This is a genomic window from Streptomyces sp. NPDC044921, assembly GCF_056432865.1.
Genome location: NZ_JBWKIF010000006.1, coordinates 112,566 through 169,593 on the forward strand (window position 1 = coordinate 112,566; position 57,028 = coordinate 169,593).

Here is a 57,028-nt window from a genome sequence, read left to right on the forward strand (position 1 = left end):
CCACGTCATCTTGATCGATCCGCCGTGCTCGCCCGCGCTGACCTCCACGTCGTCGACGAGGCCGCTGATGACGGCGAGGCCCATCTCGTCCTCCTCGGCCTCCGAGTCGGGGTCGCCTCCTCCGGCGCGATCGCCGGGCACCGCGTGCGGGGCCTCGTCGCCGACCTCGATGGAGAACTGCTTCTCCTCCTCGATCAGCAGCACCTTCACCGGCGCGGAGATCCCGCCGGTCTGGTGCAGTCCGACGGCCCGGGTGCAGGCCTCGCCGACCGCGAGCCTGACCTCGTCGAGGACGGCCTCGTCCACTCCGGCCCTGCGCGCCACCGCCGCCGCCACCAGCCGGGCGGTCCTGACATGCTCGGGCAGCGCGCTGAAGCGGAGCTCAACGGTGGCCATGCATCCCCCTCGCAACTACGGGCGTGCTGTCGAGGGGCTCCGGGCCGCCGAAAGCCCGGGCCCCCTCGGTGTTCACTTCTGCCGAACTCGTGCCGCACTGCGGCCGGCCCGGGCCCACGGCCCGGGTCCGGTCTCAGTCGGTGGCCGCAACCGCTTCCTCGACCGAGGTGTGAATCGGGAACACCTTGGTGAGGCCGGTGATGCGGAAGATCTTCAGAATGCGCTCCTGGTTGCAGACCAGGCGCAGGGAGCCCTCATGGGCTCGCACGCGCTTCAGGCCGCCGACCAGTACGCCGAGCCCGGTGGAGTCGAGGAAGTCCACGCCCTCCATGTCGACGACAAGGTGGAAACTGCCGTCGTTCACCAGCTCGACCAACTGCTCGCGCAACTTGGGCGCGGTATATACGTCGATTTCGCCACCGACCCTGACGATCGTGCGATCGCCCATGGTCTCGGTCGACAGGGACAGGTCCACGGATCCTCCAGCACCTTGCTATCGAGCGGTCGCCCTTGGGGCATCTCGGCTTCAGCCCTTGGACGCTTCGCCAGCCGCGATGGCATTCAATCACTTACCGGCAGGCGTGCACGACGCCTTGGCCCCATTGTCCGTCACGCCAGTGACACACTCGGTGCCGATGGCCAAGAATCACCGATCCGATCGAACCCCGACGGACCCCGCCTCCCGGCCCGCGCCGAGCGCGGTCCTGGACCGGCTCGCGTCCGGTCCGGGCAGGGCTTCGCGCATTACTCATACGGAGCACTTGCCCCCGCGTGCCGGTCGGCATGCCGTCTGGCCGGACCGGATCCGCGCGGAGGTCGTCGCGGCCGTGCGGGCCGCGGGGATCGAGCACCCCTGGGCCCACCAGGCCCGGGCGGCGGAGCACGCCCTGGACGGCGACTCGGTCGTCGTCGCCACCGGCACGGCCTCCGGCAAGTCCCTGGCCTACCTCGTGCCCGTGCTGTCGGCCCTCCTGGACGGTGCCGAGGCACCGAACGGCCGCGGCGCGACCACCCTCTACCTGGCTCCCACCAAAGCCCTCGCGGCGGACCAGTGCCGCTCCGTGAAGGAACTTTCACATCCGTTGGGCCATTCGGTGCGCGCCGCCGTGTACGACGGCGACACTCCGTTCGAGGAACGCGAATGGATCCGCCAGTACGCGAACTACGTGCTGACCAACCCGGACATGCTGCACCGCGGCATCCTGCCGTCCCACCCCCGCTGGTCCTCCTTCCTGAAGTCGCTGAGGTACGTCGTCATCGACGAGTGCCACACCTACCGCGGCGTCTTCGGCTCCCACGTCGCGCAGGTGCTGCGCCGCCTGCGTCGCCTGTGCGCCCGCTACGGCGCCTCACCCGTGTTCCTGCTGGCCTCCGCGACCGCCGCCGAGCCCGCGGTGGCCGCCCGCCGCCTCACCGGCCTGCCGGTCGTGGAAGTCGCCGACGACGCCTCCCCCCGGGGTGAACTGGTGTTCGCCCTCTGGGAGCCGCCGCTGACCGAGCTGCACGGCGAGAAGGGGGCCCCCGTCCGCCGCACGGCCACCGCCGAGGCCGCCGACCTGCTGACCGACCTCACGGTGCAGGGCGTGCGCTCGGTCGCCTTCGTCCGGTCCCGACGCGGCGCCGAGCTGATCTCCGTCATCTCCCAGGAGCGGCTGGCCGAGGTCGACCGGTCGCTGGCCCGGCGTGTCGCGGCCTACCGGGGCGGCTATCTCCCGGAGGAACGCCGCGCACTCGAACGCGCCCTGCATTCGGGTGAACTGCTGGGCCTCGCCGCGACGAACGCCCTCGAACTCGGCATCGACATCTCCGGCCTCGACGCGGTCGTCATCGCCGGCTACCCGGGCACACGCGCCTCCCTGTGGCAGCAGGCCGGCCGCGCCGGGCGGTCCGGGCAGGGCGCCCTCGCCGTCCTGGTCGCCCGCGACGACCCCCTGGACACCTTCCTCGTCCACCACCCGGAGGCCCTCTTCGACCAGCCCGTCGAATCCACCGTCCTCGACCCGGACAACCCCTACGTGCTGGCCCCGCACCTGTGCGCCGCCGCCGCCGAGTTGCCGCTGACGGACGAGGACCTCGACCTGTTCGGCCCGGCCGGCGAGGCCCTGCTGCCCCAGCTGGAGGCGGCGAAGCTGCTGCGCCGCCGCACCAGGGCGTGGCACTGGACCCGCCGGGAGCGCGCCGCCGACCTGACCGACATCCGCGGTGAGGGCGGACGGCCGGTCCAGGTCGTCGAGACCGGCACGGGCCGGCTGCTCGGCACGGTCGACGCGGGCGCCGCGCACTCGACGGTGCACGAGGGGGCGGTCCACCTCCACCAGGGCCGCACCTACCTCGTACGGTCCCTGGACCTCGAGGACTCCGTCGCCCTCGTCGAAGAGGCCTCCCCGCCCTACTCCACCGTCGCCCGCGACACGACGACCATCTCCGTCCTGGAGACCGACATCGAGATTCCCTGGGGCGACGGCCGCCTGTGCTATGGGTCGGTCGAGGTCACCAACCAGGTCGTCTCCTTCCTGCGCCGCCGGCTCATGACGGGTGAAGTCCTGGGCGAGACCAAGCTCGACCTCCCTCCCCGTACGCTGCGCACCCGGGCCGTGTGGTGGACCGTCACCGAGGACCAGCTGGACCGGGCCCGGATCGGCCCGGAGATCCTCGGGGGCTCCCTGCACGCCGCCGAGCACGCGTCCATCGGCCTGCTGCCCCTCTTCGCGACCTGCGACCGCTGGGACATCGGCGGCGTGTCGATCCCGCTGCACCCCGACACGCTCCTGCCCACCGTCTTCGTCTACGACGGCCATCCCGGTGGTGCGGGCTTCGCGGAGCGCGCCTTCCACACCGCCCGCACCTGGCTGACCGCCACCCGCCAGGCCATCGCCTCCTGCGAGTGCGACGCCGGCTGCCCGTCCTGCATCCAGTCCCCCAAGTGTGGCAACGGCAACGACCCGCTGCACAAGAGGGGCGCGGTGCGCCTGCTCACGGTGCTGCTGGAGGGGGCTCCGGAGGAGAAGGAGCCGGCCGAGGGGGCGGCGGGGTGGCCGACGAAGGGGGCGGGGCTGCCGGCAGAGGGGGCAACCGGGCAGCCGACAGAGAGGGCGGGACTGCCGACAGAGGGGGCAACCGGGCAGCCGACAGAGAGGGCAGCGAGGCAGCCGGCGGAGGCCAGGGGCGAGCGTCCGCCGGAGGTCACGGCCGTGCGCCCGCCGGAGGCCGGGGGGGATCGTCCGCCGGAGGTCACGGCAGAGGACCTGCCGGAGGCCAGGGCGGATCGTCCGCCAAAGGTCACGGCAGAGCACCCGCCCGAGGTCACGGCCGAGCACCCGTCCCAGGTCACGGCCGAGCACCCGCCCGAGGCCCAGGACGCACCGCCGGAGGATCCCGCGGGGACGTCGGAGGACCCGCCCTCGCCCTGACCTCCGCCGTGAACGGCCCCCGTCCCGCGGTCGCCGTCACGTCGGAGATCTCCCCGGCGACCTCACACCGCACCAGCCGCACGCCCTGTGCCCGGGCCACCCGGCCCGCCCGGGCACAGGCCGCCGTACCGCCCTCTACCCAGTGGTCCGCCGCCGCCAGTGCCGCGAGGTCCGCTCCGCCCGCCGCCCGGTGCCGGACCACGACGGCCTGCCCGAGCCCGAGGACGACACCGAACACCACGCACAGGACGGCGATCGCCCCCACGCTCCAGACGGTGGCCGAACCCCGGTCCGGGGAGCCGCGCGAGGGGCGCCCGATGTGCCCACCGCCGTTGCCCCTCATGTGCCCACCGCCTCTTCCACTGCCGCCACGGCCTCCTCTCGCACGGCGAACGACAGCCCGCGCAGCACCGGTGGCTCGGCCACGACGACGACCCGCACGTACTCGGCGTCCCGGCTCACCCTCACTTCCGCGCCGGGTGGTGCCGCCTCGCGGGCCAGTCGCACCACCACTCCGGGCGGGTCCTGCCGGGCCGCCGCCCGTGCGCCCGTCCGCGCCGCGTCCACGCACTGGATCTGCGCGGCCACGACCAGCAGCCCCCACACCAGCGCCATCGCGAACATGACCAGCACGGGCAGCACCACGGCCGACTCCGCCGTCACGAACCCCCGGTCCCCGCGCCGGTCACATGCGCGCATTGAGGGCTTCCTTCACGATGCTCTGCAGCTCGGAACTGACCGCCCCGCTCGTGACGACCTTGTAGAGCACCACCGCGAACGCCACGGCCGCCACGATCCCCGTCGCGTACTCGGAGGTGACCATTCCCGCGTCGCGCCGCGCCGCACGTAGCCCGCACACCAGGGCACGCAGCCGTGCCCGCACCATCTGAACCATCTCAACCCCCGTGGGATAAGGCCCGAACTTCCGTCCGGTACCGCTTGCTTGCTTCCGTCGCTTACTTGATTGGCCGCCCGCGCACGTCCGTCGCTTACTGGCTTGCGTCGCTGGTCGGCTTCTGTCACTTGGTCGCTTGGTCGCTTCTGTTGCCTGGTCAGGTCCTTGCGTCTGCATCCGCTCCGTGCCCGTCTAGCCACCACCCCCTCCGAGCACCCCGCCCGCGAGCCCGATCACCACGGGCAGCACCCCCACCGCGATGAACGCGGGCAGGAAGCACAGCCCGACCGGTGCGCTGACCATGACTCCCGCCCGGCGGGCCCTGGCCGTAGCGGCCCGGCCCCAGTCGGCACGCGCCTCCGCGGCGAGCCGTGCGACCGGCACGGCTGCGGGCAGCCCGGACACATCGGCCCGTTCCAGCAACCGCGCCAGCCCTCCGGCCCCCGGCAGACCGGCCAACCTCTGCCAGGCGGCCCCTGGTTCGCCGCCCAGCCGTACTTCCGCCGCACCCCGGGCCAAGGCGTCGCCCACCGGACCACCCAGGGCGTCACCCACCGCCTGCGCCGCGACCACCGGTCCTGCGCCCGCTGCGATACAGGCCGCCAGCAGGTCGGCGGCGAGGGGCAACTGCCGTTCCGTCTCGGCGAGGTCGGGAGCACTGGGGTCCGTCCCGGCCACCGGCTGGTGCCGCAGTCGCCACCGCCAGGTCCCCACCGCACCGGCCAGACCCACGGCGACACCGGTCAGGCCGCCGACCAGCGCCCATGCGGCGCAGGCCACGCCCACAGGGGCCAGCCATGTGCTCAGCACTCCGCGCAAAGCCAGGCGCGGGCCAGGAGCGGCGGCCGCTTCCCGAACCGACAATTCCGCCAGCCGCCGCCGCAGTCTCCGCCGGTGCCGCGCGTCGAGCACCCACCGCGCCCACCACCAGAGACCGAGCGCGATCCCCGTCGCCGTCCCCAGCCTGTGGAGAACTTCCCCGCTCATACCGCCCCCTGCGCCCCGTGCACGATCCGCAGCACCCACCACACCCCCGAGCCCTCCAGCACACCTCCGACGAGGAGACAGCCCAGGCCGGCCGGTGTGTGCAGCAGGACGTGGAGGGGATCGGCGCCGAGGGTGGTGCCGATGAGGAGGCCCAGGGCCGGCAACCCTGCGAGCATCACCGCCGTGGCTCGCGCGCCCGCCAACTGCGCTCTCAGGTCGGAGCGTTGGTCCCGTTCGGCGCGCAGCGCGGTGGCCAGCCGGTCGAGTCCGGCCGCGAGTCCGGCGCCCTGGTCCACGGCCACCCGCCAGCACGCAGCGAGTCCCCGCAGCCCTTCGGCACCCGGTTGCCGTGCGGCCGTCGCGAGCGCCTCCGGCACGTCACCTCCGAAGCGCGCCGCCGCCAGGACCGTCGCCTGCGCGTCCGCGAGGCCCTCGCAGTCCCGGGCGGCCCGCAGCAGTGCCTCGCCCGGCTGGCGTCCGGCCCGCACCTCCCCGGCCAGTGCCCCGCACAGCGTGATCACCGCGTCGGCCCGCGACTCCCGGTCCCGCCGTGCCCGGCCGGCCAGGCGGGCCCTGCGCAGCAGCGGCACCCCGGCCGCCCCCAGCACGATCGGCAGCACTGAAGCCCCGAGCGCCGCCAGCACCAGCCCGGCCACCGCCGACCACCACTCGGCCGGCAGCCGCCCGCGGACCCGCTGCAGCGCCCGGGCCGTCCACCGCCGGCCGAGCCGTGACCCGCCCTCGACGGTTCCGCCACCGGCGAGCAGCAGTCGAGCCCGCCGCGCCGACGAGTCCCGTTCGCCCAGCAGCCACACCACCGCTCCCATGCACGCCGCAGCCGCGCCCAGGAACATCTCAGCGGTCCCCGTCATGACCCGCCCCCTTCGCCGCGGCCTCGCAGGCCCCGCTTGTCCCGATCGCCCACTTCTCCCGCTGGTCCCACTCGTCCCGTCCTGGCCCGTCCCCCTCACCTCGGAGCAGCCCCCGCAGCCGCTCCCAGCCCCGCTCCCGCACGAAGGCCGCCTCTCCCCACCGCAGGGCCGGCACCGTCCGCACCAGGCCCGAGGGGTCCCGCTCCAGCACGTGCACCTCGGCGATGCGCCGCCGCCCGGACCGGTCGCGCACGAGGTGCAGGACCACGGAGAGGGCGGCCGCCACCTGGCTGTGCAGCGCGGCCCGGTCGAGCCCGGCGGCCGTGCCGAGCGCCTCCAGCCGGGCCGGCACCTGGGCGGCGGCGTTGGCGTGCACCGTCCCGCAGCCGCCCTCGTGGCCGGTGTTCAAGGCGGCCAGCAGGTGCACCACTTCGGGTCCGCGCACCTCGCCCACGACCAGCCGGTCGGGCCGCATCCGCAGCGCCTGCCGCACCAGGTCCTCCAGGGTGACCAGGCCCGCGCCCTCCTGGTTGGCGGGTCTGGTCTCCAGCCGCACGACGTGCGGATGGTCCGGTCGCAGTTCCGCCGAGTCCTCGGCGAGGACGATCCGCTCGTCCGGCCCCGCGAGCCCCAGCAGGGCGCTCAGCAGCGTCGTCTTGCCGGTGCCCGTGCCGCCGCTGACCAGGAAGGACAGCCGTGCATCGAGCAGTGCGCGGAGCACGCGGTCGCCGCCCGGCGGCACCGTGCCCGCCGCGACGAGCTCCTCCAGCGTGAAGGCACGCGGCCGTACCACCCGCAGCGCCAGACAGGCGCAGTCCACCGCCACCGGCGGCAGCACCGCGTGCAGCCGGGTCCCGTCGGGCAGCCGGGCGTCGACCCACGGCCGGGCGTCGTCCAGGCGGCGTCCGGCCACGGCGGCCAGACGCTGGGCCAGCCGTCGTACGGCCGCGGCGTCGGCGAACCGCACGGACGTCAGCTCCAGTCCGCCGCCGCGGTCCACCCAGATCCGGTCCGGGCCCGACACCAGCACGTCCGTCACCGACGGATCGGCCAGCAGCGGCTCCAGCGGCCCGCTGCCGACCAGCTCGGACCGCAGCCGCGAGGCCGCTCCCAGAACCTCGGCGTCCCCGAGCACCCGGCCCTGCTCCCGCAGTGCCTGCGCCACGCGTGCCGGGGTCGGCTCGGCGCCGCTCTCGGCCAGCCACCGCCGCACCCCGTCGAGCAGTTCCACGCCCTCCGGTCCGGCCAGCGTGCTCATGCCGCACCCGCCTCGAGGAGCGCCCGCTCCCAGAACTCCTTGCAGAACCGGGCGAGCGGTCCGCGCGGGCGGGCACCCGGCGGTGCCGTGCCCCCGTCCGGGCGGAACAGCCCCGCTTCCACCGGCACCTCGCCGACCAGGGGCAGTCCGAGCAGCCGGGCGACCTCCCGGTCGTCGAGGCCCGGCGGATACGGCCCGCGCACCGCCACCCGCAGGTCCCGCAGCACCATGCCGACCGCCGACGCCACCCGCCCGGCGGCCGCGACCGCCCGCAGCTCGGCGGGCACCACGAGCACACCGATGTCGAGCTGGCCGAGCACCTCGGCGACCCCGTCGTCGATGCGGCGCGGCAGGTCGACCACGACGGTGCCGCCCCGGCGCCGTGCCGCCGCCAGCACCGCGCGCACCGCCTGCGGCGGCACGGCGATCCGGTCGCCGCGGTCCCAGCTCAGCACCCGCAGCGCGTGCAGCTCGGGCAGCGACTCCTCCAGGGCGCCTCCGCCGACCCGGCCGCGCGAGGAGGCGAACGCGGGCCAGCGCAGCCCCTCGGCCGTCTCACCGCCGAGGAGTACGTCGAGTCCGCCACCCAGCGGATCGGCGTCCACGAGAAGGGTGCGCAGGCCCTCCCGCGCGGAGGTGACGGCGAGGGCGCACGCGAGCGTGGACGCTCCGGCGCCGCCCCGGCCGCCGAGCACCCCCACGGTGAGGGCGGGCCGGCCGACGCCCTCGGCCACGTCGGCGATGCGGTCGACCAGCCACTGTTCGCCGTCGGGCAGCATCAGGACGTGCTCCGCGCCGATCTCGACGGCCCGCCGCCACACCCCGGAGTCGTCCTGGTCCCGCCCGACCAGGACGACTCCTTTGCGGCGCACAGCCCCGCGGACCCGCCGCGCGGCGTCGTCGCCCACGAGGATCAGCGGCGCGGCCTCCCAGCTGCCTCTGCGCTCGGGCACCCCGTGATGCACCTCGGGTGTGGCGCCCGCCGCCGCGCACAGGCGCAGCAGGTCGTCGAGGAGTCCGGTGTCCTCGGTGACGATCAGCGGTCCGCCCTGCCGCCCTCCGGCGGCCGACGGTGGATCGTGTGTGACGGCTCCGGCCACGGTGTCCATCCCCCTTCGCTGCTCGACTCGCGCGACCCCTGCGGCCCCGCGATTCCCAATCGTGGGAAGAACCGGCAAGGCGGCCTCCCTTTGAGCGGCCGACAGAAACCGGCCAAACGCCCCCCGGCAATCGGAACCGGCCTCGAACCGGTCACGTGCGGGATGCGCTGGAATCACGGTGCAGCGATCCGGGAAATCGTGTGGATCTTGGTGGAAAACTGTGGACACCCCGGGGGTTGTGAATATCGCCGTCACCCATACCGGTGACACCTTCGGACGCCCTGTGCGACATCCGCAGAGCAGCCCGGCCGCTACAGAGAGTGACGGATCATGGGCATCGCGAAAGGGCGGCCGAGGCCGCCCTCAGAGCGGCACCCGAGCCGCGGAAAGAAGGAGAAAACCCATCCGGACATGCGACGACCCCCGCCGGGGGGGAGAGCGGGGGTCGTCCCCACGGCCGACTCGGGGGGGAGGAGTCGGGCCGGGTTAGCACGGTCGCGAACGATCCGTGACTTCCATGGTGTACCCGAGAGCCCTCTCAGGCAAACCCACGCGCCCCACCTTACGCCGAATGGGCTGCCCCTATGCTCAAGGGCGTGGAAAACCACTCCTTGCCCCGCACAGCGGCCTTCTTTGACCTGGACAAGACGGTCATTGCGAAGTCGAGCACGCTCACCTTCAGCAAGTCGTTCTACCAAGGCGGTCTGATCAACCGCAGGGCCGTCTTGCGGACCGCCTACTCCCAGTTCGTCTTCCTGGCCGGCGGCGCCGACCACGAGCAGATGGAGCGCATGCGCGCCTACCTGTCCGCCCTGTGCCGCGGCTGGAACGTCCAGCAGGTCAAGGAGATCGTCGCCGAGACGCTGCACGACCTGATCGACCCGATCATCTACGACGAGGCCGCCTCCCTCATCGAGGAGCACCACACCGCCGGCCGTGACGTCGTGATCGTGTCCACGTCGGGCGCGGAGGTCGTCGAGCCGATCGGTGAACTGCTCGGCGCGGACCGGGTGGTGGCCACCCGCATGGTCGTGGGCGACGACGGCTGTTTCACCGGCGAGGTGGAGTACTACGCGTACGGCCCGACGAAGGCCGAGGCCATCAGGGAACTGGCGGAGTCCGAGGGGTACGACCTCAGCCGCTGCTACGCCTACAGCGACTCGGCGACCGACGTGCCGATGCTGGAGTCCGTCGGCCATCCCCACGCCGTGAACCCGGACCGCGCCCTGCGCCGCGAGGCACTCGCCCGCGGCTGGCCCATCCTGGACTTCCACCGTCCGGTCCGGCTCAAGCAGCGCCTTCCGGCGTTCTCGGTGCCGCCGCGGCCGGCCCTGGTCGCGGTCGCCGCGATAGGCGCCGCGGCGGCCACCGCGGGGCTGGTCTGGTACGCCAGCCGCCGCCGCGCCACGGTCGCCTGAGCCGCGCGCGCCCATTGGCCTTGCACAGGTTCTATTTGAACCTAAAAGTAAAGAAGTGCGGTCCGGGCTTCCGCTTACCCGGGCTCAGGAGTACAAAGGATTCAACGGCCCGCGAGACCAAGGACATCCGAGAGGATCACCTTCACAACGCATTTGGCCCCACGGACCGCGCATGAACACCGGGCACCCACGCGACGTCGACCCGTCGATTACGGGCCAGCCGCACCAGGTGACGGGCAAAGTCCCCGGCCTGATGGGCACATTTCGAGGACGCTTGGTAACCCGGTGCTCATGCCAGCGGCGGTACGAGTTCTCGTACCGCCGCATCATTGTGTGCGGTGGCGTTCAGGCCGCTCCGCGCTGGAGCGCCTCGCACACCGCCGTCGACTCACGCGCCCCCAGTTCGACCGCCCTGCCGCAGTGGGCGATCCAGGCGGCCATGCCCTCCGGGGTGCCGGAGACGTACCCGTCGAGGGCCTCCAGGTAGGCCTCGCGGCCCAGTTCCGCATAGCCGACCTCGGCCGGGCAGACCGACTTCGGGTCCAGGCCGCTGCCGACCAGGACGACGCGCTCGGCCGTGCGCGCGACCAGGCCGTTGTGGGACGTGAAGGGCCGCAGCGCGAGGAGTTCGCCGTGCACGACGGCCGCCGTCACCAGGGCCGGCGCGGAACCGCCCGCGATGATCAGCTCCGCCAGCCCGTCCAGCCGGCCGTGCGCCTCCGCCGCGCTCGGCAGCGGCAGGGAGACCAGCGGCTCGTCGACCGCCTCACCCTCCTGCCGGGGCCGCCCCACCTGGTCGGCCAGGCCGGCGGCCGCCACCAGGTGCAGCCGGGCCAGCACCCGCAGGGGCGACTGCCGCCAGATCGACAGCAGCTGGCCCGCCTCCGCGGTGAGCCGCAGCGCGGCGCCGACGGTGCGGGCCTCGTCGTCGCCACTGAAGTCCGTACGCCGCCGCACCTCTTCCAGTGCCCAGTCCGCGCCGGACAGGGCCGCGGAGCCGCGGGCACCGCGCAGGGCCGCCTCGGAAGTGATCGCGTTGCTGCGCCGCCGCATGATCCGGTGCCCGTAGACCCGGTCCACGGCCTTGCGCACGGACTCCACGGAATCGGCCACTCCGGGCAGCGCCCCTAGGGCCGCGAGGGGATCGGCGCTCGCGCCTGCTGTACTCATGAGTACGACCCTACGCACCCCGGGAGCCCGCCCAGCGGCGGAGTGGCCTTCTTCACGCGTGCCTGCCCCGCTCACCGTCGCCGACGCGCGCGGCGCCCCCGCGCGCGTGGCCCGGCATCACAACGCGCGCGTGCCGGGCACGCCAGGCCTGCGAGCACACCGGGCACGGGCACACGTGCACACCTGGCACGGGCACACGTGGACACCGGGCACGCCGGGGATGCCCGGGGGCGGCAGCCTCCCGGAGTCCTAGAGGCCGTCGGGCCCCTTCGCCGCCGGAGCGCCGGGTACGCCCTTCGGGGCGGGGGCGGGCCGCCCGGCCAGGAAGGACGCCCAGCCCTGCTTGGGCGCCTCGCCCACCTTCAGGCCGCGCAGCTTCTCCAGCGTGGCCGGGTCCTGGGCGTCGAGCCAGTCCGCCAGCTGCCGGAACGAGACGCAGCGCACCTCCTCCTTGGTGCACACCGTCTCGATGACCTCCTCGACGGCCCGCATGTAGGTGCCGCCGTTCCAGGACTCGAAGTGGTTGCCGATGATCAGGGGCGCCCGGTTGCCGTCGTAGGCCCGTTGGAAGCCCTTGAGCAGGCCGTCGCGCATCTGGTCGCCCCAGAATTCGTGCATCGCGGGGTTGCCCTGGGTGGTGGTGCCCGACTGGTTGACCATGAAGTTGTAGTCCATGGTGAGCTGCTCGAAGGAGTGGCCGGGGAACGGCACGAGCTGCATGGACAGGTCCCACAGGCCCTGCTTCCGCTTGGGCCAGACCTGGTCAGTGACACCGCTCGTGTCGTAGCGGAAGCCCAGGTCGCGGGCCGCCTTCATGAAGTTCCGCTGGCCTTCGAGGCAGGGTGTGCGGGCGCCGATGAGCTCCTTGTCGTAGTCGAAGGGCAGCGGCGCGGCGTTCTTCATGCCGGTGTTGGTCTTCCAGGTCTTCACGAACTGCTTGGCCTGGGCGATCTCGTCCTTCCAGTCGTCCACCGACCACTCGCCGACGCCGCCGCCGCTGCCGCAGAAGTGGCCGTTGAAGTGGGTGCCGATCTCGTTGCCCTCCAGCCACGCCAGGCGCAGTTGTTTCACGGTGGCGGCGATTCCGCGGCGGTCGTTGAAGCCGATGTCCGAGCGGCCCGGGGAGTGCTGGGGCGGCCGGTAGAGGTCCCGTTTCTCCTCGGGCAGGAGGTACACGCCGCTCAGGAAGTACGTCATGGTCGCGTTGTTCTGCCGTGCGACCTTGCGGAAGTGGGAGAACAGCTTCTGGCTGTCCTCCCCTGCGCCGTCCCAGGAGAAGACGACGAACTGCGGGGGCTTCTGGCCGGGCCGCAGCCGTTCGGGCCTGGGCAGGTGGGGCTGGGCGCCGGTGTAGGCGGTGGAGCCGTCCCCGATCAGCCGGACCATGGCCTTCGGGGCCTGCGCGGGGTTCGCCTGGGAGCGTTCGGGGGCGGCTTGGCGGGGGGTGCCGGTCACGCAACCGGCGAGCGACGCGGCGCAGACCGCGGCGATCACGGAGCCCGCGGCGATCCTGTGGGTGGCGGCCATGTTCCGTCCACCTTCTTCCTTCTCTCGGGTGCCGACAGCGCCGCCAAAGTCGCACGGGACGGAGAAGGAATTAGTACGACAAGCCGATCAAATGCCCACTTCACTCTTCAGGTTGATCTATTCACCCATTTGCCCGCAAAGTCTATGCTCGCCCTTTACTCTGCATTACGATCCGTTTACCGAGCGTTGATTAATCCCGCCGAAACACGCCGTGACCCACGGCCGCGACCGATTCCCGCCCCGAGCGGGACCCCAGTCACGCGACCGCGCAGCCCCGGAGGAGACGGGAAACCATGTCAGCCTGCGTCCCCACACGTACCGCCGACCCGAACCGGACCGAACGCACCCACCCGCCCCACAGCCCGCCACCGACCGGCCCCCGCCGCTTCCGCATCGCCGGCGCCGACGTGTCGGCCGCGATCGCGGTCTTCCTGATCGCCCTGCCCCTGTCCTTGGGCATCGCCCTGGCCACCGGCGCCCCGCTCCAGGCCGGCCTCGTCGCCGCCGCCGTCGGCGGACTCATCGCCGGGCGGCTCGGCGGCTCCCCGCTCCAGGTGAGCGGCCCCGCCGCCGGGCTCACCGTCGTCACCGCCGACCTCATCCAGCGCTACGGCTGGCGGACGACCTGCGCCATCACCGTCCTCGCCGGTCTCGCCCAACTCGGGCTCGGATGCCTGCGCGTGGCCCGTGGCGCCCTCGCCGTCAGCCCCGCCATCGTGCACGGCATGCTCGCCGGCATCGGTGTCACCATCGCCGTCGCCCAGCTGCACATCGTGCTCGGCGGCACCCCGCAGAGTTCCGTCCCGGACAACCTGCGCGCGCTGCCCGCCCAGTTGGCGCAGATGCGCCCCGCGTCGGTGTCGGTCAGCGTGCTGACGCTGGCGCTGCTGCTGCTCTGGCCGAGACTGCCCGGCCGGGCCGGGCGCCTGCTGCGCAGGGTCCCGCCCGCGCTCATCGCCGTGGCCGGAGCCACCGCGGCCGCCGCCCTCGCCGGTCTGCGGCTGCCCAAGGTCGACCTGCCGTCCTGGAGCAACCACGCCCTGGCCGGACTGCCCGAAGGCCCCGTACTCGGCCTCGTCGCCGCCGTGTTGACCACCACGCTGGTGTGCAGCGTGCAGTCGCTGCTCGGGGCGGTGGCCGTGGACAAGCTGGTGGCCGGCCGCCCGGGCCTGCCCTCCGGGGTCGGACGCTCCGACCTCGACCGGGAGCTGCTCGGGCAGGGAGCCGCCAACATCGTCTCCGGCTCCCTCGGCGGCCTGCCGATCGCCGGAGTGGCCGTGCGGACGACGGCCAACGTGAACGCGGGAGCGGTCAGCCGGAACTCCACGATGCTGCACGGCGTTCTCGTAGTGATCGCCACGCTGCTGATGGTCCCCGTCCTGGAGCTGATCCCGCTCGCCTCGCTCGCCGCCCTGGTGATGTCCGTCGGCATCCAGATGGTGTCCCTGAACCACATCCGCACGGTGACGCGCCACCGGGAAGTGTGGGTCTACGCCGTCACGACCCTGGGCGTGGTCTCCCTCGGCGTCCTCCAGGGCGTCGCCCTGGGCATCGCCATGGCGGTGGCCGTCGCCCTGCACCGCCTCACCCGCACCCGCATCACGCACGAGGAGAAGGAAGGAGTCCATCACGTACACGTCAGAGGGCAGTTGACGTTCCTCGCGGTGCCGCGGCTCAGCCGCGCCCTGCATCTCGTCCCGCGCGGTGCGGACACCGTCGTCGAGCTGGACGGGTCGTTCATGGACCACGCGGCCTATGAGACGCTGCAGGACTGGCAGAAGACGCACACCGCACAGGGCGGCACCGTCGAGATCACCGGCCGGCATCCCGGCACGCGCATCTCCGAGCCCTCCACCGTCGCCGACTGCCGCTGCCGGCCCTGGACGGCCTGGCGCAACCACCAGTGCGAAGGCCCCCAGTCCGCACCCCCGCCCGAGAGCAACGCGGACGGGGCGGACGGCCCCGAGCCGGATCCGGCAGGCACCGGCACCGGTCACGGGCACGAACTGGCGCGTGGCATCAGCGCCTTCCAGCGCAACACCGCGCCCCTGGTGCGCAGCGAGCTGGCCCGGCTGGCGCGCGAGGGACAGCGGCCGTCGCAGCTCTTCCTGACCTGCGCCGACTCACGACTGGTCACGTCGATGATCACCTCCAGTGGTCCGGGCGACCTGTTCGTCGTGCGCAACGTGGGCAACCTCGTCCCGCGTCCGGGCGAGGAGAGCGGCGACGACTCGGTGGCGGCCGCCATCGAGTACGCCGTGGACGTGCTGCGCGTACGGTCCATCACGGTGTGCGGGCACTCGGGATGCGGCGCCATGCAGGCCCTGCTCAACTCCGACTCCGCGGGCACCCGGACACCCCTGCAGCGCTGGCTGCGGCACGGACGGCCGAGCGTGGAGCGCCTGGCCGACGGCAGCCGTAGCTGGGGCAGTCTGGCCGGCCGGACGCCCGACGACCCGGTCGAGCAGCTCTGCCTGGTCAACGTGGTCCAGCAGCTGGAGCACCTGCGCGCCCACGACTCGGTGGCCCGGGCCCTGGACGAGGGCAGGCTGGAGCTGCACGGGATGTACTTCCACGTGGGCGAGGCCGAGTCGTACCTGCTCACCGACGTGGACGGCGGCGGCGCCTTCGACCGGGTCCGGGAGGCGGACGTGACGGCGTGAGCCGTTCGGCCGGTCACGGCGTGAGCCGGCCGGTGAGCCGACCGACCGGACAGCCCGCAACCGGCATCGGCCCGCCAGCCGGTCACCGGCATCGGCCGGTCGACCGGTCACCGGCATCGGCCGGTCACCGGCATCGGCCGGTCAGGGTGGGCGCCCCCTTCGCCGGAGGCGCTCACCCGGCCACGTGCCGGGCCGGGTCACCGACGCCAGCCAGTCGGACGGCAGCCAGGCTATCGGCCATGCCAACCAGGCAACCGCGCAGGGCGCGCGCCCCCCTCACCGGGAACCCACACCCTGCCACCCGCCAGACCGGGTCACCGACGCCAGCCAGTCGAGCGGCAGCCGGGCAACCGGACAACCGGGCAACCGAGCAACCGAGCAACCGAGCAACCGGCCAAGCCAACCCAGGCAGCCAACCGGCCAACCAGGCAGCCGGGCAGCCGGCCAACCAGGCAGCCAGGATGTGCCCCCTTCACCGGAGGCGCTCACCTCGCCGCCCGGCCGGCCCCTTCCCGCCCGCCGGATCCGTCCCCCGCCCTCGTCCTCCCGCCGCCCGGTGCCGGCCCACGTGACCCCCGTTACATCGGCTGAACTTTCCCTGGTCGGCGTCCGTGGGTACGGGTGACCCCGGCCGCCGACAGCACCGCCGGACAGGTCTAAACCAATCGGCGGTCGGCCCTTGTCATCGCACCCCGGGTCTGATGAGCTGTGGCCTGGGACACAACGGACACCCTGGGAAAGGCAGATGCCGTGAGCAACGAAAGCCTGGCCAACCTGCTGCGGGAGGAGACGGGACGATGAGCGAGAATTCCTCCCTTTCCAACCTGCTCAAGGAAGAGCGCAGGTTCGCACCCCCCGCCGACCTGGCCGCCAACGCCAACGTCACCGCGGAGGCGTATGAACAGGCCAAGGCTGACAGGCTCGGCTTCTGGGCCGAGCAGGCCCGTCGGCTGACCTGGGCCAAGGAGCCCACCGAGACGCTCGACTGGTCGAACCCGCCGTTCGCCAAGTGGTTCAAGGACGGCGAGCTCAACGTCGCCTACAACTGCGTCGACCGGCACGTGGAGGCCGGCCACGGCGACCGGGTCGCCATCCACTTCGAGGGCGAGCCCGGGGACAGCCGCGCCATCACCTACGCCGAGCTCAAGGACGAGGTCTCCAAGGCGGCCAACGCGCTGCTGGAGCTCGGGGTTCAGGCCGGGGACCGGGTCGCGGTCTACATGCCGATGATCCCCGAGACGGCGATCGCGATGCTGGCCTGCGCCCGGATCGGCGCCGCCCACTCGGTCGTCTTCGGCGGTTTCTCCTCGGACGCGCTCGCCACCCGTATCCAGGACGCCGACGCGCGCGTGGTCATCACCGCCGACGGCGGCTACCGGCGCGGCAAGCCGTCCGCGCTCAAGCCGGCCGTGGACGAGGCGGTGGCGAAGGCGGGCAACGTGGATCACGTCCTGGTCGTGCGCCGCACGGGCCAGGAGGTCGCCTTCACCGAGGGCCGCGACGTGTGGTGGCACGACCTGGTGGGGCGCCAGAGCGCGGAGCACACCCCGCAGGCGTTCGACGCCGAGCACCCGCTGTTCATCCTCTACACCTCGGGCACCACGGGTAAGCCGAAGGGCATCCTGCACACCTCCGGCGGCTACCTCACCCAGACCGCCTACACGCACCACGCCGTCTTCGACCTCAAGCCGGAGACCGACGTCTACTGGTGCACCGCCGACGTCGGCTGGGTCACCGGCCACTCGTACATCGTCTACGGCCCGCTCGCCAACGGCGCCACGCAGGTCATGTACGAGGGCACGCCCGACACCCCGCACCAGGGCCGCTTCTGGGAGGTCGTGCAGAAGTACGGCGTGACGATCCTCTACACCGCGCCGACCGCGATCCGTACGTTCATGAAGTGGGGCGACGACATCCCCGCCAAGTTCGACCTGTCCAGCCTGCGCGTGCTGGGCTCGGTGGGCGAGCCGATCAACCCCGAGGCGTGGATCTGGTATCGCAAGAACATCGGCGGCGACCGCACCCCGATCGTGGACACCTGGTGGCAGACCGAGACCGGCGCGATGATGATCACCCCGCTGCCGGGCGTGACCGCCACCAAGCCCGGCTCCGCACAGACGCCGCTGCCCGGCATCTCGGCGACCGTCGTCGACGACGAGGCGAACGAGGTGCCGAACGGCGGTGGCGGCTACCTGGTGCTCACCGAGCCGTGGCCGTCGATGCTGCGCACCATCTGGGGCGACGACCAGCGGTTCATCGACACCTACTGGTCGCGCTTCGAGGGCAAGTACTTCGCCGGTGACGGCGCGAAGAAGGACGACGACGGCGACATCTGGCTGCTGGGCCGGGTCGACGACGTCATGCTCGTCTCCGGCCACAACATCTCCACCACGGAGGTCGAGTCCGCGCTGGTCTCGCATCCGTCGGTCGCCGAGGCGGCCGTGGTCGGCGCGGCGGACGAGACGACCGGGCAGGCGATCGTCGCCTTCGTGATCCTGCGCGGCTCGGCCGCCGAGACCGAGGACCTGGTCGCCGAGCTGCGCACGCACGTCGGCAACACCCTCGGCCCGATCGCCAAGCCCAAGCGGATCCTGCCGGTGGCCGAGCTGCCCAAGACCCGCTCCGGCAAGATCATGCGCCGGCTGCTGCGGGACGTCGCCGAGAACCGACAGCTCGGTGACGTCACCACGCTGACGGACTCCACGGTCATGGACCTCATCCAGGCCAAGCTGCCGGCCGCGCCCAGCGAGGACTGATCGCGGACACGCATGGCGAAACCCGCGGAGGGCACCCGGTGATCGGTACGCCGGGTGCCCTCCGCGCGCCCCCACCGCAGATCAGGGGATGCGGACGGCCACACCCTTAGCTAAGCTAAGAAAAAACAAGTGCTCCATGGTGCGCCGGGAAGTCTGGTCGGCATGTGCTCAGTCCTGCCCACAGACCGGAGGTTCCCCCCGTGACCGCGCCCCGCCCCAGCACCCCCCGCAAGGTCCTCGACCGGCTCTCGCTCCCCGAGCGGACCTACGTCGCCGACGCCCTGCGCACCGAGACCGTCGGCGGAGTGCTGCTGCTCGCCGCCGCGGTCGCCGCACTGCTGTGGGCGAACATCCCCGCGCTGCACGACAGCTACGAGAGCGTCTCCCACTTCCACTTCGGCCCCGCCTCCCTCGGCCTCGACCTGTCGGTCGCGCACTGGGCCGCCGACGGACTGCTCGCGATCTTCTTCTTCGTCGCCGGCATCGAGCTCAAGCGCGAACTCGTCGCCGGTGACCTGCGCGATCCCAGGGCCGCCGCGCTCCCGGTGGTCGCCGCGCTGTGCGGCATGGCCATACCGGCGCTCGTCTACACCCTCACGAGTGTCACCGGCGGTGGTTCCCTGTCCGGATGGGCCGTGCCCACCGCCACCGACATCGCCTTCGCGCTCGCCGTGCTCGCGGTCATCGGCACGTCCCTGCCGAGCGCGCTGCGCGCCTTCCTGCTCACTCTCGCCGTCGTCGACGACCTCTTCGCGATCCTGATCATCGCCGTCTTCTTCACCGCCGACCTGGACTTCGTCGCGCTCGGCGGCGCGGCGGCCGGCCTGGTCGTCTTCTGGTTCCTGCTGCGCAAGGGGGTGCGCGGCTGGTACGTCTACGTCCCGCTCGCCCTGGTCGTCTGGGCGCTGATGTACAACAGCGGCGTCCACGCCACCGTCGCCGGCGTCGCCATGGGCCTGATGCTGCGCTGCCACCGGCGCGACGACGAGGACCACTCCCCCGGCGAGCACATCGAGCACCTCGTCAGGCCCCTGTCGGCAGGTCTGGCCGTTCCCCTGTTCGCGCTGTTCAGCGCCGGTGTGTCGATCTCCGGCGGAGCGCTCGCCGACGTGTTCACCAAGCCGGAGACCCTCGGCGTGGTCCTGGGACTCGTCGTCGGCAAGACGCTCGGCATCTTCGGCGGGACCTGGCTGACCGCGCGCTTCACCCGGGCATCGCTCAGCGACGACCTCGCCTGGCCCGACGTGTTCGCGGTGGCGAGCCTCGCCGGTATCGGCTTCACGGTGTCGCTGCTCATCGGCGAACTCGCCTTCGAGGGCGACCAGACCATGACGGAGGAGGTCAAGGCCGCCGTCCTGCTCGGCTCCCTCATCGCCGCGACCCTCGCGACCGTCCTGCTGAAGATACGCAACGCCAAGTACCGCCGCCTGTACGAGATCGAGGAGCGCGACGAGGACCTCAGCGGCGTGCCGGACATCTACGAGGAGGACGACCCCGCGTATCACCTGCGCCTCGCCGACATCTACGAGCGCAAGGCGGCCGAGCACCGCCGCATCGCCCGGGAGAAGGCAGTCGCGCGCCACGGGCTTGCCGAAGTGCCGGGCGGGGCAGGCGATGACCGCGACGGTCCGGCATGATCTGACGAGACGGTACAGAAGACGGGACCGTACGCAGTCAGGCCGTACGCAGTCGGACGACTGCGGTGAGTCAGGCACAGGACGCGGACATCGGACCGTACGCAGAAGAGGAGACCGCGATGAGCGCACCCGACGGCAGCCCGGTCGGCGCCGAACGCAGCATCGGCCAGCTGTTCGCCTCGGCGACGGCGGAAATGTCGGCGCTGGTGCACGACGAGATCGCGCTGGCGAAGGCCCAGCTCAAGCAGGACGTCAAGCGCGGCGCGACCAGCGGCGGCGCCTTCTCGCTGGCCGGCGCGGTGCTGATCTTCTCCCTGCCGATGCTGAACTTCGCGCTGGCGTACGGCATCCGCACCTGGAGCGACTGGAACCTCGCGGTCTGCTTCCTGCTGTCCTTCGCGGCGAACGTGCTGATCGCGGGCGGCCTGGCACTGATCGGCGTGGTCTTCGCGAAGAAGGCCAAGAAGAGCAAGGGCCCGCAGAAGGTCGCCGCCTCGATGAAGGAGAGCGCGGTCGTCCTGCAGAAAGCCAAGCCGCACCCGCGCCCGGAGCTCCCGAAGGACCGGGTCCCCGAGGCCATCGAGGCTGTGGCACGCTCGTCGTCATGACGGACCCCGCCCCCGCCCCGGCACACCCGGCCTCGGCCGTACTCCTGGACGGCCCCTGGAGCCACCGCGACGTCGCCGCCAACGGCGCCCGCTTCCACATCGCCGAGCTGGGCGACGGGCCGCTGGTGCTGCTGCTGCACGGCTTCCCGCAGTTCTGGTGGACCTGGCGGCACCAGCTGGTGGCGCTCGCCGACGCGGGCTTCCGGGCCGTCGCCATGGACCTGCGGGGCGTCGGGGGCAGCGACCGCACTCCGCGCGGCTACGACCCCGCCAACCTCGCGCTGGACGTCACCGGGGTCATCCGCTCCCTCGGCGAGCCGGACGCCGCGCTGGTCGGCCACGACCTGGGCGGATACCTGGCGTGGACGGCCGCCGCGATGCGCCCCAAGCTGGTGCGCCGGCTGGCGGTCGCCTCCATGCCGCACCCGCGGCGCTGGCGCTCGGCCATGCTGCGGGACGTCAGGCAGACCCGCGCCGGTTCACACATCTGGGGGTTCCAGCGGCCCTGGATCCCGGAACGTCAGCTCACCGCCGACGACGGGGCGCTCGTGGCCGAGCTGATCCAGGAGTGGTCCGGGCCGCGCCCGCCGGAGGAAGAGGCGCTGGAGAACTACCGCCGCGCCATGTGCATCCCCTCGGCGGCGCACTGCGCGGTCGAGCCGTACCGCTGGATGGTGCGCTCCCTGGCGCGTCCGGACGGCATCCAGTTCAACCGGCGGATGAAGCGGCCCGTGCGCGTGCCGACGCTCCATCTGCACGGCTCGCTCGACCCCGTGATGCGCACCCGCAGCGCCGCCGGCTCCGGCGAGTACGTCGAAGCCCCCTACCGCTGGCGGCTGTTCGACGGCCTCGGCCACTTCCCGCACGAGGAGGACCCGGTCGCCTTCTCCGCAGAGCTCATCAACTGGCTGCGTGACCCCGAACCCGACCGGTGACCGCGCGAGCGCGCCCGGCGTCCCCGGGAGAGCCACGCTCCGCCTGAACACGTGTCCCACGAACGGCCACTTGCCCGGCGCATAGGCCAATTGGACCCGCCGGAGGCGGTTATCGACCATGCGGCGGGGGCACACGTCCGGGTATGGGCTGGACGCACGATTACAGTGACGCAAGCCGCAATCGCCGCTCGGCGGGCGCAGCGAACCCCCACCGACGAAGCGGTGCACCGCAGATGGCCACCGCCGATCCCAGGGTCGGGATCCCGCGCATCCTCCGCCGCCGGGCCCGCTGGGTCTCCGTACGGCTGCGCCACACACGCGACTGACGCGTCACCCCCGCGAGTGATACGCGAGTGGCGCGCCGGCACATCCGGTTCCGGGGCCGTCCCTAGAGCGCGCAGCTGTCGCTGCCCACCTGCTGGGTGGCGGTGCGGCCCTTGGTGATGTCGTCCTGGATCTCGTCGACGGTCAGCGCGTATCCCGTCTCGGCGTCGTCGAGGGACTTGGCGAACACCACGCCGTAGACCTTGCCGTCGGGCGTGAGGAGCGGGCCGCCGGAGTTGCCCTGGCGGACGGTCGCGTAGAGGGAGTAGACGTCGCGGCGGACCGTGCCGCGGTGGTAGATGTCCGGGCCGTTGGCCGTGATGCGTCCGCGCACGCGCGCGGACCGCACGTCGTACGCGCCGTTCTCCGGGAATCCCGCGACGATCGCGCTGTCGCCGCTGCTCGCGTCCTCACCGGTGAACCGCAGCACGGGCGCCTTCAGGTCCGGCACGTCCAGGACGGCGATGTCGCGCCGCCAGTCGTAGAGCACGACCTTGGCGTCGTACTTCCTGCCCTCGCCGCCTATCTGCACGGTGGGCTCGTCGACGCCGCCCACGACGTGCGCGTTGGTCATGACCCGGCGGTCGGAGAAGACGAAGCCCGTGCCCTCCAGCACCTTGCCGCAGCTCGGTGCCGTGCCCATGACCTTGACGATGGAACGCTGGGCGCGGGTCGCGACCGGGCTGTTCGCCAGGGCCGGGTCGGGCGGCTGCACGTCGGTGATCGGCTCGTTCGCGAACGGGCTGAAGACCTGCGGGAAGCCGTTCTGCGCGAGGACCGAGGAGAAGTCCGCGAACCAGGTGGCCGCCTGGTCCGGCAGCGCCCGGGAGACACCGAGCAGCACCTTGGAGTTGCGGACCTCCTTGCCGAGCGTCGGCAGCGTCGTGCCCGCGAGGGCCGAGCCGATCAGCCAGGCCACCAGGAGCATCGCCACGACGTTGACCAGGGCGCCGCCGGTGGCGTCCAGCGCCCGGGCCGGGGACCAGGTGATGTGCCGGCGCAGCTTGTTGCCCAGGTGGGTGGTGAGGGCCTGGCCGACGGAGGCGCAGACGATGACGACGACGACCGCGACGACGGCCGCGGTCGTGCTCACCTCCGCGTTGTCCGTGAGCGCGTCCCAGATGACGGGCAGCGCGTACACCGCGACGAGGCCACCGCCCAGGAAGCCGATCACCGACAGGATGCCGACGACGAACCCCTGGCGGTACCCCACGACCGCGAACCACACGGCGGCGACCAGCAACAAGATGTCCAGCACGTTCACGGAGGCCACCCTGTCATGCGCGCCAGTCGAGCGGGACCTGCTTCTCGCGGTCCCAGGGCCGCTCCCAGCCCGCGAAGTGCAGCAGCCGGTCGATGATGCCGGCCGTGAAACCCCAGACGAGTGCTGATTCGACCAGAAATGCCGGGCCTCGGTGACCGCTGGGGTGGACCGTGGTCGCCCTGTTCGCCGGGTCCGTGAGATCCACCACGGGGACGGTGAAGACCCTGGCGGTCTCGTTCGGGTCGACGACGCCGACCGGGCTCCGCTCGCGCCACCAGCCCAGCACCGGCGTCACGACGAAACCGCTGACCGGGATGTACAGCCGGGGCAGGACGCCGAAGAGCTGGACACCGGACGGGTCGAGGCCCGTCTCCTCCTCCGCCTCGCGCAGGGCGGCACGCAGCGGGCCGTCACCGCGCGGGTCGCCGTCCTCCGGGTCGAGGGCGCCGCCGGGGAAGGAGGGCTGGCCGGCGTGCGCGCGCAGGGAGCTCGCGCGTTCCATGAGCAGCAGCTCGGGGCCGCGCTCGCCCTCCCCGAAGAGGACCAGCACGGCGGACTGCCGCCCGGCGCCGTCCTCCGGCGGCAGGAAGCGGCTGAGCTGCGTCGGCCGGACCGTCTCCACGGCGTGCACCACCGGGTCCAGCCAGGCGGGCAGGCCGTCCTTGCTCACCGTCACCGGCCCGCCCTGTGTGCCGCTCGTCCGCGTCATCGCCACCCCCGTCGTCCTGCCGCATCCAACGCCCCGCACCCCCGAGATCGTTCCGGCCGGGGCCGCGATCCACCCTCCGGGGGGCTTGTGGGATGGGCGGAAGGGCGCGCGGGGCGCGCGGGGCGCGGAAGGCGGCCCGCACGATCGCGGGCACGCCCCGTCGGCTCCCCGCAGCGGGTCGCAGAACGCTCACCGGCAGGCTCGATCGGCTCCGCGTAGCGGCTCCCGACATCACCTGCACGCCCCCCGATCGGCTCCCCGCAGCGGGTCGCGCGACGGCCCGGACGGGCCCTGTCGCTGCCCGGGCCTGCCTCGTCACTGCCCGGGCGGCTCCAGCGGCTGGCCGCAGGGGTCATGCCGACAGCCGGACGGGGCTGGCGGCTGTCCCGACGGGTCTCGCAGCCGCCCGGAGGGATCTCGCAGATGCCCAGACGGCCTTCGCAGCCGCCCGAAGGGATCTCGCAGATACCCGGAGGGATCTCGCGGCCGGTCGAACGGAACGCTCCGCGGGCCGTGCTCCTCATCGGACGGACCCCGCCACCGCTCGGGCACCTCATCCGGCCCCCAGGGGCGGGGCCGGTTTGCCGCCCGCGTCCAGGTAGGCCTGCGGAGGCCGCAGGCGCTGACCCGGGAAGCCGCCCTTCTCGTACTTGAGCAGCTTCTTCGCCTTCTCCGGATCCGTCTCGCCCTCCCCGTACGCGGGGCAGAGCGCGGCGATCGGGCAGGCGCCGCACGCGGGCTTGCGGGCGTGGCAGATGCGGCGGCCGTGCCAGATGACGTGGTGCGAGAGATCCGTCCAGTCGCTCTTCGGGAAGAGCGCGCCGACCGCCGCCTCGATCTTGTCCGGGTCGGTCTCGGCGGTCCACCGCCAGCGGCGCACCAGGCGCTGGAAGTGCGTGTCCACGGTGATGCCGGGGCGCCCGAAGGCGTTGCCGAGCACCACGAACGCGGTCTTGCGGCCGACACCGGGCAGTTTGACCAGGTCCTCCAGCCGCCCGGGCACCTCCCCGCCGAACTCCTCCACCAGGGCCTTCGACAGCCCTATGACCGACTTCGTCTTGGCCCGGAAGAAGCCGCAGGGGCGGAGGATCTCCTCCACTTCCTCCGGGTTGGCTGCGGCCAGGTCCTCGGGGGTGGGGTACTTGGCGAAGAGGGCGGGTGTCGTCTGGTTGACGCGCAGGTCGGTGGTCTGCGCGGACAGCACCGTGGCGACGACGAGCTGGAAGGGGTCGTCGAAGTCCAGTTCGGGGTGGGCGTACGGGTAGACCTCGGCGAGCTCGCGGTTGATACGCCGGGCCCGGCGCACCAGCGCCGTGCGCGACTCGTCGCTCGGCGGGTGGACGACGGCCTTGGCGGGGGCCGTGCCCTTGACCCGTGCGGTGGCCTTTTTCGGCGCGACGGTGACCTTCTTGGCGGCGGGGGCCTTCTTCACGGCGGACGCCCCGGCGGTCCCCTCGCCCCGGGAAGCCGCCTTCTTCGCAGCCGCGGCCTTCTTGGCGGTCACGGCCTTCTTGGCAGCGGCGGTCTTCCTCGCAGGTACGGCCTTCTTGGCGGAGGCCTTCTTGGCGGGGGTCTCCTTGGTGGGCGCGGCCTTCTTCGCGGAGGCCTTCTTCCCACCTGCCCGTGCCTTTCCGGCAGGCGTCCGCCCTGTCGGCGCCGACCCGCTCGAAGCCGTCGCCTCCCCTGTCGCTTTCGCCGTTTTCCTACCGCCATCGGGGCTCTGTTCGCCCACAGCGGAATCGCGACGTACACCCACCCGCGCAGCCCCCTCGGCCTGTGCTCTCACCGGCGATTTGGACACCCGGCCAGCCTAAGGCCAGGCACCGACATCCGCCCCGACCCCTGAAGATCGGCGCCCAATTGGACCCCTGCCGCGTACCCCGGGACACCTGTGCGGCATCCTTGTGACAGATCACACTGTTTGGACCGTCCGGCAAAATGGGCACCACGGTCCCCTGGTACGCGGGGGAGCAAGGTCCCCTGAGCAGGTCGAAAGGGAGAGAACTCGTGGACGACGTTCTGCGGCGCAATCCGCTCTTCGCGGCGCTCGATGACGAGCAGGCCGCGGAGCTCCGCGCCTCCATGAGTGAGGTGACCCTCGCCCGCGGTGACTCGCTGTTCCACGAGGGCGACCCCGGTGACCGGCTGTACGTGGTCACCGAGGGCAAGGTCAAGCTCCACCGCACGTCCCCCGACGGCCGGGAGAACATGCTGGCCGTGGTCGGCCCCGGCGAGCTCATCGGTGAGCTGTCGCTGTTCGACCCGGGCCCGCGTACGGCGACGGCCACCGCGCTGACCGAGGTGAAGCTGCTCGGCCTCGGCCACGGCGACCTCCAGCCCTGGCTGAACGCCCGCCCCGAGGTGGCCTCGGCGCTCCTGCGCGCCGTCGCGCGCCGGCTGCGCAAGACCAACGACGCGATGTCCGACCTCGTCTTCTCGGACGTCCCGGGCCGTGTCGCCCGCGCCCTGCTCGACCTGTCCCGCCGCTTCGGCGTGCAGTCGGAGGAGGGCATCCACGTCGTGCACGACCTGACGCAGGAGGAGCTCGCCCAGCTGGTCGGCGCGTCCCGCGAGACGGTCAACAAGGCCCTGGCGGACTTCGCCCAGCGCGGCTGGCTCCGCCTGGAGGCCCGCGCGGTGATCCTCCTGGACGTGGAGCGCCTCGCCAAGCGCTCGCGCTGACATCCACTCCGGCCGTACGGCATCGGGCCCTGTCCCTCCACGGGACGGGGCCCGATGCCGTGCGTGCGGGCGGCGGAAACCGGGCGGCGGCCCCGCCCCCTCCTTGCGGCAAGTGACGGCATGACCGGCACCGCCCCGGGCGTCAGCGCCCTCGATCTGCTGCTCGCGCTGCCCGAGGAGCCGACCAGGGCGGACCGGGCGACCGGGCGGACGCCGACGCGCCCGGGGCGGCACTGGACCAGGAGTTCGGGCAGACCGACGGGTGCGGGACGCTGCTGCTCAGCCGTGCCCGGTTGCTGGGCGCACCTGGCCGCGCGGCTGCCGCGCCACCGCCCCGGCTCGCTGCCGGCCCGTGATCCGGTCGGTGACGTGGACGTCCTCGCGTCGTACTTGGAGTCCTCGCGTCGTACGTGGACGATCTGGGGCCCTGGTCGGCTGCCGAGTACGCGCGCGTGCACGGTGAGAAAGCCCCCAGGAGCTCTAGATGAGCCCGTGCTCCTCCAGGTAGTCCAGCTGCGCCCGGACCGACAGTTCCGCCGCCGGCCACAGGGAGCGGTCCACGTCGGCGTAGACGTGGGCGACGACCTCGGCCGGGGTGCGGTAGCCGTCCTCGACGGCGGTCTCGACCTGGGCGAGGCGGGTGGCGCGGTGGGCGAGGTAGTACTCGACGGCGCCCTGGGCGTCCTCCAGGACCGGTCCGTGCCCCGGCAGGACCGTGTGGACGCCGTCGTCGACCGTGAGGGACCTCAGACGGCGCAGGGAGTCCAGGTAGTCGCCGAGACGGCCGTCCGGGTGGGCCACGACCGTGGTGCCGCGGCCTAGGACCGTGTCGCCGGTCAGGACCGCCCGGTCGGCCGGGAGGTGGAAGCACAGGGAGTCGGAGGTGTGGCCCGGGGTGGGGACGACGCGCAGTTCCAGCCCGCCGGTGGTGATCACGTCACCGGCGGCCAGGCCCTCGTCGCCGAGCCGCAGCGCCGGATCGAGCGCACGCACGCGCGTGCCGGTCAGTTCGGCGAACCGGGCGGCGCCCGCCGCGTGGTCGGGATGGCCGTGGGTCAGCAGGGTCAGGGCGACCCGCTTGCCGGCCCGCTCGGCCGTGGCGACGACCTGGCTCAGGTGGCCCTCGTCCAGCGGACCGGGGTCGACCACCACGGCCAGGTCCGCGTCCGGCTCGGACAAGATCCAGGTGTTCGTGCCGTCCAGCGTCATCACCGACGGGTTGGGGGCCAGGACGTTGACGGCCCGGGCGGTGGCGGGGCCCGAGAGGTCCCCGCTCCGGGGCCGGCCGGGAAGGGCTGCTGGGTCCGTCATGCGGGGGCTCCACCGGTCGGCGCGGTCGGGATGTGCTTGGTGAACTCGTCGTGTCCGGGCCAGGACAGCACGATCTCGCCGTCCACCAGCCGGGCGGTGGCCAGCACGGGCGTGAGGTCGCGTGCCGGGGCCGCCGCGAGGGCCTCGGCGGCCGTCCCGTACGCCGTCAGCTGGCGCAGGGTCGAGATGGTCGGCGGCATCATCAGCAGCTCGCCCCTGTCGTACCCGGCGGCCGCCTCGCGCGGGGCGATCCACACCGTGCGGTCGGCCTCCGTGGAGGCGTTGCGGGTGCGCTGCCCCTCGGGGAGGGCGGCCACGAAGAAGAAGGTGTCGTAGCGGCGGGACTCGAACTCGGGGGTGATCCAGCGGGTCCAGGCGCCGAGCAGGTCCGAGCGCAGCACCAGCCCGCGGCGGTCCAGGAACTCGGCGAAGGACAGGTCCCGCGCGACGAGGGCGGCTCGGTCGGACTCCCAGTCGGCGCCGGTGGTGTCCCCGGCGACCGCGTCGGGCGCCGGGCCGGCCAGCAGCACGCCCGCCTCCTCGTACGTCTCCCGTACGGCCGCGCAGACGATCGCCTGGGCGGCCGTCTCGTCCACGCCCAGCCGGTCGGCCCACCACGCGCGCGTGGGGCCCGCCCAGCGGACGTGGTGGTCGTCGTCGCGCGGGTCGACACCGCCGCCCGGATACGCGTACGCGCCTCCGGCGAAGGCCATGGAGGCGCGTCGGCGCAGCATGTGGACGACCGGGCCGCTGCCGGTGTCCTTCAGGAGCATGACGGTGGCCGCGCGCCTGGGGGTCACCGGGGTGAGGGTGCCGGCCGCGAGAGCGCGGATCCGCTCCGGCCACTCCGGGGGGTACCACTGACCGTTCGCCATGGGCGCGAGGCTATCCCGTGACGGGCGGATGTTCGAGTGGCCCCCGGGGCGGATTCCGCAGCTGGGGCCCTCGAGAAGGGGTTGCGCGAGGCAAGGTGTTACGCGAGCTCCACCTGGATCTCGACCTCCACCGGCGCGTCCAGCGGCAGCACCGCCACGCCGACCGCGCTGCGCGCGTGCACGCCCTTGTCGCCGAGGACCTCGCCGAGCAGCTCGCTCGCGCCGTTCAGCACGGCGGGCTGGCCGGTGAAGTCCGAGGCCGAGGCGACGAAGCCGACGACCTTCACCACGCGCGCGATGCGGTCCAGGTCACCGGCGACGGACTTCACGGCGGCCAGGGCGTTCAGCGCACAGGTGCGTGCCAGCTCCTTGGCCTCCTCCGGGGTGACCTCCGCGCCGACCTTGCCGGTGACCGGGAGCTTGCCGTCCACCATCGGCAGCTGCCCGGCGGTGTAGACGTACGGCCCGCTCTGCACGGCCGGCTGGTAGGCGGCGAGCGGCGGGACCACGTCGGGCAGGCTCAGGCCCAGCTCGGCGAGCTTCGCCTCGACGGCGCCCACTACTGCTTCTCCCGCTTCAGGTAGGCGACGAGCTGCTCGGGGTTGTTCGGCCCGGGCACGACCTGGACGAGCTCCCAGCCGTCCTCGCCCCAGGTGTCCAGAATCTGCTTCGTGGCGTGGACGAGCAGCGGCACGGTTGCGTATTCCCACTTGGTCATGCGGCCGACTTTAGCCCCTGTCCGAGCGGGGTCACGGCCCCGGTCCGGGCCGACCCCGGCACGGGTTGTCCACAGCCTCCCGCGTAGCCCGGGCACGGACTGGTTAGGCTCGAATACGTGAGCAGGCTCCAGGTCGTCAGTGGCAAGGGCGGTACCGGCAAGACCACGGTGGCCGCGGCCCTAGCGCTGGCCCTGGCCACGGAGGGGAAGCGGACGCTTCTCGTCGAGGTCGAGGGCCGTCAGGGCATCGCGCAGCTCTTCGAGACCGAAGCGCTGCCTTATGAGGAGCGGAAGATCGCCGTCGCTCCCGGGGGCGGGGAGGTGTACGCCCTGGCCATCGACCCCGAACTGGCCCTTCTGGACTACCTCCAGATGTTCTACAAGCTGGGCGGCGCCGGACGTGCCCTGAAGAAGCTCGGCGCGATCGACTTCGCCACCACCATCGCGCCCGGTCTGAGGGACGTGCTCCTCACCGGCAAGGCGTGCGAGGCGGTGCGGCGCAAAGAGCGCAGCGGCCGGTTCGTGTACGACTACGTCGTCATGGACGCCCCGCCCACCGGGCGCATCACCCGCTTCCTGAACGTCAACGACGAGGTGGCGGGGCTGGCCAGGATCGGCCCGATACACAATCAGGCGCAGGCGGTGATGCGGGTGCTGAAATCGCCCGAGACGGCCGTCCACCTGGTCACGCTGCTGGAGGAGATGCCCGTCCAGGAGACCGCGGACGGCATCGCCGAGCTGCGGTCGGCGCGGCTGCCCGTCGGGCGGATCATCGTGAACATGGTGCGGCCGGAGGTGTTGGACGCGGCCGACCTGGAACTCGTACGGACGGTTCCGCGTTCCTCGGTCGCGCGGTCGCTGTCGTCCGCCGGGCTCGGCGGGGCGCGGCGCGGCGGGCACGCGGAGCGGCTGGTGGGCCCGCTGCTCGTCCAGGCCGAGGAGTACGCCGAGCGGTACGCCCTGGAGCACGAGCAGCGTGCGGTCCTCACCGAGCTGGGCCTGCCGCTGCACGAACTGCCGCTGTTCGCGGAGGGCATGGACCTGGCGGGGCTGTACGAGCTGGCCCGGGAACTGCGCGAGCAGGGCGTGTCATGAGCCCGGTGGGACAGGCAGGGCCCGTCGGGGAGCTGAGACGGGCAGGACCCGTCGTCGGCCCTCGGCGGGCAAGACCGGTCACGAGCACCAGCCCGGTGAGACACGCAAGGCCCGTCACGAGCACGAGTTCGGTGAGACACGCAAGGCCCGTCACGAGTCGGAATCGGAAGCATCGGAAGCAGGGGATGTCATGAGCCGTCCGGACCCGGCCCACCCGCACGAGGCGGCCCGCCCGCACCTCGCCCCCGCGCGCGTGCTCGACGTCGATCCGCTGCTTCAGGACCCCAAGACCCGGATCGTGGTGTGCTGCGGCTCGGGCGGGGTCGGCAAGACCACGACGGCCGCCGCGCTCGGCCTGCGCGCGGCCGAGCGGGGCCGCAAGGTCGTCGTGCTGACCATCGACCCGGCCCGTCGGCTCGCCCAGTCCATGGGCATCGACTCGCTGGACAACACCCCGCGCCGGGTGAAGGGCATCGACGACTCCGCGGGCGGCGAGCTGCACGCGATGATGCTCGACATGAAGCGCACCTTCGACGAGATCGTCGAGGCGCACGCGGACCGCGAGCGGGCGGCCGCCATCCTGGGCAACCCCTTCTACCAGTCGCTCTCGGCGGGCTTCGCGGGCACGCAGGAGTACATGGCGATGGAGAAGCTCGGGCAGCTGCGGGCCCGGGACGAGTGGGACCTGATCGTCGTCGACACCCCGCCGTCCCGCTCGGCGCTGGACTTCCTGGACGCGCCGAAGCGGCTCGGGTCGTTCCTGGACGGGCGGCTGATCCGGCTGCTGACGGCCCCGGCGAAGCTGGGCGGCCGGGCCGGGATGAAGTTCCTGAACGTCGGGATGTCGATGATGACCGGCACCCTCGGCAAGCTGCTGGGCGGTCAGCTCCTGAAGGACGTGCAGACGTTCGTCTCGGCGATGGACACCACCTTCGGCGGTTTCCGCACGCGCGCGGACGCCACGTACAAGCTGCTCCAGGCGCCCGGTACGGCGTTCCTCGTGGTCGCGGCCCCGGAGCGGGACGCGCTGCGCGAGGCCGCCTACTTCGTCGAGCGCCTGGCCGCCGAGGACATGCCGCTGGCGGGTCTGGTACTCAATCGGGTGCACGGCAGCGGCGCCGACGGGCTGTCGGCCGAGCGGGCGCTCGCGGCCGCGGAAAATCTTGAGGAGCCCGGCATTGTGGATCAGGAGGGCGGGAAAGCAGTACTTCGTAACTCCCCCGACGCACAGGACAGTTCAGACTCTCCCCCGCCCGGAACCCCAGCTCGTGCCGCTGGTCCGGCCTCCGACGGTGGCTCCCCCGCCGAGGAAGCAGAGGACGCGGCGGACGCCGTAGGCAGCGAGGGCACCCGGGAATCCGGCTCGGCCGAGCGGTCCGTCGACCAGCTCACGGCCGGGCTGCTCAGGTTGCACGCCGACCGGATGCATCTGCTCTCCCGCGAGCAGCGCACCCGTGACCGCTTCACCGCGCTCCACCCCGAGGTGGCCGTGACGGAAGTGGCAGCGCTGCCCGGCGATGTGCACGACCTCGCGGGGCTGCGCGCCATCGGCGACCGCCTCGCGGCCAACGAGCGCGAGCTGCCCGACCCGGCCGTGCCGCCCGAGGCGAGCGCCTAGACCATCGTGCCGTGGCCACGAGCCCGGGACGGGCGCGAGGAGTCCGGCACGCGAGGAGTCCGGCACGCGAAGAGTCCTGCCACGGCTCCGGCGCCGGGTCCGACGACGGACGCGGTGATACGGACGGGCGCTGCGGACGGGCGCTGCGGACGCGGTGATGGCGAAGGGCCCGTGAAGGGCCCTCGGACCTGCGGGGCTCCCGGAGGAGCTCAGCTGACCGCCGCGTAGTTCTCGTAGATCTCGTCGTCGTCGAGGGGCACGACGCCCGTGCCGCGCTCGTACTCCGTGCGCGCGGTCTCCAGCAGCCGGCGCCAGGAGGTCACCGTCGGCCGCCTGCGCAGCAGCGCGCGGCGCTCCCGTTCCGTCATGCCTCCCCACACGCCGAACTCGACGCGGTTGTCCAGCGCGTCGGCCAGGCACTCCGTGCGCACCGGGCATCCGGTGCACACCGCCTTGGCCCTGTTCTGCGCTGCTCCCTGAACGAACAGTTCATCCGGATCGGTAGTGCGGCAGGCCGCCTGCGCACTCCAGTCGGTTACCCAGCCCATACCGGCGCCGTCCTCTCCCGAATCGAGGCTCCCCCACGGCGGCAGCGGCATATTCACCGCCGCCAGTTGAGGACGTTACGGCGGGTGGGCACAGCGCAACACCCCCAGCGGGCCCAATCTTGAATGGCCCGAACGGACTATGGGTAAGCGGCAGATCACCCGGGGGAGTGAGCTGGCGACATGCGTGACTTCCCCGTCAAAACGGGACAGTTCACTTGCGTCACACCGGACGCCGCATGACACACGAGGCGGATCCGGACACGGCCCCACCAAAAAAGTTGGGGAACACCCGGAACGATTCGGGGTCGCCGGACGTATTGATACGTGGCCTCACTGCTGTGACAGTCGGGAGCAGCTTAGGCCAAGGCATATACGCCTGTCCGGCGAATGAGAACGCAGACGCCTCACGTTGCTATGCCGTCAAGTCAGGCCGCCTGGATGGTGGGGTCAGACGTCTCCGTCGTCGAACATGGTGTCTCCGATTTCGACGAGTTCGTCGTGGGTCAACTGCGGAGGGTTCCAGTCCCGGCTTCGAGCGTGCTGGATGAATCGCTCGTCCAGGGTGACGTGGTAGCGCCGGACGTAGTGGGCGAGGTCCGAGTACCAGAACCACTGGCCGTCGGTGAGGCAGGACAGTCCGCCGATCAGCTCGTGTTCCGGGCTGAGCACGTCGTGAACCCTGGTCCCGGTGGCGGGCAAGGACCGCCCCCTCGCGCAGGTAGCGCGCGAGGAACTGTTCGTCCTGGTCTCCTTCGTCACGTACGGCAGCATGAAGCGAGGGCCCGTCAGGCCGGCCGTGCCCGAGTTCCCGGAACTCGCCGACGAAGCGGTCTGAGACGGAGGGCTGGTTGCTGCTCATGCCTCGGGAGCCTAAGCACTCGTGCCGTAGATCCCCCTGCCTTTTCCGAGTGCCGGGACTAGGCAGCTTCGCCGCGTCGTCGATCCCCTGCTGGCGGACTTGCTGCGGGAGGCGCGGGTGATGGCTGAGGAGCCGGCGTAAGCCTTGAGGCCGCGGGCGTCGGCGAAGCGAGTGCGATCGTCGCCGATCTCGGCCAGAACGCGGGCGGCGAGCTGGACGCCGAGACCGGGGAAGCTCAACAGAATCTCGGTGCCGGGCGGTGGGGAAGGCCCCTTGCACCGCTTCGGCGAGTTGGTCGGCAACGGTGCAGGCGGCGTCCAGCTGGATGAGAGGGGCGAGCATCTGCCTGCCAAGCGCGTCTTCCACCAACGGCGGCTGGTGGGCCCACTCGCCTCGGAAGACCTCGCGGAGGCGGTCGGCCTCGACATCGATCCCGCGCCGGCGGCCGGCGCGCTCGAGGGCGGCCTGGAGCTGGGTGCGGGTCAGGCACGTGGCTCGTGCCGGGGGGCGGTCTTGAGGAGTTCGCAGGCCTCGGAACGGCACAGGCCGTTGGTCCAGGTGGCGAAGGCGGCCAAGGCAGCGGGGTGGTACTCACACAGCAGGGACCGGAGCTCGTTGCCGAGCTGCTGGCCGTGTGGTTCCAGCGAGAGGCCCGCTGGGCGCGGGCCAGGACGGTGATCGCGCGGCCGAGGTCGGAGTCGTCGGGCAGGGGCCGGTGGGCAGGCATGTCGGTGCGGGGGATGTTGGCCAGGACCAGGGCCTCGCCGGGGTCGGACTTCTTGCGCGAGACACTGTGCCGGTCGCGGTAGCGGGCGGCGGCCATCGGACCCGTGCACCGATCTACGTTGAGCCCTCCGTGGGGCCCGGCTGCAGCTGGATGTCACGGTCTGGTACTCGAACGCTCCGAGAAGCCTCTGCTCCTGCGGAACGCTCATCACAACGGATTAGGCTGCCCTCATGCCAAAGAAGCGCTCGGGCGGTGGTCTGTCTCCCACGCAGCAGGCCGCCAAGTTCCTCGGTGTCAGTGTCCTCGCGGGGGCCGTACTGGCCGGCATCGCGCTGCCCGCGGTGGGCGCGCTGGGGCTGGCGGCGAAGGGATCGGTCGAGAGCTTCGACGAGCTCCCGGCCAACCTCAAGACCCCGCCGCTCAGTCAGCGCACCACCATCCTCGACGCCGACGGCGGCCAGATCGCCACCGTCTACTCGCGCGACCGCACGGTGGTCCCCCTCAAGGACATGTCGCCGTACATGCAGAAGGCGATCGTCGCGATCGAGGACTCGCGCTTCTACCAGCACGGCGCGGTCGACCTGAAGGGCGTGCTGCGCGCCCTGAACAAGAACGCCCGCAGCGGTGAGGTCGCCCAGGGCGCCTCGACGCTGACGCAGCAGTACGTGAAGAACGTCTTCGTCGAGGAGGCGGGCGACGACCCGACCAAGGTCGCGCAGGCCACCCAGCAGACCATCGGCCGCAAGATCCGCGAGCTGAAGTACGCGATCCAGGTCGAGGAGGAGCTGGGCAAGAAGAAGATCCTCGAGAACTACCTGAACATCACGTTCTTCGGCCAGCAGGCCTACGGCGTCGAGGCCGCGGCCCGGCGCTACTTCTCCAAGTCGGCCAAGGACCTCAACCTCCAGGAAGCGGCCCTCCTCGCCGGCATCGTCCAGTCGCCCAGCCGCTACGACCCGGTCAACGACGAGGCGGAGGCCACCAAGCGCCGCAACATCGTGCTGCGCCGCATGGCCGAGGTCGGCGACATCTCCCGGGCACAGGCCGCCGAGGCGATGAAGGCCCCGCTGGGCCTGAAGGTCAGCAAGCCCAAGAACGGCTGCATCACGGCGGTCAAGGGCGCGGGCTTCTTCTGCGACTACGTGCGCGAGGTCTTCCTGACGGACCCGGTCTTCGGCAAGTCCCGCGAGGCCCGGGCCAAGATCTGGAACCAGGGCGGTCTCACCATCCGCACGACGATGGACCCGCAGGCCCAGGACGCGGCGCAGGACTCCATCAAGGAGCACGTGTACAAGAGCGACGAGGTGGCCACGGCCGCGACCGTCGTCCAGCCCGGCACGGGCAAGATCCTCGCCATGGGCCAGTCGCGCCCGTACGGCTTCAAGAAGAACGAGACGCAGATCAACCTCTCCGTCGACCAGTCCATGGGCGGCGGCATGGGCTACCAGCCCGGTTCGACGTTCAAGCCGATCGTGGCCGCGGCCGCCCTCCAGGACGGCATGCCGGCGAACAAGGTGTACTCGTCGCCGTACCAGATGGCCTACCCCTCGCCGGTGCAGGCCTGCGACGGCAAGACCTGGCAGAACGACCGGGACAACCCGGCCCGGCTGGAGAACGAGAACGAGTCCGAGGTCGGCCCGTACGACATGAAGGAGGCGACCGCCAAGTCGGTCAACACCTACTACGTGCAGATGATCAGCGACATCGGCATCTGCCCGGTGACGACCATGGCGAAGAAGATGGGCGTCGTGCGGGCGGACGGCGACAAGATGCCCCAGGTGCCCTCCATCGCCCTCGGCACGCAGGAGATGTCCCCGCTGACCATGGCGAACGCGTACGCGACCTTCGCCTCGCGCGGCATGTACTGCACGCCGGTCGCCATCGAGTCGGTCAGCCAGCGGGTCGGCAACGCCTCGAAGAAGCTCGAAGTCCCGAAGTCGACGTGCTCGCGCGCCATGTCGGAGAACACCGCCGACACGATCAACGCGCTGCTGAAGGGCGTCGTCGAGGACGGCACGGGTTCGAAGGCAGGCCTGGGCGGCCGCCCCAGCGCGGGCAAGACGGGTACGACCGACGAGCGCTACGCGGCCTGGTTCGTGGGCTACACGCCGAACATGGCCGGCGCGGTCTGGGTCGGCGACCCCGCGCACAAGCGGAAGATGATCAACATCACCATCGGCGGCCGCTCGCACAGCAAGGTCTTCGGTGGTGAGGTCCCCGGCCCGATCTGGCGCGACATGATGTCCGGCGCGCTGGAGGGCAAGCCCGTCGAGCGGTTCAACGACGTCCACATCCCCGACGGCATCGACCGCGACCGCGGCGACGGCGACGGGGGCGACGACGGCGGCCGCGACGACGGGAACAACGGCGACAACGGCGGCAACGGCGGGAGCGACAACTTCATCGGCGGCCTGGTCGGCGGCAACAACGGCGGCGGAGGCGGCGGCCAGCCCTTCCCGACCCCTTCGTTCTCCATCCCGGAGGGCTTCTTCCGAGGCCAGGACAACGGAGGCGGCAACGGCAACGGCGGCCGCTTCGGCTGACCCGGCCGGCTGACACAACGGGGACGGCCCCCTCCGACCGTAGGGTCGGAGGGGGCCGCTTGGGTTCTCCAGGGACCCGTGTGGTCTCGCCTCACGGTCGGAGCCAGGGGCCGAATGTCCGGCCCGGAGAGGGGCGCCGAGAGGCCGGGGGTCGGGGGCCGAAGGCCGGGAACCGGACCGGGGACCGAAGGCCGGGAACCGGACCGGGGACGAAGGCCGGGAACCGGACCGGGGACGAAGGCCGGGAACCGGACCGGGGACGAAGGCCGGGAACCGGACCGGGAACGAAGGCCGGGAACCGGACCGGGAACGAAGGCCGGGAACCGGACCGGGAACGAAGGCCGGGAACCGGACCGGGAACGAAGGCCGGGAAGGGGACCGGGGACCGGGGACCGAAGGCCGGGAAGGGGAGCCAGAGGTCGGGAACCGAAGGCCGGGCCGTCAGCCGGCCAGCAGCTTCTTCACCGCGGCGGCGACCCGACCGCCCTCGGCCTGTCCCGCCACCTTCGGGTTCACGATCTTCATGACCGCGCCCATGGCCCGCGGCCCCTCCGCCCCGGCCGCCTTCGCCTCCTCCACGGCCTGGGCCACGATCTGCTGGAGCTCCTCGTCGGACAGCTGCTTCGGCAGGTAGCCGGCGAGCACCTCACCCTCCGCCTTCTCCCGCTCGGCCTGCTCGGCACGACCACCCTGTGCGAAGGCCTCGGCCGCCTCGCGCCGCTTCTTCGCCTCGCGGGTGATCACCTTCTGCACCTCGTCGTCGGAGAGCTCGCGCTTCTCCTTGCCCGCGACCTCCTCCTTGGTGATCGCGGCGAGCGTCAGCCGGAGCGTCGAGGAGCGCAGCTCGTCGCGCTCCTTGATCGCGGCGTTGAGGTCATCCTGCAGCTTCGACTTGAGCGTGGTCATGGGGACGATTGTCGCAGGTGCGGCGGGAAAGGTGCCCCTCGATTTACGGGGCGGCGACGCAAGGCCCCGTACCGGCAGGCGACTTCACCGGCCACCACCGGACGCGGGCATCCCGCGCGGTCTGACACGATGGTCGTATGCGCGCGCGATACGGAGTCCCCCTGGGAATCGCGGCGGCTGGTGCCGCCGGTCTGTTGTACGCCGCGGGCTTCGAGGCCCGCTCCTTCCGCCTGCGCCGGGTCACCGTCCCGGTCCTGCCTCCGGGGATGCGCCCCCTGCGCGTGCTCCAGGTCTCCGACATCCACATGGTCGGCGGCCAGCGCAAGAAGCAGCGCTGGCTGCGCTCCCTGGCCGGCCTGCGCCCCGACTTCGTGATCAACACGGGCGACAACCTCTCCGACCCGGAGGGCGTCCCGGAGGTCCTGGACGCGCTCGGCCCGCTGATGGAGTTCCCGGGCGCGTACGTCTTCGGCTCCAACGACTACTACGGCCCCAAGCTGCGCAACCCCGCCCGCTACCTGCTGGAGAAGGCCCAGGGCCGTCACGGCCTGAACGGCAACCCGCCGGCCGTCGGCGCGGTGCACAACCCCTGGGAGGACCTCCGGGACAGCTTCGACGCGGCGGGCTGGCTCAACCTCACGAACACGCGCGGCACGCTCAAGATCGACGGTTTGTCGCTGGAGCTGACGGGCCTGGACGACCCGCACATCAAGAAGGACCGCTACGACCAGGTGTCCGGCGGCCCGTCGGAGTCCGCCGACTTCTCGATGGGCGTCGTCCACGCCCCGTACCTGCGCACCCTGGACGCCTTCACGGCCGACGGCTACCCCCTGATCCTGGCCGGCCACACCCACGGCGGCCAGCTCTGCATCCCCTTCTACGGCGCCCTGGTCACCAACTGCGACCTGGACACGGACCGGGTGAAGGGCCTGTCCACGCACACGGCCGAGGGCCGCACGTCGTACCTCCACGTCTCGGCGGGCTGCGGCACGAACCGCTACACGCCGGTACGGTTCGCGTGCCCGCCGGAGGCGACGCTGCTGACGCTGGTGGGGCGGGAGTAGCCGGGAGGCGGAAGCCGGGGCACGACGGGCGTGACGGCATGAGGTGTAACCGCGTCGGGGTAACCCACACAGCGGCGCCCACATAGCCCCCTTTGTCCGTTTCTGTCAGCGTGAGGGCATGACAGCCCCGATACCCAGGGACATCCCGGACCTCCCCGCGATCCCACGCAAGCCCGCGCTCCGGCCCACCCCCGTCCCCGCCACGGCCGTCGTCACACCGGTCCGCCGCCCCGCGGCGGCGGCCTACCGCCTGCTGGTCGCCCTCGCAGCGGCCGCTGCCGTGACGCTCGAACTGCTCCTCGGCGACCCGTCCCGGGTCGCGGGCTCCTTCACGATCCAGGCGAACGCCCTGCTGGCCGTGGTCATGGCCTTCTCGGCCCGCCGGGCGTGGACGGCCGCCCGCCCCCTGCCCGGCTCCCTCCTGGGCGCGACCCTGCTCTACGTCGTCGTCGCGGCCCTCGTTCACCACCTGCTCCTGGCGAACGAGGCGAGCCCCTTCACGCCCACGGGCGAGGCCGCCGCCCCCACCGGCCTGCAGGCCCTGGCCCACCACACGCTCCACACCGTGACGCCGTTCGCGGCCGTACTGGACTGGCTCCTGCTCACCAGCCCCGGCCGCCTCCACCTGCGCCACGCCCCGAGCTGGCTGCTGTACCCCCTGGCCTACCTGGCCTTCTCCTTCGCCCGCGGCGAACTGCTCCTCCCGGGCACCCCCGACCGCTACCTCTACCCGTTCCTGGACGTCGGCCAGGACGGCTACAAGCAGGTGCTCGGCAACGCCCTCCTCCTGGGCCTGTCCATCTACGCCCTGGCGCTCCTCCTCGTGGCCCTCGACCACGCCCGCCCGGCCCTCATGCGCCGCCGTGGCAAAACCGGATTTCGTCTCTAGCCACCGGTGGGCTAAAGTAAACGTCGTCGCCGCGACAGCAGCGACATCGGGGTGTAGCGCAGCTTGGCAGCGCGCTTCGTTCGGGACGAAGAGGTCGTGGGTTCAAATCCCGCCACCCCGACAGTGAAGTACCAGGTCAGGGGCCTGATCCGCATCGCGGGTCGGGCCCCTGAGTGGTTCCTGGGGCCGTTTTGGGAGCCGACTTCGGAATGCGGCTCCCGAGGAGCGCAGTGACGCTCCTCAGGAGCTCGACGCCTCCGAGTGCAGTCGACTCACGTTCAAGCGGCCGACTCGTGTCCCGGACCGACTTCCTCCGGTGGGTCGAGAAGTCTGATGTCGCAGTCGCCCGGACGGCGCCCCAAGCACTGGAGCCATGTTGTCGAATTGGGCTAACTGACCGACTCTGCCGCCCTTGCCGGGCACACAGTGAGCAGGAGCTGCGCGCCCCGTCCTGTCTTCGGCCACCCGCCTACGGCGACAGCGGCGAGTCTGCATACTTCCCCTGCCCGGAGGCATCCGCGACTGATCTGCACGCATTAGGGGGTACTGCCGTTCGACCAGGGCGAGCACGATGTGTGCAGGCCACAGCTTCGCCTCTGCGGCTCGTGAACCGGCGTCCCAGAACGATACGACGAATGGGATCCTCACGTCTCGCGTTGTTCGATAACCGGGGTTATCAGACAACCAGCAGCCCTTGCTTCCTGTTACGTGGACAATGTGTGACCACGCAAGCCAGGGGACGCCCGTCCCCATGGCCAGATGCCAACGGACTGGGCAACCTTCGTCATTACCCTGCCTCCAGAGACAACGCGGCGACCGCCGAGACAAGGGGACACAGATGGGCGATCTGGCGAAAGCAGTGGCCGAACTCGAGAAAGAGGTCGAGAACGTCCGCGAGCTGCGGAAGATCGTGGAGCGTCTCGACACGGAGATAGCCACGCGCATGGACGAGATCGAGACGATCGGCAGCGCCGTCCTTGACATTCATGGTGATCTCGACAACCAGATCGCCGAGTACGACTACATGACCGTCGAGCGAGTCCCTCGCCCACTTGCGAGGCCTGGTGGACATGGAGGAGGTCCTGCCGGCGATCGACGCCGTCCTGCTGCTCACCGCCCTGCGCGACGACGAACCCGTGCCCGATCCCACTCTGCCGCTGTCGTTGTTCGAGAACGGCGACTCATGGGAACACCCCCGCCTGTCGCAGGAGGACCTGGACCGCGACTTCCAGGCCGACCTGGCGCGGGCGGAGCGGCGCTGGGAAGAAGTCTGGGGGGGGGGACCATGACTGGTCGGACCCTGACGAACGGGACTCCAGCGGGCCGAAGACCGCGCCGACGCCGAGCAGGAAGCGATCAAGGAGCGCGCCCTCGGGCGGGGACCCATCTCAGGGAACTCGTCGATTACATCGGTGACACGCTGTGGCCGGACCTCGTGGAGGCGGTGGAAGCCGGCGATCGCGGGCGTGCGGTCCGGGCGCTGGCGGCGGCGTGTGCTGCGGCGCGGGAGACCGAACCCGCCTACAAGTTGTACGAGGTCAACCTCTCGGCCCAGTACGAGTCGTCGCCGATGTCCCTCGGCGCCATGGGCGAGTTCTTGAGCGACGCGGAGACATGGTTGCTGTCACCCAAGGCGGAGTGACCGGCGAAAAGGTCCACCACGTGCCTCCCCGGTTGATTGGTGCACCCCCGTAACCACGGAGCCGCCGTCCGGCCAGGTCTGCCGATGGAGTTCCTCGCCAGCGGCGGCGCGTCGTCCACGTGGCCGTGGGTGGAACCACACACAGCGCCGACGGGTCCGGTTAGCCCTGGCGCCTGTCCGCGCAGGAGCATTTACGACGACACGCCACCAACACCCGGATACCCCACGTAACCTCACGATATGAAGACACCCGCACCCGGCACATCGCCGGACGCCGGCGATGACGAGGCGCGGAGGCGGCTGGACGCCTACACCTACCTCAGCGCCCCCGAGCGGCTTGAGCACCTGGCGATCATGCGGGTCTTCTGCGGGACCCTGCTGGCGGACCTGGCCGTCCCGGACGTCCTGGCGAAGCTGCACCAGGCCGACGGCCCTGCCGCCGGGCTCGACGCCGACACCCTCACCGTCCGGCTGGAACAGCTGGTGAAGTGGGGAAACCTGCTGCGCAGCAGCCACACCGTGAAAGCGTCCAGCATCAGCGAGTACCAGCGGTCCCGCGCGCGCTACCAGCTGTCGAAGCTGGGCGAGCGCATCCAGCGTGACGCCGATGGTGTCCTGGCCGAGGCGGACGCCGCCCGCGAGGTGAGCAACGAGCTGCTCGCCCTGGTCGAGCGCGGGCTCAGGGAGCTGGCCGAACTCGTGACCGCGCCCGGCGGCATCGAACCGCAGGACGGGCTGGAGCGGGTCAGCACGCTGTTCGTGCAGTTCACCGAATTCGCGGATTCCATCCGGGACTTCTACGCCTACCTCGGCCAAGTGCTGGCCCGGTACGACCTGGACAGCGCCGAGTACCAGGGCTTCAAGGAGCTGCTCCTCGACTACGTCGAGGCGATCACTGAAGACGTGGCATTCCGCGCGCCCCGGATCTCGGCGGCACTGGACACGCTGTGGCCGCACGTCCCGGGTCTGCTCGCCCGGCTGGACGCCCACGCAAAGGGTCTCACCGGCCTGTCACCGCAGAGCGACGGCCGCCTGGAGACACGGGTGCAGCGCAGCCGTGGGCGCGAGTTCGCGGACTGGGAGGGCCTGCGCGGCTGGTTCAGCGACACCGACGGGCAGGGCAGCCAGGTCGATCAACTGCGGGACGCCACCCTCCGCGCGTTGCAGTCGCTGCTCGCCAACGCCAAGCGGATGCTGCGGTCGGCCACCGGGGAGATGTCCCGGCGCAAGGACCTGCTGCGGCTGGCCCGGTGGTTCGAGGAAGCGGCGCCGCAGGACGCGCATGACATCGCCGTCGCCGCCTTCGGGCTCTACGGTGCTCGCCATCTGGGCATACCCCCGGCCACCGACGAGGTGGTGCCCGCCTACACGAGCTGGTGGACCGGGCCGGTGGTCGAGGTGCCGGTGGCCCTGCGGGAAAGGGGCAGCCGCGCCCAGCGGGGCCGGACGTCCGCGGTGGAGGACCACTCCGCGCAGAAGCGGCAGCTGCGGGAGGCAGCCTGTGAGCGGGCGGCGGCCAGGGCAGCGGCGGCGGACGAACTGCGCAGCGCCTCGGGCCGGTTCGCCGAGGTACGGCTCACCTCCGCAGCGCTCGGTCTGCTTCTCGAGCTGCTGGCCACCGCACTCGGGAACGCGCAGCTGAGGCGTCGCGCTGGCACGGACGGGGTGGGCGCGACGGAATTCGGCCTCGAACAGGCGCACAGTGAGGACGCCGAGCTGGGCATCCGGCTCACCGTGCGACGCACGGCAGGCGCGCGGTGCGTCCTGCACTCGGCCGACGGAGACCTGCTGCTGGACGACCTGGAGCTGGACGTCGGCCGTACCTCCTCCACCGCGGCCGGTGGCGATGCCGAGGTGAGCGTGTCATGACCCTCCCCTCGGCACACGACGTGGCTCTGGCCGCCGAGCGCCGCAGCGCCGCCCGACTGCTGCTTGCCCATCCGCTGGTCACCTCGGACGGCCCGCACGCCGACCTCTTCCCGCTGGTCCGCAGGCACGCCGACTGGCTGGGCAAACGGTTCCAGCAGGTGCTCGGCTACCGTCTGCTGGTCGACAGCTCCTACGCCCGGCTGTTCAAAGCAGGGCTGGGGGCGGGCGCAGGACACCGGCTGGAGCGCTCCACCGGCACGCCCTTCACCCCGCACACGTACGCCTGCCTCGCGCTGGCCCTGTCCGTGCTGGTGACCGCCCCCGAACAACTGCTGCTGTCACAGCTGGTGGCCGACATCCGGGCCGCCGCGGCCGACGCGGAGGTCGAGCTGGAGGAGACGGGCAGGGCGGCCGGGAAACGGACCCTGGTCGCGGCGCTGCGGCAGCTCGTCGAGTGGGGCGTCCTGATCGAGACCGAAGGCCATGTGGCCGCGCTCGCGCAGGAAGCGGGCGGAGAGGCCCTGATCACGGTCGATCGGGAACTGGCCCGCGTCGTCGTCGCCGGGCCGCTCGCCCAGGCACGCGACGGCGCCGACCTGGTCCGGCGGGCGGCGGACCCGGGGTTCGGCGGACCTCGCACCTATGTGCGCCGGATGCTCGTCGAGACACCCGTCGTCCACCTCGACGAGCTGACCGACGCCGAACGCGACTGGTTGCGCACCCGGCAGCGCCGGGAAGCGCAGGCGTTCTCCGAACTTCTGGGCCTGGAGATGGAGATCCGCGCCGAGGGAGTGGCGTTGGTTGACCCCGAGGACGAGCTGACGGATCTGCACCTGCCGGGTACGGGGACGGTCGCGCAGGCCGCGCTGCTGCTGGTGGAACGTCTCGTGGAGCGGCTTCGGCCGCAGGAGCCCGGACACCCGGCGACCGGGGGGACGCTCGTCATCGGCGTGGCCGTCCCGGACGGCCTCGTGGACGAGCTGCTGGCCGGACTGGTCGCCGAGTACGGACAGCGCAGCAACTGGCAGCGCGGCTACCTGGAGGACATCCCCGCCCTGCGGGAGGCCGTGCTGGACCTGCTGGCCCGCATGCGGCTGATGGCCCGGACCGGCCCGGTGCGCGCCGAGGGAGACGGACTGCCGGACGGGTACGCCGAAGAAGCACTGGAAGGACGCACCGTGACCGATGTCCGTGAGGCACGTCCCGGCGGCGACGGCTGGGTGCTGCTGGCCGCAGCGGCACGCTACGCCACCCACGTGACCGTGCGCCCGGCCACCGCAGCCAGCAAGGGACTCGACGTCCAAGAGGAGTTGCCGCTGTGACCACCGATGCGCATGGCCTCATTCCCCTGCCGCGTTCCGGCCCCGCGACGACCGCCGGCACCCGTTTCCGGCTGCACCGCGCGGGCATCCAGAACGTCTGGCAGTACGACGAGGAGGAGTTCGCCTTCGGCGACGGACGGCTGCTCCTGCGCGGCAAGAACGGCGCGGGCAAGTCCAAGGCCCTGGAGATGTTGCTTCCGTATCTGCTGGACGGCGACTCAAGGGCACTGGACGCGACAGGCACCGGCAGGACCACCCTCGCCTGGCTGATGCTGGACGGGTTCGAGCAGACCAACCGCCTCGGCTACCTGTGGGTGGAATTCCGGGGCACAACCGAGGGCGGCGACCACCGCCACCTCACCCTCGGCGCCGCCATCCGCGCCTCGAAGTCGACGCAGAAGGCGCTGCCGGCGTTCTTCGTCACCCCGCTGCGCGTCGGTGAGGACCTGCACCTGGTCGAGAGCGGAAGGCCCCTGCCGATCGACCGGCTCAAGGAGATCGTCGGCTCCGACAACGTCACCGACCGCGCGGTCGTCCACCGCGCGCGAGTGGCCCGGGAACTGTTCGGCATCACCGACGCGACCCGCTACCGCAACCTCACCCAGCTCCTCCACCGGCTGCGGCGGCCCACCGTCGGGGACCGCATCGAGCACGGTGGACTGGCCTCCCTGCTGAGCGAGACCCTGCCGGGACTCGACGAGGACGTGGTCGAGAAGGTCGCGCGCAACCTCCACGACCTCGACGCCGTACGCGACGAACTCGGCCGCCTGGAGCGCACCGATACGGCGCTGCGTACCTTCCTCACCAGTTACCGCGGCTACCTGTCCGGCGTCCTGCGCACCTGCGCGCAGGCGGTGAGCCGGGAGCTGGAGGTCCTCGCACAGCGACGCCGGGCGGCCGGAGACGCCGCACAGCGGACCGGCGAGCTGCGGACGCGGGAGGAGGAGGCGGGAGCCCGGCTGGAAACCCTGCGCGAAGAGGAAGAAGCCGCCCGGACCGACCTCGCCGCCCTGCACGCCAGCCACGCCTACCGTAGTCTGCGCGAACTGTCGGAACGCCGCACCACCGTCGAGGCGCTGCACACCGCCGCCGTGGCCGCCTTCACCGCCCTCAGCAACGCACACGGCGCAGAAGAAGGCGCGGCCGAGCGGCTGGCCGACGGTGTCGAACACCTCGGCAGCCGGCTCGCCGAACTCAGCACTGAACACCGGGAACTGCTGACACAGGCGGAGAAGGCCGGGCTTCCCACCGGCCATCTCGGCGAGGCAGTCGCTCTGCCCCGCACGGTCCGCTCCCAGACCGTCGAGACCGAGCTGACCGCTCCGGACGGGGAGACGCACAACGTGCAGCACCGGTCGGCCGTCCGTGTGGACACGGCGGCGGTGCAGGACGGACTGCTGTCCTGGCAGGGGCAGCTGGAGGACGCCGAGACGGTCGTGAAGAACCGGACCCGAATGGTCCAGGAGGTGACGCGCCTCACCGCGCAGGCCGAGAAGACCCGAAGCCGGGCGGAGCAGGCCGACACCGAGCGGGAACGGCTGGAGGGCGAGGCGGAAGAGGCCGCTGGCCGTCTCGACGCCGACCGCGAGAAGATCGCTGAGGCGAGTGGTGCCTATGCCCGCCGGGTCGCCGAGTGGGTCACACGCACGCGGGCCGCCGTCGGGTCCGACTGCCCGCCACTGGACGCCGTCCACGCAGCGGTCGCCTGTGAGAGCTCCGCCGACGCCCCGTTCGCGGACCGCACGCTCCCGCCCGACATCGACGGCCAGGCGTGGCAGGCCGCCCATGCCGCACTGGAGCCGTACGGCGAGGAACTCACCGGGAGCCGCGACGCCCTCGCCCTCACCGTCGGCCGGCTCGACGAGGAACTCGGCCGCCTGGCGAGTCAGAAGCGTGACTGGGAGCGACGTACCGATCCCGAGCCGCCGGTCCCCTACCATCGCGTCGCCGGAAGGACACCGGGCACCGGGGCGCCCTTCTACCGGCTGGTGGACTTCGTGGATGATCTGAGCCCCGCGCATCGGGCCGGTCTGGAAGCAGCGCTGGAAGCCGGCGGGATCCTGGACGCCTGGGTCGGCGCGGACGGTGCTCTTGTCGATGCCGGCACTCGTGACACTCTGCTGCGCCCGGGGCCCACGCTGCCGGACCCACCGTCCCTCGCCTCGGCCTTGCGCCCAGCACCCCAGCCTGGCTGCGGGGTCACGTCCGAGCAGGTGGAGCACCTGCTGGCCGCCATCGCGCTCGCACCGGCCGAGGAAACGACCGCTCATGACGCGGTGTACTACGACGGAAGCTGGCGTCTGGGCATCCTCCGCGGCCGGCACCACAAGAGTGACGCCGAGTACGTGGGAGCCGCTGTACGCGCCGAGACCCGGCGGCGCATCCTTGCCGAGCTGGAGGAGCGGCTCACGCACACGGAGCAGCGGCTGGCCGACGCCCGTCACGAACTCACCGAGGCCGACGCCCGGCGCCGGGCCCTCAGGCTCGCGGAGCAGGACTTTCCCCGGGCACGCGGTCTCGCCGACGCCTGGAGCAGAGCCGAGTCGGACGAGAGGACATTGCGTGACCTGACCGCCAAGGCGACCCGCGCGGCACGTCTGGCCGAGCAGGCCCGCGCTCTCGCCGTGGCCGCACGCGCCGAGGCGGACGCCACCGCCACCGCCCATGACCTGCCCAGCAACCCCGTCGAGCTGGAGCCCGTACGCACCGCGCTGGCTGCCCTGCTCACCGGCATCGGGCGTCTGCGCAGGACGGTCAGCGGCACGGGCGAGCGGCTCGGCGCCCATCACGCCGATGCCGACCGGTACGAACGCGCCCGTAGCGACCGCCTGGCCGCGGAGGAGAACTACCGGCTCCGCCTCACCGGGCTGCGTACCGCGCAACAGGACCTGCGCACCCGCGAGGAGGCCATCGGGGCGACCGAAGAAGGAATCCTCACCCGCGAGCAGGAAGCCAGACAGCGCATCGCGCACGCCGCCCAGGCCGTCCCGGCGGCACAACGCATGCGGAACGACCTGCACGACCGGCGCGTGCGCGCGGAAGAGGAGGAGAAGCGCCTGCGCGAGGACCTGGCCGCCCAGGAGACGGCGGTCATCGCAACCGGCGGCGCCCTTCGCGGCGCACTCGGCCGGCCGGAGGTGGTGCGCGGCGCCGGGCTGGACCGATCCGCACTGCCCGGGGACGTGGCGGACGATCCCGGCTCGGACGTTCGCAGCCGTCTGCGCGCGCTACAGGCACTGGCCGACGCGGTACAGCAGGCCCTCGGCCGCCCGAAAGGCGAGGTGTCGGACAGCACCCTGCTCAACCGGCACACCGACCTGCGCGACCAACTGGCCGGCGGCTACGACGCGCAACTGGAGGAACGAGACGGGATCAAGGTGTGCCGCCTGATCGACGACCACGGTTCCCACGACGTCGCGGCCGTGGGCGAGCGGATCGCTGTCCAGGCGGCAGAGGCCCGGGGACGGCTCACCGAGCGCGAACGTGAGGTGTTCCAGCGGTTCCTGACCGGCGAGCTCGGCGACCATCTCTCGGCCCAGGTCATCACCGCGGCGAACCTGGTCGCGGCTCTCAACGACACCCTGCGGACCGTGCGCACCTCCCACGGTCTCGGCGTGGAGCTGTTGTGGAAGCTGGACGAGGACGTGGACGCGGACGTGCGGGCGGCTGTCGAGCTGCTGCGCAGTCCGTCGAGCCTGCGCACGCGTGAGCAGACCGAACAGCTCCGCGAGGTGCTGCAACGCCGGATCGAGGATGCCCGACGTGCCGATCCGTCAGCCGGTTACGCCGCCCATCTGCGGACCGCGCTGGACTACCGCGACTGGTTCCGCTTCCACACTTTCGTGGTCGAGGACGCCGCTCCTGGACGGCGGCGGAAACTGACCGGCCGCACCGGGCTCAGCCAGGGCGAGCAGCGGGTGCTGTCCTATCTCGTGCTCTTCGCCGCGGCCGCCGCCCACTTCACCAGCCTCGCCGAGTCGGCACCCCACGCTCCGCGGCTGATCCTGCTCGACGACGCCTTCGCCAAGGTCGACGAACCCACCCATGGGCGACTGGGGCGGATCCTCGTCGATCTCGATCTCGACTTCGTCCTCACCAGTGAACGGCTCATGGGCAACTGGCCGGAGGTGCCGTCCCTGCACATCTACGAGTGCCTCCGTGACCCCCATGTGCGCGGGGTGGCCACCCTGCACTACACCTGGAACGGTCGACACCGGCGTCTGGTGTCCGTATGAGCAAGCTGCCCGCGGCGACACGGGACTGGCTGGCCGGTCCCGGGCTCACCCGGCTCTGGGAAGCCGTACGCAAGCGCCTGGAAAGCAATGGCGTGCAGGCCACCGGTTCCCTCCGGCTGACCTCAGTGAGCACCCAGGAACGCAACGACCTGTCGCTCCTGCTGGGCAAACCTGTCACACGTGCTGACGTGACTGTGCGCCTCGATGCGCTCGACACGCGGCTGCGCGCCTCGGCGGCCGGACTCGGGCTCAGAGAGGTCCTGGAGGAACTGGGCCCTCCCCTCGCCGACCGCCGTGCCGTCCGCGCAGGCATCACGGCACGACGCGAGCACGTCTGGTCGGCGCTCGCCTCGGCGCTGGACGCCTCTCCACTCGCCGGCCAGGAGTGGACCGGCCGGTGGTACGACCTGCTCCGCCGTACCGGCGTACCGAGAGGAGTGACACCCGAAACGGCGGTACGCACGCTTCAGCAGGCCGTCCAGGTCCTCACCGTACTGCTCGGCCCGGAGCGGGGTGGCACCCGAGGCCGAGGAGAACTCGCCGCCCTGGCGACCGGGTCCGCGCACGGTCTGGACGATGGCACCTGGCTCGCGCGCCTCGTCCAACGCGGCATCGCCCTCGCCCACGGCACCGAGTTTCCCGGCGACGCGGCTGGCCGGCGCGCACTATGGCGTCTGGTGGCCGTCACACCGGACGAGGTCTCCAGCACAGTGCTGACCTACGGGCTGCGGCCCGTCGGCGGGGGCTGGCGGGAGCAGGCCCTGCGGGAGCGGGCTGACCATCACGCCGAAGCCCACCTCACGCCGCGCGATCTGCATGAACTGCAGCTGCAACTACCTGCCGGAGCAGTGGTCCACATCTGTGAGAATCCGCGCGTCGTAGAAGCTGCGGCGGACGCGGCCTGCGTCCGGCCCTTGGTGTGCACGTCCGGCAGCGCGGCCACGGTGGTCCTCACACTCCTCGACGCCCTCGCCGCCACCGGCTGCCGCTTCGCGTACCACGGCGATTTCGACTGGCCAGGCATCGCCCTGGCCAACCGGATCATCCGCCGTTACGGAGCCCGGCCATGGCGCATGGGCGCCGAGGACTACGAGCACCTGGCCGCTCGAAGCCAGGCCGAGGGGATCCCTCAGCTGCCGCTCGACGGCCAGCTCGTCAACGCGGTCTGGGACCCGGGTCTCGCTCCTGCCATGACCGCTCTCGGGGTCGCGCTCCATGAGGAGGTCACCCTCGACCTTTTGGTGAACGACTTGTCGGGTCGGGCGTAGGAATACCCTGGGACACGCGACAGATGCTCAGGATAGGAGTCCCGGTGCTGGGAGCCCATCTGGGAGCCAACCCGCTCCCCGCACCCCTTCCAGGCCACGCGACACCAACCAAACCCACCGCTCCGACCTGCGGAAACGCCATCGAAGCTGGCAGGCTCCCCAACCGATCCTCATTCGGGACGAAGAGGTCGTGGGTTCGTTCAAATCCCGCCACCCCGACGCTGGTCAGAGGGCCTGGTGGGTAAGTGACGCCAGGCCCTCTGTCATGCCCGTTCCTGATCTTCGGCGAGGATGTCGTCCATCGCTGCCGCTCCCTTCGTGATCACGCGTCGGAGCCGCTTCCGGTAGAGCGCCTCTGTGGTGGCCTGGCTGCTGTGACCGGCCAAGAGAGCGATGGCAGCAGCAGGAGCGGGCGTACACCCTCAACCGCGTCCTGGACCGCGACCCCTTCCACGTGAAGATCACCGGCTAGCAGGAAGACACCACTGACCATGGCGCTTCTCGCCGAGCACAACGTCACCGCCACCCCCGGCCGCCGCGTGCTGTAGGTCTACGACGCGGACGCCTGCCTCGGCGACGAAGCAGCCATGGACGCCGCGGAGACACAGGTGGTGGCCGGCAACGGCTACCACCTGTACCTCCTCAGCCTGCAACCGGACATGAAGGTCCAGATGACGATCCGCATCTGGGACACCCCACCCGCCCCGCCCGCCGAGGCCGAGGGGCACACCGACGTCAGCCTCGAATGCGGGACAGGCGTCCTGGTCGTCGGTCAACTCGACCGCGGACCCGCCGACGAGATCGCCCTGCCCCGCCCCGGTGTCTATGAAGGTCACGCCTGGTGGCAGAACCGCCAGGCAGCAGCCGACTACTACACCACCAACCCTCGACCAACTCACCGACGACTCCCCCGAGGACCAGCTCGCCGAAGCCTGGAACAGCTTCGCGCTTGGCGGGCCTCTGGTCATCCGTACCACTGCAACGACCTCTCTCGTCTTCATCGACGGGTTCGGGCTCGCGGGTGTAAGCCAGGTCGAGGACGTAGCGTTCGGTGACGGGGGAAGTCGCTGCCGCACCGTCCTGACCGCCGTACGGCCGGCGCTGCCGCCCCGCTCCCCGGCGCGGGATGGCACGTGTCCCTGGCTCGGAGGATCCGAGCGGACCACCTCACTGGCCGGGGTTCCCTTCCCGGTTGTCGTTGTGATGGAGTCTCACTTCCGCGTCGCTCAGAAGTCGGAAGAGAAAGGCTCTCGATGGCCCCGGCGGGTCCTGACTGCGTTCTGTCCGTTCTGGTGGAGATCCAGGGGGGTCCGGCCACGTGGGAAAAGGTCGAACAGCACCTCCGCACCAGGGGGTGGACGTACCAGGAGCCGGCACCGAGGGAACGCCGAATAGCCCGGCGAGCCGTGGGCGCCGATTCCGCGGACTCCCGCTTTCTCTGGGTCGACGTCCCGGTCACCGGTTCGCCCTGGCGTGCCGACCGCGAGGCCTCCTGGCTCATCGCCGGACTGGGCAGGGCAGCACAGGCCGTCGTCCACGACCGCATGGTCCGGCATGAGGAAGCCGACCGGACGATCCTGCCGCAGTGGCAGGCACACACGACGCGCTTCCGGGACTGGGCCACGCCCCCTCCGCGCGCACGTGCCTGGTCGAAGCCCCTCTGGTGGCTGCGCAAGGCCCTCTCCGGTGGGGCGATGCGATGGGGATTCTTCGACGTGCGCGTGAGGGTCCACGGCAGCAAGGCCGCGGCCCTGGAGCTGGTCCGAGGCATGACCGCACGCGACGACATCGACGTCCGCCCCCTTGACGGCCGGGGGCGCCCGGGGACCGTGCAGCACGGAGAGAACGCCCTCAACCGAGCGCTGACCCGCATCCTGGGGTCGTGGTTCGCCACGACCCTCCTGGTGGACCTCGCGCAGAAGGCCGCGCCCGTGGGAGCCGCCCTGTGCTGGCTGGCAGCCCTTGCCTGCCTGTGTGTGGTCTGGTGGAACGCACTCGCACTGCCGATGGCAAGCACTCGGCTGCGATCGGCGGCGGGCGCCGCGGTGATGACCGTGCTCGCGGTGGTCGTCGCGCTCGGCATACCGGGGTGGATCATCGGTATGACGACCATGCAGGTGGTCGTGACGGCGGCCATCACCTTCTACACGGTGGGTCTGGTGCTGCTCGGCCGCCGATGGAAGTGGCAGGTGCTGATCGCCAGCGTGCTGCCTCTGCTCGCCACCCTGGTGGTAGCCGCGCTTCCGCTCACCGACGGGTTGCTGCACGACGTCTACGCCGACGAACTCGATCTGACTCCCGCCGAGACAGCGGTCAGCAGCATCTGGCAGCTCGCCGCCGCGGTGAAGCTCCTGTGGCTGTTCTTCGGCGCGATCCTGTTCGTGGCCGCCGGGTGGGGAATCCTGCGCTACTTCCACTTCATCCGCCCGCGCAGCGTGACAGCCGGCGTGGTCGCCGCTCTCTTGCTCACGCTGGCCCTGGCCGAGGCCGCCACAACGACACTGGAGTCACCGGCCGCGGCGGCCGACAAGCTGAAACGAGCCGCCGCCCGGGGGACCGAACCACCTCCGTACTTCGGCATCAGCCCGGAATGGACGTGCGTCGTCCCCACTGTTCCGGCCGGCAAGCTGACCGAGGAGGGCGGGACCTTGAGGCCGGGCGTGCCCTACGTCTCGTTCGGCGTCGCCGATGGCCAGCTGGTGCTGTGGAACCACCCGGCCGGCAAGCCCTTGCGGATCGACGCCGATCAGGTGAGAGCCGTTCCGCGGCCCGACGGCGCGCAGGAATGCGCGCGGGTCACGTCAGACAGCGGCTCCGCGCGTCAGTAGCCGGGCGGGATCCGGTCCCGTGGCTCGTCGGCCGGCTCTGCGGTGCCGTCGTTCCCGGGTGTGCGTTCGGACACCGACGGGTCGGTCGTGTCGGAGATCAGTTCCGCGACGCGCAGGGTGCACTCCCACTCCGACAGCCTGCCTTTGATCACCACCAGGTAGGACTCCTGGTCCGCGAAGCGGTAGACGCGGCGCCGCTTCTCGATGATGTTCTTGCTCGGCCGCCACGTGGGCAGGGCGGTGCGGAGGGCCCGCAGGGCCTCGTCCTTCGTGTCCAGGCCGCGGCAGACGAACTCGGTTTGGAACACGTCGGTGTAGTACTGCGCGATCACGACCCAGTGGCCCATGCCGCCCCCACTTCCCCTCGGCGCCGTCGCCAGTCAGCCACGGTCCGGCCGCCACGGCAAGAGGGCGGGCCCGGCAGCTACCCGGACGCTTGCGCCGTCGGTTCCAGGCGGACCACGATCGACTTGTACGTCGGCTGGTTGCTGCCCTCGGCCACGCTGTCCAGGGGGACCAGCACGTTGGTCTCCGGGTAGTACGCGGCGGCGCAGCCGCGGGCCGTGGGGTAGGAGATCACGCGGAAGTCCTCCGCGCGGCGTTCGACGTCGTCGGGCCAGACGCTGACCAGGTCGACGGTCTGGTCGGCGGTCAGGCCGAGGGCGGTGATGTCGTCGGGGTGGACGAGGACCACCCGGCGGCTGCCGTGGATGCCGCGGTAGCGGTCGTTGGACGTGTACGGGACGGTGTTCCACTGGTCGTGGGAGCGCAGGGTCTGCAGCAGGAGGTGGCCCTCAAGGGCGCGTGGTGCCTCGCAGGCGTTGCGGGTGAACAGGGCCTTGCCGACGCCGTTGGAGTAGACGCCCTCGTTGGCCGGGTTCGTCAGCGGGATGCCGCCGGGACGGGTCACGCGCGTGTTGTAGTCGTGCAGGCCGGGGACGACGCGGGAGATGTGGTCGCGGATCACGCCGTAGTCGGACTCGAACCGTTCCCAGGGGATGTCGGGGGTGTCGCCGAGGGTCCGGCGGGCGAGCCGGCTGAGGATGGCGATCTCGCTGAGCAGGAGCGGGGAGGCGGGGCGCAGGCGGCCTCGGGAGGTGTGGACCTCGCTCATCGAGTTCTCCACCGTCACGAACTGCTCCCCGCTCGCCTGCACGTCCCGCTCGGTGCGGCCCAGCGTGGGCAGGATGAGCGCGGTCTCGCCGCAGACGGTGTGGGAGCGGTTGAGCTTGGTGGAGATGTGGGCGGTGAGCCGGCAGGTGCGCATCGCCTCCTCGGTGACCGCGCTGTCGGGCGTGGCGCGGACGAAGTTGCCGGCCAGGCCGAGGAAGAACCGGACGCGGCCCTCGCGCATGGCCCTGATCGCGTTGACCGAGTCCAGTCCGTGGGCGCGCGGCGGGTCGAAGCCGAACTCCTGGCGCAGGGCGTCGAGGAAGCTGTCCGGCATCCGCTCCCAGATGCCCATGGTGCGGTCGCCCTGCACGTTGCTGTGCCCGCGCACCGGGCAGGCACCGGTGCCGGCCCGGCCGACGTTGCCGCGCAGCAGCAGGAAGTTGACGATCTCCCGGATGGTGGGGACGGCGTGCTTGTGCTGGGTGATGCCCATGGCCCAGCAGACGACGACGCGTTCGCTGCGCAGCACCTCGTCGCGGACCTGCTCGATCTCCTCGCGCCGCAGGCCGGTGGCGGCGACGACGTCGTCCCAGTCGACGGCGCGGACGTGTGCGGCGAACTCCTCGAAGCCGCTGGTGTCGGAGCGGATGAAGTCGTGGTCCAGGACCTCGCCCGGCCGGGCGTCCTCGGCCTCCAGGAGGAGCCGGTTGAGGCCCTGGAACAGGGCCAGGTCGCCGCCGCCCCGGATGTGCAGGAACCGGTCGGCGATCCGGGTGCCGCGGCCGATGACCCCGCGGGGCTTCTGCGGGTTCTTGAACCGCCGCAGCCCGGCCTCCGGCAGCGGGTTGACCGCGATGACGCGGGCGCCGTTGCGCTTGGCCTGCTCCAGCGCGGACAGCTGCCGGGGGTGGTTGGAGCCGGGGTTCTGCCCCACCAGGAAGATCAGGTCGGCGTGGTGCAGGTCGTGCAGGCTGACCGTGCCCTTGCCGGTGCCCAGCGTCTCGTGCAGGGCGTAGCCGCTGGACTCGTGGCACATGTTGCTGCAGTCGGGCAGGTTGTTGGTGCCCAGGGCCCGGGCGAACAGCTGCAGGGTGAAGGCGGCCTCGTTGCTGGCCCGGCCCGAGGTGTAGAAGACCGCCTCGTCCGGGGAGTCGAGCGAGGTCAGTTCGTCGGCCATCAGCGCGAGGGCGTCGTTCCAGCTGATCGGCTCGTAGTGGTCCGAGCCGGGCCGTTTGACCATCGGCTCGGTGAGCCGGCCCTGCTGGTTCAGCCACGCGTCGGAGCGCCGGGCCAGCTCGGAGACCGGGTGCTCGCGGAAGAAGCCGGCGGTGACGCGGCGTGTCGTCGCCTCGTCGTTGATGTGCTTGGCGCCGTTCTCGCAGTACTCGTTGCGGTGCCGGTGGCCGGGGGCCGGGTCGGCCCACGCGCAGCCGGGGCAGTCGATGCCGTCCACCTGGTTCATGGTCAGCAGGGTGTGCCCCGCACGCCGGGCGGACGTCTCCTCCAGGGAGTACTCCAGCGCGTGCGCCACGGCGGGCACGCCCGCGGCCCACGTCCTGGGCGGAGTCACGGTCAGGGTCTCGTCCGGCTCCTCGCCGGGCGCCTTCGTCATCGGATCGCCTCTCGTTCAGGCTGTTCGGGCTGTTCCCGAGGTCAGCCGACGGGCCAGCAGGGGACTCCGCTCTCCTGCCGCTCTGGTTCACCGCGGCGCAGGCGGCCGTCCCGGATGGTGCCCCGCCAGGCTCCGCTCTCCTCGCCGAGCCCTTCGATGTACTCCTTGAAGCGCCGCAGCTCCGCGCGTACGACGCGGCCGGCCAGGCTCGTGACGCCGGGCAGCAGTCCGGCGGCGCCGCGCGGTTCGATCTCCATCCGTACGGTGACCGCCGTGCCGCCTGTCGCCGTGGGCTCGAACCGCACCTCACCGCGGTGGGCGGGGTGGCGGTCGAGGCCGCGCCAGACGAGGTGGGAGTCGGGTTCCTGCTCCACGATCTCGGCCCTGAACTCGCCGCGCAGCGGTCCCGCCCCGATGGTCCAGGAGGTGAGGGCCGGTTTGATCTGGTCGACCTTCCTCACCGTGGCCATGAACCGGGGGAAGCTCTTGAACTGCGTCCACTGGTTGTACGCGGTGCGCACCGGGACCGCGACCTGGATCGATTCCTCAACGCTGTGCATGGCCCACCCATCGTCGGCTGCCGCTCGTCCAGTCCCACCGCACGTCCAGTCTCACCGCACGTCCAGTCCCACCGCACGTCCAGTCTCACCGCACGTCCGGTGACGCGCACGTCGCGAGCTCCGCGCGGCCCGTCCCGGCCGGGCCTTCCGGCCGTGCCCCCGGCCGGGCCGTCGGGTGCCCCTGATCGACCGTGCTCTAACCGGCCCGGAGCAGGCCGCGTCCGGGCCGCCGGGGCCCCGGGGCCGCTCAGGGCAGGAGCATCCCGGTCAGCGTGCCCGCGAGGGTCAGGGCCAGGAACGCCACGCCCCACGTCGTCGCCAGGCGTATGCGGCGGTACTTGAGCGACGTCGCGCGGCGCAGGAACTCCGGGTGGATCTCCGCGGTGGAGCCGGGGCGGGGCCGGGACGCCAGGCCGAGCAGGACCAGTGCCGGGGCGCAGGCCGCGCAGCCGGACCAGACCAGGAGCTGCGGGACCACCGCGTACTGGCCGGGCGCGATGGCGCCCACGGTGATCGCGCCGAGCAGGGCCGTCAGGGCCGCGCCGAGCGCCGCCAGGGTCAGTTCCGCTCTGCTGTCGGCCTTCGCCAGTCGCTCCCGGGCCCGGGTCAGGGGATCGGGGTCGAGTCGCGCGGTGCTGTCGTCTTCGAGTGCGGTCATGCGTCCCCCTCGCTGATCAGCGGCTCTTCCGGGTACCCGGCAGGGGCTCTTCTACTACGGGCGGCGTCAGGTGTTCCACGACTCGTCGTAGGGATCGGAGGGGGCCGGGACCGGGCGGGAGGCGGTGACCTCGAGGTACGGGACGGGGCCGTCGTTG

General features: G+C 71.8%; 49 protein-coding genes, 1 tRNA gene and 1 pseudogene (2 of these 51 only partly in view). 23 read left to right on the top strand and 28 right to left on the bottom strand.

Going from position 1 to position 57,028, the window contains the following annotated elements; translation table 11 throughout:
• Window positions 1-396, bottom strand: partial view of an ATP-binding protein gene (locus tag AC07DA_RS11620; RefSeq protein WP_479126921.1) — the 5' portion only. Its footprint begins 33 nt before the window's first position; 396 of the gene's 429 nt are visible here — the first part of the coding sequence; its start codon is at window positions 394-396; its stop codon lies off the left edge, out of view.
• A gap of 133 nt (window positions 397-529) precedes the next feature.
• Complete coding sequence (gene bldG, locus AC07DA_RS11625; protein ID WP_003991900.1) at window positions 530-871, bottom strand: anti-sigma factor antagonist BldG; 342 nt, start codon at window positions 869-871, stop codon at window positions 530-532.
• Window positions 872-1,031: 160 nt separating this feature from the next.
• Here bldG and AC07DA_RS11630 point away from each other — a divergent pair, with 160 nt between their 5' ends.
• Complete coding sequence (locus AC07DA_RS11630) at window positions 1,032-3,806, top strand: DEAD/DEAH box helicase (RefSeq protein WP_479126923.1); 2,775 nt, start codon at window positions 1,032-1,034, stop codon at window positions 3,804-3,806.
• On the opposite strand, the gene AC07DA_RS11635 is transcribed toward AC07DA_RS11630, so the two are convergent.
• From AC07DA_RS11635 to ssd, 7 genes are all read right to left on the bottom strand, one after another.
• On the bottom strand, window positions 3,724-4,149 hold the full coding sequence (locus AC07DA_RS11635; protein ID WP_479126925.1) for an Rv3654c family TadE-like protein: 426 nt from the start codon (window positions 4,147-4,149) through the stop codon (window positions 3,724-3,726). The genes AC07DA_RS11630 and AC07DA_RS11635 overlap by 83 nt on opposite strands.
• A complete protein-coding gene (locus AC07DA_RS11640; protein WP_479126926.1) occupies window positions 4,146-4,505 on the bottom strand; it encodes a TadE family type IV pilus minor pilin in 360 nt (119 codons plus the stop codon). Before AC07DA_RS11640 ends, AC07DA_RS11635 begins: the two co-directional genes overlap by 4 nt.
• Window positions 4,492-4,701 (bottom strand): DUF4244 domain-containing protein, encoded by a 210-nt coding sequence (locus AC07DA_RS11645; protein WP_479126928.1) that lies wholly within the window; start codon window positions 4,699-4,701, stop codon window positions 4,492-4,494. Before AC07DA_RS11645 ends, AC07DA_RS11640 begins: the two co-directional genes overlap by 14 nt.
• A 192-nt stretch (window positions 4,702-4,893) precedes the next feature.
• On the bottom strand, window positions 4,894-5,688 hold the full coding sequence (locus AC07DA_RS11650; protein ID WP_479126929.1) for a type II secretion system F family protein: 795 nt from the start codon (window positions 5,686-5,688) through the stop codon (window positions 4,894-4,896).
• On the bottom strand, window positions 5,685-6,560 hold the full coding sequence (locus tag AC07DA_RS11655) for a type II secretion system F family protein (RefSeq protein ID WP_479126931.1): 876 nt from the start codon (window positions 6,558-6,560) through the stop codon (window positions 5,685-5,687). The genes AC07DA_RS11650 and AC07DA_RS11655 overlap by 4 nt, the downstream gene beginning before the upstream one ends.
• Window positions 6,544-7,818 (bottom strand): TadA family conjugal transfer-associated ATPase, encoded by a 1,275-nt coding sequence (locus tag AC07DA_RS11660; RefSeq protein ID WP_479126933.1) that lies wholly within the window; start codon window positions 7,816-7,818, stop codon window positions 6,544-6,546. The genes AC07DA_RS11655 and AC07DA_RS11660 overlap by 17 nt, the downstream gene beginning before the upstream one ends.
• Window positions 7,815-8,927 carry a septum site-determining protein Ssd gene (gene ssd, locus AC07DA_RS11665; RefSeq protein WP_479126935.1) on the bottom strand — a complete coding sequence of 371 codons (1,113 nt, stop codon included), beginning with the start codon at window positions 8,925-8,927 and terminating at the stop codon, window positions 7,815-7,817. Before ssd ends, AC07DA_RS11660 begins: the two co-directional genes overlap by 4 nt.
• 575 nt (window positions 8,928-9,502) lie before the next feature.
• On the opposite strand from ssd, the gene AC07DA_RS11670 reads away from it, so the two are divergent.
• Window positions 9,503-10,336: an HAD family hydrolase gene (locus AC07DA_RS11670; RefSeq protein WP_479126936.1), complete on the top strand. Its 834-nt coding sequence runs from the start codon at window positions 9,503-9,505 to the stop codon at window positions 10,334-10,336.
• A gap of 345 nt (window positions 10,337-10,681) precedes the next feature.
• Here the strand turns inward: AC07DA_RS11670 and AC07DA_RS11675 are convergent, their stop codons facing one another.
• Window positions 10,682-11,506 carry a Fic family protein gene (locus AC07DA_RS11675; protein WP_479126937.1) on the bottom strand — a complete coding sequence of 275 codons (825 nt, stop codon included), beginning with the start codon at window positions 11,504-11,506 and terminating at the stop codon, window positions 10,682-10,684.
• 249 nt (window positions 11,507-11,755) lie between these two features.
• On the bottom strand, window positions 11,756-13,033 hold the full coding sequence (locus AC07DA_RS11680; RefSeq protein ID WP_479126939.1) for a polysaccharide deacetylase family protein: 1,278 nt from the start codon (window positions 13,031-13,033) through the stop codon (window positions 11,756-11,758).
• A 293-nt stretch (window positions 13,034-13,326) separates the two neighbouring features.
• Here AC07DA_RS11680 and AC07DA_RS11685 point away from each other — a divergent pair, with 293 nt between their 5' ends.
• The 6 genes from AC07DA_RS11685 (at window position 13,327) to AC07DA_RS11710 (ending at window position 21,958) form a co-directional block, all read left to right on the top strand.
• Complete coding sequence (locus tag AC07DA_RS11685) at window positions 13,327-15,696, top strand: SulP family inorganic anion transporter (protein WP_479126941.1); 2,370 nt, start codon at window positions 13,327-13,329, stop codon at window positions 15,694-15,696.
• 797 nt (window positions 15,697-16,493) lie between these two features.
• A complete protein-coding gene (gene acs / locus AC07DA_RS11690) occupies window positions 16,494-18,452 on the top strand; it encodes an acetate--CoA ligase (RefSeq protein WP_479126943.1) in 1,959 nt (652 codons plus the stop codon).
• A gap of 200 nt (window positions 18,453-18,652) precedes the next feature.
• Window positions 18,653-20,089 carry a Na+/H+ antiporter NhaA gene (gene nhaA, locus AC07DA_RS11695; protein WP_479126944.1) on the top strand — a complete coding sequence of 479 codons (1,437 nt, stop codon included), beginning with the start codon at window positions 18,653-18,655 and terminating at the stop codon, window positions 20,087-20,089.
• Window positions 20,090-20,208: 119 nt separating this feature from the next.
• Window positions 20,209-20,697 (top strand): phage holin family protein, encoded by a 489-nt coding sequence (locus AC07DA_RS11700; protein ID WP_479126946.1) that lies wholly within the window; start codon window positions 20,209-20,211, stop codon window positions 20,695-20,697.
• Window positions 20,694-21,632 carry an alpha/beta fold hydrolase gene (locus AC07DA_RS11705; protein WP_479126948.1) on the top strand — a complete coding sequence of 313 codons (939 nt, stop codon included), beginning with the start codon at window positions 20,694-20,696 and terminating at the stop codon, window positions 21,630-21,632. The genes AC07DA_RS11700 and AC07DA_RS11705 overlap by 4 nt, the downstream gene beginning before the upstream one ends.
• 143 nt (window positions 21,633-21,775) lie before the next feature.
• Entirely contained in the window at window positions 21,776-21,958 is a 183-nt protein-coding gene (locus tag AC07DA_RS11710) for a hypothetical protein (protein WP_479126950.1), read from the top strand.
• Between the two features lie 62 nt (window positions 21,959-22,020).
• On the opposite strand, the gene AC07DA_RS11715 is transcribed toward AC07DA_RS11710, so the two are convergent.
• The 3 genes from AC07DA_RS11715 to nth form a co-directional block, all read right to left on the bottom strand.
• Window positions 22,021-23,220: a MarP family serine protease gene (locus AC07DA_RS11715; RefSeq protein WP_479126952.1), complete on the bottom strand. Its 1,200-nt coding sequence runs from the start codon at window positions 23,218-23,220 to the stop codon at window positions 22,021-22,023.
• Between the two features lie 13 nt (window positions 23,221-23,233).
• On the bottom strand, window positions 23,234-23,929 hold the full coding sequence (locus AC07DA_RS11720) for an NUDIX hydrolase (protein WP_479126954.1): 696 nt from the start codon (window positions 23,927-23,929) through the stop codon (window positions 23,234-23,236).
• A 553-nt stretch (window positions 23,930-24,482) separates the two neighbouring features.
• Window positions 24,483-25,433, bottom strand: a complete 951-nt coding sequence (nth, locus tag AC07DA_RS11725; RefSeq protein ID WP_479126956.1) for an endonuclease III — start codon at window positions 25,431-25,433, stop codon at window positions 24,483-24,485.
• A 503-nt stretch (window positions 25,434-25,936) separates the two neighbouring features.
• Here nth and AC07DA_RS11730 point away from each other — a divergent pair.
• Window positions 25,937-26,611 carry a Crp/Fnr family transcriptional regulator gene (locus AC07DA_RS11730; protein WP_031115987.1) on the top strand — a complete coding sequence of 225 codons (675 nt, stop codon included), beginning with the start codon at window positions 25,937-25,939 and terminating at the stop codon, window positions 26,609-26,611.
• Between the two features lie 480 nt (window positions 26,612-27,091).
• On the opposite strand, the gene AC07DA_RS11735 is transcribed toward AC07DA_RS11730, so the two are convergent.
• The 4 genes from AC07DA_RS11735 to AC07DA_RS11750 form a co-directional block, all read right to left on the bottom strand.
• Window positions 27,092-27,922, bottom strand: a complete 831-nt coding sequence (locus tag AC07DA_RS11735) for an MBL fold metallo-hydrolase (protein WP_479126958.1) — start codon at window positions 27,920-27,922, stop codon at window positions 27,092-27,094.
• The gene (locus AC07DA_RS11740) at window positions 27,919-28,797 is read right to left on the bottom strand and encodes an NUDIX hydrolase (RefSeq protein WP_479126959.1); all 879 of its coding nucleotides are present in this window, start codon (window positions 28,795-28,797) and stop codon (window positions 27,919-27,921) included. The genes AC07DA_RS11735 and AC07DA_RS11740 overlap by 4 nt, the downstream gene beginning before the upstream one ends.
• Before the next feature lie 98 nt (window positions 28,798-28,895).
• Window positions 28,896-29,357, bottom strand: a complete 462-nt coding sequence (locus AC07DA_RS11745; RefSeq protein WP_031115991.1) for a RidA family protein — start codon at window positions 29,355-29,357, stop codon at window positions 28,896-28,898.
• Window positions 29,357-29,515 (bottom strand): Sp36 family protein, encoded by a 159-nt coding sequence (locus AC07DA_RS11750; protein ID WP_003991873.1) that lies wholly within the window; start codon window positions 29,513-29,515, stop codon window positions 29,357-29,359. The genes AC07DA_RS11745 and AC07DA_RS11750 overlap by 1 nt, the downstream gene beginning before the upstream one ends.
• A gap of 117 nt (window positions 29,516-29,632) precedes the next feature.
• Between AC07DA_RS11750 and bagA the strand changes: the two genes are divergently transcribed.
• Window positions 29,633-30,610, top strand: a complete 978-nt coding sequence (gene bagA, locus AC07DA_RS11755) for an ATPase BagA (protein WP_479126961.1) — start codon at window positions 29,633-29,635, stop codon at window positions 30,608-30,610.
• Window positions 30,611-30,800: 190 nt separating this feature from the next.
• The gene (gene bagB / locus AC07DA_RS11760) at window positions 30,801-32,228 is read left to right on the top strand and encodes an ATPase BagB (protein WP_479126962.1); all 1,428 of its coding nucleotides are present in this window, start codon (window positions 30,801-30,803) and stop codon (window positions 32,226-32,228) included.
• Window positions 32,229-32,437: 209 nt separating this feature from the next.
• Here bagB and wblA read toward each other — a convergent pair whose 3' ends face one another.
• Window positions 32,438-32,776 (bottom strand): transcriptional regulator WblA, encoded by a 339-nt coding sequence (gene wblA, locus AC07DA_RS11765; protein WP_179272479.1) that lies wholly within the window; start codon window positions 32,774-32,776, stop codon window positions 32,438-32,440.
• Window positions 32,777-33,223: 447 nt separating this feature from the next.
• Complete coding sequence (locus tag AC07DA_RS11770) at window positions 33,224-33,445, bottom strand: hypothetical protein (RefSeq protein ID WP_479126964.1); 222 nt, start codon at window positions 33,443-33,445, stop codon at window positions 33,224-33,226.
• A 19-nt stretch (window positions 33,446-33,464) separates the two neighbouring features.
• On the opposite strand from AC07DA_RS11770, the gene AC07DA_RS11775 reads away from it, so the two are divergent.
• Entirely contained in the window at window positions 33,465-33,611 is a 147-nt protein-coding gene (locus AC07DA_RS11775) for a hypothetical protein (protein WP_479126966.1), read from the top strand.
• Window positions 33,612-33,733: 122 nt separating this feature from the next.
• Here AC07DA_RS11775 and AC07DA_RS11780 read toward each other — a convergent pair.
• Window positions 33,734-34,461, bottom strand: a pseudogene (locus tag AC07DA_RS11780) (transposase); the annotation flags it as partial.
• 131 nt (window positions 34,462-34,592) lie between these two features.
• On the opposite strand from AC07DA_RS11780, the gene AC07DA_RS11785 reads away from it, so the two are divergent.
• Window positions 34,593-36,905: a transglycosylase domain-containing protein gene (locus AC07DA_RS11785; protein ID WP_479126968.1), complete on the top strand. Its 2,313-nt coding sequence runs from the start codon at window positions 34,593-34,595 to the stop codon at window positions 36,903-36,905.
• A 441-nt stretch (window positions 36,906-37,346) separates the two neighbouring features.
• Here AC07DA_RS11785 and AC07DA_RS11790 read toward each other — a convergent pair whose 3' ends face one another.
• Window positions 37,347-37,811, bottom strand: a complete 465-nt coding sequence (locus AC07DA_RS11790) for a GatB/YqeY domain-containing protein (protein WP_031115996.1) — start codon at window positions 37,809-37,811, stop codon at window positions 37,347-37,349.
• 137 nt (window positions 37,812-37,948) lie between these two features.
• Here AC07DA_RS11790 and AC07DA_RS11795 point away from each other — a divergent pair, with 137 nt between their 5' ends.
• The 3 genes from AC07DA_RS11795 (at window position 37,949) to AC07DA_RS11805 (ending at window position 39,885) form a co-directional block, all read left to right on the top strand.
• The gene (locus tag AC07DA_RS11795) at window positions 37,949-38,875 is read left to right on the top strand and encodes a metallophosphoesterase (RefSeq protein ID WP_479126970.1); all 927 of its coding nucleotides are present in this window, start codon (window positions 37,949-37,951) and stop codon (window positions 38,873-38,875) included.
• 118 nt (window positions 38,876-38,993) lie between these two features.
• Window positions 38,994-39,764 carry a Pr6Pr family membrane protein gene (locus AC07DA_RS11800; RefSeq protein WP_479126972.1) on the top strand — a complete coding sequence of 257 codons (771 nt, stop codon included), beginning with the start codon at window positions 38,994-38,996 and terminating at the stop codon, window positions 39,762-39,764.
• A gap of 47 nt (window positions 39,765-39,811) precedes the next feature.
• Window positions 39,812-39,885: transfer RNA gene (locus AC07DA_RS11805), tRNA-Pro, on the top strand.
• Window positions 39,886-40,551: 666 nt separating this feature from the next.
• Here the strand turns inward: AC07DA_RS11805 and AC07DA_RS11810 are convergent.
• On the bottom strand, window positions 40,552-40,836 hold the full coding sequence (locus AC07DA_RS11810) for a hypothetical protein (RefSeq protein WP_479126974.1): 285 nt from the start codon (window positions 40,834-40,836) through the stop codon (window positions 40,552-40,554).
• On the opposite strand from AC07DA_RS11810, the gene AC07DA_RS11815 reads away from it, so the two are divergent.
• The 7 genes from AC07DA_RS11815 to AC07DA_RS11845 all read left to right on the top strand — a co-directional run bounded on the left by AC07DA_RS11815 (window position 40,835) and on the right by AC07DA_RS11845 (window position 52,928).
• Entirely contained in the window at window positions 40,835-41,053 is a 219-nt protein-coding gene (locus AC07DA_RS11815) for a hypothetical protein (RefSeq protein WP_479126975.1), read from the top strand. The genes AC07DA_RS11810 and AC07DA_RS11815 overlap by 2 nt on opposite strands.
• Window positions 41,054-41,199: 146 nt before the next feature.
• Window positions 41,200-41,406 (top strand): hypothetical protein, encoded by a 207-nt coding sequence (locus AC07DA_RS11820; protein ID WP_479126977.1) that lies wholly within the window; start codon window positions 41,200-41,202, stop codon window positions 41,404-41,406.
• A 240-nt stretch (window positions 41,407-41,646) separates the two neighbouring features.
• Window positions 41,647-43,275: a TIGR02677 family protein gene (locus tag AC07DA_RS11825; protein WP_479126980.1), complete on the top strand. Its 1,629-nt coding sequence runs from the start codon at window positions 41,647-41,649 to the stop codon at window positions 43,273-43,275.
• Window positions 43,272-44,597 carry a TIGR02678 family protein gene (locus AC07DA_RS11830; protein WP_479126981.1) on the top strand — a complete coding sequence of 442 codons (1,326 nt, stop codon included), beginning with the start codon at window positions 43,272-43,274 and terminating at the stop codon, window positions 44,595-44,597. Before AC07DA_RS11825 ends, AC07DA_RS11830 begins: the two co-directional genes overlap by 4 nt.
• A complete protein-coding gene (locus tag AC07DA_RS11835; RefSeq protein WP_479126983.1) occupies window positions 44,594-48,832 on the top strand; it encodes a TIGR02680 family protein in 4,239 nt (1,412 codons plus the stop codon). Before AC07DA_RS11830 ends, AC07DA_RS11835 begins: the two co-directional genes overlap by 4 nt.
• Window positions 48,829-50,100, top strand: coding sequence for a TIGR02679 family protein (locus AC07DA_RS11840; protein WP_479126985.1), 1,272 nt, complete (start codon window positions 48,829-48,831; stop codon window positions 50,098-50,100). The genes AC07DA_RS11835 and AC07DA_RS11840 overlap by 4 nt, the downstream gene beginning before the upstream one ends.
• Window positions 50,101-51,644: 1,544 nt before the next feature.
• Entirely contained in the window at window positions 51,645-52,928 is a 1,284-nt protein-coding gene (locus AC07DA_RS11845) for a hypothetical protein (protein WP_479126987.1), read from the top strand.
• On the opposite strand, the gene AC07DA_RS11850 is transcribed toward AC07DA_RS11845, so the two are convergent.
• The 5 genes from AC07DA_RS11850 to AC07DA_RS11870 all read right to left on the bottom strand — a co-directional run.
• Entirely contained in the window at window positions 52,922-53,275 is a 354-nt protein-coding gene (locus AC07DA_RS11850; RefSeq protein WP_479126989.1) for a hypothetical protein, read from the bottom strand. The genes AC07DA_RS11845 and AC07DA_RS11850 overlap by 7 nt on opposite strands.
• A 77-nt stretch (window positions 53,276-53,352) precedes the next feature.
• Window positions 53,353-55,653, bottom strand: a complete 2,301-nt coding sequence (locus AC07DA_RS11855; protein ID WP_479126991.1) for an FdhF/YdeP family oxidoreductase — start codon at window positions 55,651-55,653, stop codon at window positions 53,353-53,355.
• A 41-nt stretch (window positions 55,654-55,694) separates the two neighbouring features.
• Window positions 55,695-56,213, bottom strand: a complete 519-nt coding sequence (locus tag AC07DA_RS11860) for an SRPBCC family protein (RefSeq protein ID WP_479126993.1) — start codon at window positions 56,211-56,213, stop codon at window positions 55,695-55,697.
• 247 nt (window positions 56,214-56,460) lie between these two features.
• Complete coding sequence (locus AC07DA_RS11865; protein ID WP_479126995.1) at window positions 56,461-56,871, bottom strand: Pycsar system effector family protein; 411 nt, start codon at window positions 56,869-56,871, stop codon at window positions 56,461-56,463.
• Window positions 56,872-56,937: 66 nt separating this feature from the next.
• On the bottom strand, window positions 56,938-57,028 hold the 3' end of the coding sequence (locus AC07DA_RS11870) for a TIGR03943 family putative permease subunit (RefSeq protein ID WP_479126997.1). Its footprint extends 614 nt past the window's final position; the window shows 91 of its 705 coding nt (coding positions 615-705); its start codon lies beyond the right edge, outside the window; it ends in the stop codon at window positions 56,938-56,940.

Bases quoted from the DNA above. Each gene is read 5' to 3' on its own strand.
- acs (WP_479126943.1), top strand. From the start codon at position 16,494: ATGAGCGAGAATTCCTCCCTTTCCAACCTGCTCAAGGAAGAGCGCAGG.
- AC07DA_RS11710 (WP_479126950.1), top strand. From the start codon at position 21,776: ATGGGCTGGACGCACGATTACAGTGACGCAAGCCGCAATCGCCGCTCG.
- AC07DA_RS11850 (WP_479126989.1), bottom strand. From the start codon at position 53,275: ATGGGCCACTGGGTCGTGATCGCGCAGTACTACACCGACGTGTTCCAA.
- AC07DA_RS11645 (WP_479126928.1), bottom strand. From the start codon at position 4,701: ATGGTTCAGATGGTGCGGGCACGGCTGCGTGCCCTGGTGTGCGGGCTA.
- AC07DA_RS11685 (WP_479126941.1), top strand. From the start codon at position 13,327: ATGTCAGCCTGCGTCCCCACACGTACCGCCGACCCGAACCGGACCGAA.
- AC07DA_RS11830 (WP_479126981.1), top strand. From the start codon at position 43,272: ATGACCCTCCCCTCGGCACACGACGTGGCTCTGGCCGCCGAGCGCCGC.
- AC07DA_RS11845 (WP_479126987.1), top strand. From the start codon at position 51,645: ATGGTCCGGCATGAGGAAGCCGACCGGACGATCCTGCCGCAGTGGCAG.
- AC07DA_RS11800 (WP_479126972.1), top strand. From the start codon at position 38,994: ATGACAGCCCCGATACCCAGGGACATCCCGGACCTCCCCGCGATCCCA.
- bagB (WP_479126962.1), top strand. From the start codon at position 30,801: ATGAGCCGTCCGGACCCGGCCCACCCGCACGAGGCGGCCCGCCCGCAC.
- AC07DA_RS11810 (WP_479126974.1), bottom strand. From the start codon at position 40,836: ATGTCCACCAGGCCTCGCAAGTGGGCGAGGGACTCGCTCGACGGTCAT.
- ssd (WP_479126935.1), bottom strand. From the start codon at position 8,927: ATGGACACCGTGGCCGGAGCCGTCACACACGATCCACCGTCGGCCGCC.
- AC07DA_RS11855 (WP_479126991.1), bottom strand. From the start codon at position 55,653: ATGACGAAGGCGCCCGGCGAGGAGCCGGACGAGACCCTGACCGTGACT.
- AC07DA_RS11680 (WP_479126939.1), bottom strand. From the start codon at position 13,033: ATGGCCGCCACCCACAGGATCGCCGCGGGCTCCGTGATCGCCGCGGTC.
- wblA (WP_179272479.1), bottom strand. From the start codon at position 32,776: ATGGGCTGGGTAACCGACTGGAGTGCGCAGGCGGCCTGCCGCACTACC.
- AC07DA_RS11655 (WP_479126931.1), bottom strand. From the start codon at position 6,560: ATGACGGGGACCGCTGAGATGTTCCTGGGCGCGGCTGCGGCGTGCATG.
- AC07DA_RS11785 (WP_479126968.1), top strand. From the start codon at position 34,593: ATGCCAAAGAAGCGCTCGGGCGGTGGTCTGTCTCCCACGCAGCAGGCC.
- AC07DA_RS11840 (WP_479126985.1), top strand. From the start codon at position 48,829: ATGAGCAAGCTGCCCGCGGCGACACGGGACTGGCTGGCCGGTCCCGGG.
- AC07DA_RS11815 (WP_479126975.1), top strand. From the start codon at position 40,835: ATGGAGGAGGTCCTGCCGGCGATCGACGCCGTCCTGCTGCTCACCGCC.
- AC07DA_RS11720 (WP_479126954.1), bottom strand. From the start codon at position 23,929: ATGACGCGGACGAGCGGCACACAGGGCGGGCCGGTGACGGTGAGCAAG.
- AC07DA_RS11675 (WP_479126937.1), bottom strand. From the start codon at position 11,506: ATGAGTACAGCAGGCGCGAGCGCCGATCCCCTCGCGGCCCTAGGGGCG.
- AC07DA_RS11740 (WP_479126959.1), bottom strand. From the start codon at position 28,797: ATGGCGAACGGTCAGTGGTACCCCCCGGAGTGGCCGGAGCGGATCCGC.
- AC07DA_RS11635 (WP_479126925.1), bottom strand. From the start codon at position 4,149: ATGAGGGGCAACGGCGGTGGGCACATCGGGCGCCCCTCGCGCGGCTCC.
- AC07DA_RS11735 (WP_479126958.1), bottom strand. From the start codon at position 27,922: ATGACGGACCCAGCAGCCCTTCCCGGCCGGCCCCGGAGCGGGGACCTC.
- AC07DA_RS11700 (WP_479126946.1), top strand. From the start codon at position 20,209: ATGAGCGCACCCGACGGCAGCCCGGTCGGCGCCGAACGCAGCATCGGC.
- AC07DA_RS11660 (WP_479126933.1), bottom strand. From the start codon at position 7,818: ATGAGCACGCTGGCCGGACCGGAGGGCGTGGAACTGCTCGACGGGGTG.
- AC07DA_RS11825 (WP_479126980.1), top strand. From the start codon at position 41,647: ATGAAGACACCCGCACCCGGCACATCGCCGGACGCCGGCGATGACGAG.
- AC07DA_RS11650 (WP_479126929.1), bottom strand. From the start codon at position 5,688: ATGAGCGGGGAAGTTCTCCACAGGCTGGGGACGGCGACGGGGATCGCG.
- AC07DA_RS11865 (WP_479126995.1), bottom strand. From the start codon at position 56,871: ATGACCGCACTCGAAGACGACAGCACCGCGCGACTCGACCCCGATCCC.
- AC07DA_RS11640 (WP_479126926.1), bottom strand. From the start codon at position 4,505: ATGCGCGCATGTGACCGGCGCGGGGACCGGGGGTTCGTGACGGCGGAG.
- AC07DA_RS11790 (WP_031115996.1), bottom strand. From the start codon at position 37,811: ATGACCACGCTCAAGTCGAAGCTGCAGGATGACCTCAACGCCGCGATC.
- AC07DA_RS11750 (WP_003991873.1), bottom strand. From the start codon at position 29,515: ATGACCAAGTGGGAATACGCAACCGTGCCGCTGCTCGTCCACGCCACG.
- AC07DA_RS11860 (WP_479126993.1), bottom strand. From the start codon at position 56,213: ATGCACAGCGTTGAGGAATCGATCCAGGTCGCGGTCCCGGTGCGCACC.
- AC07DA_RS11795 (WP_479126970.1), top strand. From the start codon at position 37,949: ATGCGCGCGCGATACGGAGTCCCCCTGGGAATCGCGGCGGCTGGTGCC.
- AC07DA_RS11670 (WP_479126936.1), top strand. From the start codon at position 9,503: ATGCTCAAGGGCGTGGAAAACCACTCCTTGCCCCGCACAGCGGCCTTC.
- AC07DA_RS11630 (WP_479126923.1), top strand. From the start codon at position 1,032: ATGGCCAAGAATCACCGATCCGATCGAACCCCGACGGACCCCGCCTCC.
- AC07DA_RS11705 (WP_479126948.1), top strand. From the start codon at position 20,694: ATGACGGACCCCGCCCCCGCCCCGGCACACCCGGCCTCGGCCGTACTC.